Annotated in this window: 43 protein-coding genes, 1 CRISPR repeat array and 1 riboswitch (1 of these 45 only partly in view); of the genes, 34 read left to right on the forward strand and 9 right to left on the reverse strand. The window is 46.0% G+C overall.

The features are described 5' to 3' along the window. Positions 1-35: 35 nt before the first annotated feature. The 5 genes from LKE33_08475 to LKE33_08495 all read left to right on the forward strand — a co-directional run bounded on the left by LKE33_08475 (position 36) and on the right by LKE33_08495 (position 5,577). Positions 36-581 carry an AAA family ATPase gene (locus LKE33_08475; protein ID MCH3950946.1) on the forward strand — a complete coding sequence of 182 codons (546 nt, stop codon included), beginning with the start codon at positions 36-38 and terminating at the stop codon, positions 579-581. A gap of 407 nt (positions 582-988) precedes the next feature. Continuing rightward, entirely contained in the window at positions 989-1,432 is a 444-nt protein-coding gene (locus LKE33_08480) for a MarR family winged helix-turn-helix transcriptional regulator (GenBank protein MCH3950947.1), read from the forward strand. A gap of 75 nt (positions 1,433-1,507) precedes the next feature. Further along, positions 1,508-3,268: an ABC transporter ATP-binding protein/permease gene (locus LKE33_08485; protein MCH3950948.1), complete on the forward strand. Its 1,761-nt coding sequence runs from the start codon at positions 1,508-1,510 to the stop codon at positions 3,266-3,268. Further along, a complete protein-coding gene (locus LKE33_08490; protein ID MCH3950949.1) occupies positions 3,261-5,015 on the forward strand; it encodes an ABC transporter ATP-binding protein/permease in 1,755 nt (584 codons plus the stop codon). Before LKE33_08485 ends, LKE33_08490 begins: the two co-directional genes overlap by 8 nt. A gap of 37 nt (positions 5,016-5,052) precedes the next feature. Beyond that, complete coding sequence (locus LKE33_08495; protein MCH3950950.1) at positions 5,053-5,577, forward strand: acyltransferase; 525 nt, start codon at positions 5,053-5,055, stop codon at positions 5,575-5,577. A gap of 784 nt (positions 5,578-6,361) precedes the next feature. Here the strand turns inward: LKE33_08495 and LKE33_08500 are convergent. Continuing rightward, positions 6,362-7,711: an MATE family efflux transporter gene (locus tag LKE33_08500; protein MCH3950951.1), complete on the reverse strand. Its 1,350-nt coding sequence runs from the start codon at positions 7,709-7,711 to the stop codon at positions 6,362-6,364. A 429-nt stretch (positions 7,712-8,140) separates the two neighbouring features. On the opposite strand from LKE33_08500, the gene cas9 reads away from it, so the two are divergent. Genes cas9 through cas2 form a run of 3 tightly spaced genes read left to right on the forward strand, consistent with a single transcriptional unit; the run spans position 8,141 to position 12,701 of the window. Further along, positions 8,141-11,464: a type II CRISPR RNA-guided endonuclease Cas9 gene (gene cas9 / locus LKE33_08505; GenBank protein MCH3950952.1), complete on the forward strand. Its 3,324-nt coding sequence runs from the start codon at positions 8,141-8,143 to the stop codon at positions 11,462-11,464. A 21-nt stretch (positions 11,465-11,485) separates the two neighbouring features. Then, on the forward strand, positions 11,486-12,388 hold the full coding sequence (cas1, locus tag LKE33_08510; GenBank protein ID MCH3950953.1) for a type II CRISPR-associated endonuclease Cas1: 903 nt from the start codon (positions 11,486-11,488) through the stop codon (positions 12,386-12,388). Positions 12,389-12,392: 4 nt separating this feature from the next. Beyond that, positions 12,393-12,701, forward strand: coding sequence for a CRISPR-associated endonuclease Cas2 (gene cas2 / locus LKE33_08515; GenBank protein ID MCH3950954.1), 309 nt, complete (start codon positions 12,393-12,395; stop codon positions 12,699-12,701). A 99-nt stretch (positions 12,702-12,800) separates the two neighbouring features. After that, positions 12,801-14,616: a CRISPR direct-repeat array (repeat unit 36 nt; unit sequence ATTGTACCAAACAAGAATTTAGAAGGGAACTACAAC). Between the two features lie 246 nt (positions 14,617-14,862). On the opposite strand, the gene LKE33_08520 is transcribed toward cas2, so the two are convergent. Further along, the gene (locus tag LKE33_08520) at positions 14,863-15,075 is read right to left on the reverse strand and encodes a hypothetical protein (protein ID MCH3950955.1); all 213 of its coding nucleotides are present in this window, start codon (positions 15,073-15,075) and stop codon (positions 14,863-14,865) included. A gap of 149 nt (positions 15,076-15,224) precedes the next feature. Further along, entirely contained in the window at positions 15,225-15,557 is a 333-nt protein-coding gene (locus LKE33_08525; GenBank protein MCH3950956.1) for an antibiotic biosynthesis monooxygenase, read from the reverse strand. A 149-nt stretch (positions 15,558-15,706) separates the two neighbouring features. Between LKE33_08525 and LKE33_08530 the strand changes: the two genes are divergently transcribed. The 12 genes from LKE33_08530 to LKE33_08585 all read left to right on the forward strand — a co-directional run bounded on the left by LKE33_08530 (position 15,707) and on the right by LKE33_08585 (position 29,366). Further along, positions 15,707-16,468 (forward strand): HD domain-containing protein, encoded by a 762-nt coding sequence (locus tag LKE33_08530; GenBank protein MCH3950957.1) that lies wholly within the window; start codon positions 15,707-15,709, stop codon positions 16,466-16,468. 153 nt (positions 16,469-16,621) lie between these two features. Beyond that, complete coding sequence (locus LKE33_08535; GenBank protein ID MCH3950958.1) at positions 16,622-17,101, forward strand: LURP-one-related family protein; 480 nt, start codon at positions 16,622-16,624, stop codon at positions 17,099-17,101. Between the two features lie 172 nt (positions 17,102-17,273). Then, positions 17,274-18,371, forward strand: coding sequence for a threonine synthase (locus LKE33_08540; protein ID MCH3950959.1), 1,098 nt, complete (start codon positions 17,274-17,276; stop codon positions 18,369-18,371). Between the two features lie 54 nt (positions 18,372-18,425). Then, positions 18,426-19,082 (forward strand): DUF3298 and DUF4163 domain-containing protein, encoded by a 657-nt coding sequence (locus tag LKE33_08545; GenBank protein MCH3950960.1) that lies wholly within the window; start codon positions 18,426-18,428, stop codon positions 19,080-19,082. Between the two features lie 195 nt (positions 19,083-19,277). Beyond that, a complete protein-coding gene (locus LKE33_08550; GenBank protein MCH3950961.1) occupies positions 19,278-19,988 on the forward strand; it encodes a radical SAM protein in 711 nt (236 codons plus the stop codon). Positions 19,989-20,093: 105 nt separating this feature from the next. After that, complete coding sequence (locus LKE33_08555; protein MCH3950962.1) at positions 20,094-21,650, forward strand: ATP-binding cassette domain-containing protein; 1,557 nt, start codon at positions 20,094-20,096, stop codon at positions 21,648-21,650. An 89-nt stretch (positions 21,651-21,739) separates the two neighbouring features. Continuing rightward, a complete protein-coding gene (locus LKE33_08560; protein ID MCH3950963.1) occupies positions 21,740-22,975 on the forward strand; it encodes an iron hydrogenase in 1,236 nt (411 codons plus the stop codon). Between the two features lie 361 nt (positions 22,976-23,336). Further along, positions 23,337-23,966 (forward strand): hypothetical protein, encoded by a 630-nt coding sequence (locus tag LKE33_08565; protein MCH3950964.1) that lies wholly within the window; start codon positions 23,337-23,339, stop codon positions 23,964-23,966. Positions 23,967-24,114: 148 nt separating this feature from the next. Continuing rightward, on the forward strand, positions 24,115-26,616 hold the full coding sequence (locus tag LKE33_08570; protein ID MCH3950965.1) for an excinuclease ABC subunit UvrA: 2,502 nt from the start codon (positions 24,115-24,117) through the stop codon (positions 26,614-26,616). 1,050 nt (positions 26,617-27,666) lie between these two features. Then, positions 27,667-28,470 (forward strand): IS110 family transposase, encoded by an 804-nt coding sequence (locus LKE33_08575; protein ID MCH3950966.1) that lies wholly within the window; start codon positions 27,667-27,669, stop codon positions 28,468-28,470. 93 nt (positions 28,471-28,563) lie between these two features. Next, positions 28,564-28,860 carry a hypothetical protein gene (locus tag LKE33_08580; protein MCH3950967.1) on the forward strand — a complete coding sequence of 99 codons (297 nt, stop codon included), beginning with the start codon at positions 28,564-28,566 and terminating at the stop codon, positions 28,858-28,860. A gap of 32 nt (positions 28,861-28,892) precedes the next feature. Continuing rightward, complete coding sequence (locus tag LKE33_08585) at positions 28,893-29,366, forward strand: hypothetical protein (GenBank protein MCH3950968.1); 474 nt, start codon at positions 28,893-28,895, stop codon at positions 29,364-29,366. Between the two features lie 380 nt (positions 29,367-29,746). Here LKE33_08585 and LKE33_08590 read toward each other — a convergent pair whose 3' ends face one another. Further along, a complete protein-coding gene (locus LKE33_08590; protein ID MCH3950969.1) occupies positions 29,747-30,778 on the reverse strand; it encodes a hypothetical protein in 1,032 nt (343 codons plus the stop codon). A 332-nt stretch (positions 30,779-31,110) separates the two neighbouring features. Between LKE33_08590 and LKE33_08595 the strand changes: the two genes are divergently transcribed. From LKE33_08595 to dpaL, 5 genes are all read left to right on the forward strand, one after another. Then, positions 31,111-31,299, forward strand: a complete 189-nt coding sequence (locus LKE33_08595; protein MCH3950970.1) for a hypothetical protein — start codon at positions 31,111-31,113, stop codon at positions 31,297-31,299. A gap of 87 nt (positions 31,300-31,386) precedes the next feature. Further along, a complete protein-coding gene (locus LKE33_08600; protein ID MCH3950971.1) occupies positions 31,387-31,821 on the forward strand; it encodes a hypothetical protein in 435 nt (144 codons plus the stop codon). A 3-nt stretch (positions 31,822-31,824) separates the two neighbouring features. After that, positions 31,825-32,499: a 5-methyltetrahydropteroyltriglutamate--homocysteine S-methyltransferase gene (locus LKE33_08605; GenBank protein MCH3950972.1), complete on the forward strand. Its 675-nt coding sequence runs from the start codon at positions 31,825-31,827 to the stop codon at positions 32,497-32,499. Positions 32,500-32,620: 121 nt separating this feature from the next. Continuing rightward, positions 32,621-33,295 carry a GntR family transcriptional regulator gene (locus tag LKE33_08610; protein MCH3950973.1) on the forward strand — a complete coding sequence of 225 codons (675 nt, stop codon included), beginning with the start codon at positions 32,621-32,623 and terminating at the stop codon, positions 33,293-33,295. A 297-nt stretch (positions 33,296-33,592) separates the two neighbouring features. Then, positions 33,593-34,741 carry a diaminopropionate ammonia-lyase gene (gene dpaL, locus LKE33_08615; GenBank protein MCH3950974.1) on the forward strand — a complete coding sequence of 383 codons (1,149 nt, stop codon included), beginning with the start codon at positions 33,593-33,595 and terminating at the stop codon, positions 34,739-34,741. A gap of 217 nt (positions 34,742-34,958) precedes the next feature. Here the strand turns inward: dpaL and LKE33_08620 are convergent, their stop codons facing one another. The 3 genes from LKE33_08620 to LKE33_08630 form a co-directional block, all read right to left on the reverse strand. Continuing rightward, positions 34,959-36,158 carry an amidohydrolase gene (locus LKE33_08620; protein ID MCH3950975.1) on the reverse strand — a complete coding sequence of 400 codons (1,200 nt, stop codon included), beginning with the start codon at positions 36,156-36,158 and terminating at the stop codon, positions 34,959-34,961. A 102-nt stretch (positions 36,159-36,260) separates the two neighbouring features. Further along, the gene (locus LKE33_08625; protein ID MCH3950976.1) at positions 36,261-37,670 is read right to left on the reverse strand and encodes an AbgT family transporter; all 1,410 of its coding nucleotides are present in this window, start codon (positions 37,668-37,670) and stop codon (positions 36,261-36,263) included. 30 nt (positions 37,671-37,700) lie between these two features. Continuing rightward, positions 37,701-38,900, reverse strand: a complete 1,200-nt coding sequence (locus LKE33_08630; GenBank protein ID MCH3950977.1) for an amidohydrolase — start codon at positions 38,898-38,900, stop codon at positions 37,701-37,703. A gap of 341 nt (positions 38,901-39,241) precedes the next feature. Here LKE33_08630 and LKE33_08635 point away from each other — a divergent pair, with 341 nt between their 5' ends. The 5 genes from LKE33_08635 to LKE33_08655 all read left to right on the forward strand — a co-directional run bounded on the left by LKE33_08635 (position 39,242) and on the right by LKE33_08655 (position 44,634). Continuing rightward, on the forward strand, positions 39,242-39,793 hold the full coding sequence (locus LKE33_08635) for a flavin reductase family protein (GenBank protein ID MCH3950978.1): 552 nt from the start codon (positions 39,242-39,244) through the stop codon (positions 39,791-39,793). A gap of 21 nt (positions 39,794-39,814) precedes the next feature. Then, entirely contained in the window at positions 39,815-40,330 is a 516-nt protein-coding gene (locus LKE33_08640) for a flavin reductase family protein (GenBank protein ID MCH3950979.1), read from the forward strand. 557 nt (positions 40,331-40,887) lie between these two features. Continuing rightward, the gene (locus LKE33_08645) at positions 40,888-41,856 is read left to right on the forward strand and encodes an ABC transporter ATP-binding protein (GenBank protein MCH3950980.1); all 969 of its coding nucleotides are present in this window, start codon (positions 40,888-40,890) and stop codon (positions 41,854-41,856) included. Between the two features lie 57 nt (positions 41,857-41,913). Then, the gene (locus tag LKE33_08650; protein MCH3950981.1) at positions 41,914-42,930 is read left to right on the forward strand and encodes an ABC transporter substrate-binding protein; all 1,017 of its coding nucleotides are present in this window, start codon (positions 41,914-41,916) and stop codon (positions 42,928-42,930) included. A gap of 66 nt (positions 42,931-42,996) precedes the next feature. After that, complete coding sequence (locus tag LKE33_08655) at positions 42,997-44,634, forward strand: iron ABC transporter permease (protein ID MCH3950982.1); 1,638 nt, start codon at positions 42,997-42,999, stop codon at positions 44,632-44,634. 254 nt (positions 44,635-44,888) lie between these two features. Here the strand turns inward: LKE33_08655 and LKE33_08660 are convergent, their stop codons facing one another. Further along, positions 44,889-48,194, reverse strand: a complete 3,306-nt coding sequence (locus LKE33_08660) for an AAA domain-containing protein (GenBank protein MCH3950983.1) — start codon at positions 48,192-48,194, stop codon at positions 44,889-44,891. Positions 48,195-48,811: 617 nt separating this feature from the next. Here LKE33_08660 and LKE33_08665 point away from each other — a divergent pair. Both LKE33_08665 and LKE33_08670 read left to right on the forward strand, forming a co-directional pair. Then, positions 48,812-50,179, forward strand: coding sequence for a sodium-dependent transporter (locus tag LKE33_08665; GenBank protein MCH3950984.1), 1,368 nt, complete (start codon positions 48,812-48,814; stop codon positions 50,177-50,179). A 251-nt stretch (positions 50,180-50,430) separates the two neighbouring features. Then, positions 50,431-53,709 (forward strand): autotransporter outer membrane beta-barrel domain-containing protein, encoded by a 3,279-nt coding sequence (locus LKE33_08670; protein ID MCH3950985.1) that lies wholly within the window; start codon positions 50,431-50,433, stop codon positions 53,707-53,709. A 262-nt stretch (positions 53,710-53,971) separates the two neighbouring features. Here LKE33_08670 and LKE33_08675 read toward each other — a convergent pair whose 3' ends face one another. Then, entirely contained in the window at positions 53,972-55,144 is a 1,173-nt protein-coding gene (locus LKE33_08675; GenBank protein ID MCH3950986.1) for a M48 family metallopeptidase, read from the reverse strand. Positions 55,145-55,448: 304 nt separating this feature from the next. On the opposite strand from LKE33_08675, the gene LKE33_08680 reads away from it, so the two are divergent. Both LKE33_08680 and LKE33_08685 read left to right on the forward strand, forming a co-directional pair. After that, positions 55,449-56,510, forward strand: a complete 1,062-nt coding sequence (locus tag LKE33_08680; GenBank protein ID MCH3950987.1) for an AbrB family transcriptional regulator — start codon at positions 55,449-55,451, stop codon at positions 56,508-56,510. Between the two features lie 183 nt (positions 56,511-56,693). Beyond that, a riboswitch (SAM riboswitch) is annotated at positions 56,694-56,794 on the forward strand. A 77-nt stretch (positions 56,795-56,871) separates the two neighbouring features. After that, a protein-coding gene (locus tag LKE33_08685; GenBank protein ID MCH3950988.1) for a MetQ/NlpA family ABC transporter substrate-binding protein crosses the window boundary here: on the forward strand, positions 56,872-57,671 show its 5' portion. 25 nt of this gene lie beyond the right edge of the window; the window shows 800 of its 825 coding nt (coding positions 1-800); the start codon lies at positions 56,872-56,874; its stop codon lies off the right edge, out of view.

The following is a 57,671-nucleotide window of genomic DNA, read 5'->3' on the forward strand; positions in this document are numbered from 1 at the left end:
GATTTAAAGATGTATAGAAAATTGGAGGCGTAACAATGAACCACGGCAGAATCATTGTCATCACGGGTTCTCCGGGAACGGGAAAGAGTACGATTGCCTCTCTTATCGCCAAAGAATGTGATTTGGATAAATCCGTGCATATGCTCACAGACGATTTTTATCACTATTTGAACAAGGGAGCTATTGCACCCTATTTGCCGGAATCAAATGAGCAGAACCGGGTTGTCATTGAGGCCTTCCTCGCAGCAGCCAAACGCTTTGCCCGCGGGGGCTATGATGTCATTGTGGACGGAATCCTCGGGCCGTGGTTTATCGCACCGCTGCAGGAACTTGCCCGGGAGCATTATGAGGTGCATTATATCATCTTAAGGGCAAGCAAAGAAGAGACCTTAAAGCGGGCTGTGAGTCGCTCGAAGTTAGATCCGCAGACGAATATTGAAATCGTCGAAACAATGTGGAAGCAGTTTTGCAATTTGGGAAAATATGAAGCGAATGTCGTAGATACGACTTCAAAGTCTATTGAAGAGACTGTTTCCGCAGTGCGAAACAAAATAGCAGATGGTACGGCGATTTTGTCTTAACGAGACATATTGCCAGCCGCATGAAATGAATAAATAGAATGAACCGGAGATCACTTTCAGGAGCGACCTCCGGTTTCTTTATGTATGTGCAGTTATTTTTTTTAATACGACTCAAGCAAAGGATCTTGTCTTTCCAGCCACAGGCGGTCTGAAGTTGTGAGATTCGCCAGCTCTTTTTTCAGGGCATTTCCCAAGTGTCCGGAAGTTTAAATAAAATGTTACTGTACTAACCCCTTATCACTATCCACTGTTTTTCCACTTTACATCTCCGTCAAAATGCGTTACTATCATAGCGAACTATCATAGCATGCTATGATATAAGCAACGAATGATTCTCATGTGCCGGGAAGCCTCGAACGCAGGCAGAGACCCTTTAAAGCCGGGAAAAAGAAAAGGAGAAGAATGTTATGAAGGAAAATCAAGATGAATACATAGACTGCGGGATGTTGGTTAAATTAATTTCCAACCAACTTCAGCATCATTTCAATACGATGCTGAATGAGGTCAACCTTACGGCTTCTCAATTTCGGTACCTGCATTATATGCAGCGGAATAACGGATCTGTTTCTTTTAAAAATGCGCAAAATCACTTTCAGACGGCACAGCCCACTGTTTCCGGAATTATGCGCCGCCTGGCCGATAAACAGCTGATAGCCGTCGAGGATGCAGCTCATGGCCATGCCAAGAATGCCAGACTGACGGAAAAGGGCAAAGAGCTGCTTGCCGCCTCCGAAACGGCGCGTGAAAATGATGAAAAATTGCTTCTTGGTGCTCTGAGTGAAGAGGAACAAAAAGTTTTTCACGATATGCTCGTGCGCATCCTTCATAATTTCTCACTGTCTGATTTTTAAAATCTCGTCATTTATCAAGGGGGATGAGAGCTCAAATCGAATGATAAAAATCTAACGAGTGGGAGATAAATTCTAATGTTAAAGATTTTAAAGTATCTCAAGAAAAAGGAATGGGTGTATGCAGCTTTCTGTGTGTTCTTCATCGTCTTACAGGTATGGCTGGATTTGAAACTGCCTGATTATATGTCCGAGGTCACAAGGCTCGTGGAGACGGAAGGCTCCGCCATGGACGATATTCTCTCAGCTGGTGGGAAAATGCTTGCCTGCGCGGTCGGATCTATGGCGGCAGCCATTGTCACAGTGCTTTTTGCGTCAAAAACAGCGGCAGGCCTCTCGCGTACGCTGCGTGACCTCGTTTACAACAAGACACTGGATTTTCCTATGCAGGAAGTGCATCAATTTTCGGCCGACTCTTTGATTAACCGTACGACGAATGATGTGACGCAGATCCAGACGCTTGTGGCCATGGGGCTGCAGGCCATTATCAAGGCACCTATTACGGCCGTCTGGGCTATCGTTAAAATCTCCAATAAGAACTGGCAGTGGACGTTATCCACAGCGGTTGCCGTAGCAATTCTTGTTATCGTACTCGGTATTACGCTGGTCTACGCCGTGCCGCGTTTCCAAAAAATCCAAACGCTCAACGATAAACTGAACACGGTTACCCGTGAACAGGTGGCCGGCGTGAGAGTCGTCAGAGCCTACAATGCGGAAGCGTATCAGGAAAAGAAGTTTGATAAGCAGAACGAAATCATCACAGAAAATAACACCATAGCAAACCGTGTCATGGCGCTCATGTTTCCAACGATGACACTTTTAAACAGTGGTCTGTCCCTGGCCGTGTACTGGATCGGTGCCTATCTTATCAGCGCGGCGGCGGGGCCTGCGAAACTCGTGATTTTTTCCGATATGGTTGTATTTCTTAATTACGCCATGCAGATTATCATGTCCTTCATGCTCCTTAACATGATTTTCATTCTGCTGCCCCGCGCCGAAGTCAGCGCTAATCGTATTGTGGAAGTACTTGATACGCCCGTGTCGATTACGGATGGGACAGTAGCGTCAGCTCCGGGTGAAAAAGGCACCGTTGAATTTCGCGACGTTTCTTTCCGCTATCCGGAAGCGGGAGGCGATGTGCTTCAGCATCTTTCTTTTAAAGTGAACCGGGGAGAAACGTGTGCCCTCATCGGTGCCACGGGCTCCGGTAAAACGACAGCCATCAATCTCATTCCGCGTTTTTATGATGCCAGCGCAGGTGAAGTGCTTGTTGACGGCGTCGATGTCAAAGCTTACAAAAAGAGCGAACTACGCAGTAAAATCGGCTATTGCTCCCAGAGAGCCAAGCTTTTTTCCGGCACAGTAAGGACCAATATTCTATTTGGTGAAAATGGGAAAGCTCCCGGCACTGAGGAGGACGTGAAAGAAGCTCTTGCTGTCTCGAAGGCGGATGAATTTGTAAGTAAAATGCCAAAAGGAGAGGACGCCTCCATCTCTCAAAACGGCACGAACGTCTCCGGCGGGCAGAAGCAGCGTATTTCTATTGCAAGAGCCGTCGCCAGAAAGCCGGAAATTTTTATTTTTGACGATTCTTTCTCCGCTCTCGACTATAAGACGGACAGGGAAGTCAGAAAGCAGCTGGCACAAAAGACGGCAGACGCAACAAAAATTATCGTGGCCCAGCGTATAGGTACGATACGCGACGCGGACCAGATCCTGGTACTGGAGCACGGCAGCATCGTCGGGAAAGGTACTCACGACGAGCTCATGAAAAACTGCAAGGTTTATCAGGAAATTGCCTTGTCACAACTTTCAAAGGAGGAACTTGCCAATGCGTGAAAAGAAAAGCCAGATTAAACCGCTCATAAAGTTCCTTCGGTATATCCATAGCTTCCGCGCCTGGATTTATGTGTCAGTCTTTCTGTCGCTCGTGGCTGCTATTTTGAACCTCATCGGGCCTAATGCACTCAGCAGAATCACAGACCTTATCACAGCAGGTCTTATCGGAGAGATGAATCTTGTCGCCATCAGGAGAATCTGTCTTCTCATGACGCTGCTTTACGGGCTCGGCTGGGTCGTCAACTACGTAGAAGGGTTCATTATGGCTACCGTATCTCAGGACATTACAAAGTCTATGCGCCGGGATATTTCAAGGAAAATCGACAGACTGCCGCTACGATATTTCGATTCGCACGAGACCGGCAATACGTTGTCCCTCGTCACGAATGACGTCGATACCGTGGGGCAGATGCTAAATCAGTCCCTTTCTACTATCATCCTTAATGTAGCACTTCTTATCGGAGCCGCTGTCATGATGCTCGTGACAAATTGGAAAATGGCCATTCTGGGTATTTTCTCCGCTATCGTGGGATTTGCCCTCGCGTTCTTTCTGATTGCCAAATCACAGAAGTACTTTACGCGGCAGCAGCAGGATCTGGGCAGCCTCAACGGGCACATCGAAGAAACCTACGGCGGACTACTTGTCATCAAAGCTTATAACGATCAGGAGGCGTCACGCCGCGTTTTCCGTGAAAAGAATGAAAAACTTTACACGGCCAACTGGAAGTCTACCTGGCTTTCCGGGATTATGCCGCCCCTTATGATGTTTATCGGCAACGTAGCCTATGTGGTAGTCTGCATTACCGGCGCCGTTCTTGCCCTCGAAGGGGAGATTACCTTCGGCGTCATCGTGGCTTTTATGATGTATATCCGGAATTTTACGCACCCGCTGCAGAATCTGGCTCAGGCCTTCAGCTCCATGCAGTCCATGGTCGCGGCGTGTGACCGTATTTTTACCTTTCTCGGTGAAGAGGAAATGGAGGACGAATCCGGAAAGACTGCGGTGATTAAGAACGTCAAAGGCGATGTCACTTTTGACCACGTGAAATTCGGCTATACCAAAGAGCGTGAGATTATCCACGATTTTTCTTCGCAGATCAAGGCAGGCCAGAAAGTGGCCATCGTCGGACCTACGGGCGCGGGTAAGACGACCATCGTCAACCTGCTTATGCGGTTCTATGATGTCGACGGCGGCAAAATAACAATCGATGGCGTCAACACCATGGATATGAAGCGCGAGACCGTGCATAACATTTTTGGTATGGTGCTGCAGGATACGTGGCTCATTGAGGGTACTGTGCGGGAAAATCTCGTCTACAATCGGGAAAACGTGTCTGATGCGCAGCTGGACAAAGTCTGTGAAGCCGTCGGATTGACCGACCTCATCCGGCAACTGCCCCATGGGTACGACACTGTGCTGAATGAGGACGCCGGCATCTCGGCCGGACAGAAACAGCTCATCACCATCGCCCGGGCCATGCTCGCCGATTCGCCTTTGATGATTCTCGATGAAGCTACGTCTTCCGTCGATACGAGAACCGAGCAAAAGGTACAGAACGCGATGGATCTCCTGACGCAGGGCCGTACGTCCTTCGTCATTGCCCACAGGCTTTCAACCATCAAAAATGCGGACTCTATCCTCGTCATGAAAGACGGCGACATTATCGAATCGGGTACGCATGAGGAGCTCATGGCGAAAAACGGTTTCTATGCCGAGCTCTATAACAGTCAGTTTGCAGCCGCCTGAAAGGCGTTTTGCATAAATTTAAAAGGAGATGATCATCATGACAAACGATATCAAAATTGACAGCAGTTCTTTTGTGGATCACGTCATGGTCAAAATGGGCGGGAAAATCAAAGTCGGAAAAGACTGCGTCATCAATGGTGAACTCGTCGCGCTGGGCGGCAAGATTACCATTGGCAACAATGTCGTTATCAACAAAGACACGAAAATCTTCTGTCATAAATCCGTGACTATCGAAGACCACGTCATGATTTCCTGGGGCTGCAATATCGTGGACAGCAATATGCATTCCCTCCATTCGGAAGAACGGAAGAAAGATACTCTTACAGCGGCAGAGGCTGTTCGTAACCATACAGTCGGGCAGAACGTGGACCTTACCCACGTCGCCATGAAGCCAATCGTCATCAAAGAGGGCGCCTGGATTGGCTTTAACGTCACCATTTTGAAGGGCGTTACCATCGGCAAAGGCGCCATCGTCGGCGCCGGCAGCTTCGTCGTCAAAGACGTCCCGGATTATGCTGTCATAGGCGGCAACCCACCGGCAATTATTGAATATACGGACTGAAAATAAAAAGGGCTGTAAAAAAATAAAAAGCGCTTTTGGCTTATTGGCCTAAGGCATATAGCCCAGTAAAGTGGATAGTGGCTAGTGGAGAGTGGTTAGCACTGTAGTGCTGGCAGCTACTTTGGCGGATTCTTGAGATAGAATGCAGCAAGCAGCTAGTAGAAAATAAAGGTGCTTTTGGCTTATGGTATTTAGCCTCGCCTGCAGCAGTGTGGTGAAGGCTTTGATTCAAATAAATATTATGTAAAACCTGAAATTTAGCAGATAACCTAAATTTCAGGTTTTATTTTTTATAAGTTCAAAGAAAAATGCCTTGTCATTTTTCGTCCACAGGCGGAATGCGGGCTGCGGGCGGCGGAAAGCGTGAAAAAGGGTTGTGAAATAATGTGCACGCATTATTTTACAGCCCCTTTTTCGCTGGCCGCGGGTCGCTCGTGGAAACAAAATTGCTAAGGCAATTTTGCACTTGATAACGAACACCTGTAGTAAATTCTCACACTTCTTTTATTCCATTCAGGCAATGCGAAGCATTGCTTCTCTGGGATCTTCTTTCAAGCCGCTTCGCGGCTTCGAAAGAAGGGGGGTCCGCTTTTCGGGGGAAGATAGCTTCTTTTTCTTTCAACGCATGTGCGGCCTTACGAAGGCTGGCCAAAAGCTATATGCCTAAAGCCAAAAGCGCTTTTTCGCCAACTGCAGCTATCTGCCATCTGCTAACTGCCTCAAGCTCCACCCGACAACTTGCCTGCACTAGCCTGCTAGCCACTATAGACTAACCGCTGCCCACTTACTTATTTCGCATTCTCCAAAAGTACACCGCTACCATCAATACAGCGCTTGTCGTCCAGGCAGCGGGGCTTGCCATGACGATGGCGGTATAGCCGATGGTATCACAGAAAAATAAGGGTATCAGCACCCGCATGGCGACTTCCAGAAATGAACCAATCATAGGCGTGACACCGTCAGATAGACCTTCTAGGGTACCACGGTAGATAAAAAGAAGGCTTAGTGTCCAAAGTAGCGGGCAGGACCAGTGCAGGTACTGTTCGGCCTTGACGACGGTTTCAATCTCCGTGGCGGGAATAAAGAGCGTAATGATAGGTTTTGAAAAGGTGTAGACCACGATCCCGACGATAATGCTGTAGAGCACCGTCATGAGAACCGATTCACGGGTTCCTTTACGAATCCGGTCATAGCGCACAGCGCCTGCGTTCTGACCGGCAAAGGAGGCCATGACAAGGTTCATGGAAGAGAGCGGCGACTGGAGCATCATCTGCATGCGGTTGCCAATCGTATAGGCGGATACGGCATGGTTGCCGAAGCTGTTCACAAAGTACTGGACGGTCATCATACCGACAGCAATCACAGAAAGCTGCAGGCCCATAGGGATACCGACAGTCAGTTCTTCTCGAATGGTATCAAAGAGATCATGAAAATCTGCTTTTCCGGGAAGCAGGAAGGGGAAACGGCGGAAGATGATCCGGAGGCATAAGAGCCCCGATACGAGCTGCGAAAAGACCGTTGCAATGGCGGCACCGGCCACATCCCAGCCGAAGGCGAGGATAAATACAAAGTCCAGAATAATATTAAGGACTGATGAAATAACCAGCATAAGAAGCGGCGTCCGGCTGTCCCCGATGGCGCGAAGCTGTGCAGCCGTCAGGTTATAGAGCATGGTAGCGGGAAGCCCTCCGTAAATGATCATGATGTACTGCAGAGCATAAGGATACATGGCATCCGTTGTATGGAGAAACTGCAGAATCCAGGGCGCGGCAAAAAGAAGCACTACAGTGATTGTAACCGTAAAAAGAGTGCAGCTGACAATCTGGGCGGCTGCACTCTTACGCACGCCGGCCATATCTCCTGCGCCGTACTTGTTCGCGGTTAGCACCGTGCATCCGCTCGCAAGGCCAATCACAAAGCCGATGGCAAGAAAGATGACGGCACTCGTTGATCCGACCGCACCGAGCTTCACGGAGCCGAGCGTCCTGCCTACAATCATCGTATCCATGACATTGTAGAACTCCTGCAGCAGGTTCCCGATGATGATGGGAACGGCAAACGCAAGAATGACCTTCCAGGTCGTTCCTTCGGTCAGATTAATATTCTTCTTTTTAGTCTTTGTATTTTGATTCATGTTTTCCCCTCAGAGAAGCTATAATTTCCTAATTTATCAGTATAAAGGAAATGGTCATAATTCACTATATTATTTCTTAAGATGTCGGGTGGCAAAAATAAAGATAACGACCAAAAACTTGCTGATTTTCGCTGCGCATTTTATCGGCTTCCTCAAAAAGAGATGATTTAGTATGAAAGTATAAGTTGTAGGGTAAAATATTGGATAGTAATCTAAAATTCCTAGAAAATTCTGGTACATATGCTATACTACAAGTAGATAGACTTTACTTGGCAGGACAAATACGTTATAATAACTATGGTTGTACCAAACCAGAGCTTAGAAGGTTACTATGATAAGGTAGTACACCGCAAAGCACTAGCGCCTTGCCATTGTGGCAAGGCGCTATCTTTATTTATAGACATATTTTGGTGGGAGAGGTGGAAGAAAATGAGTTACGGAATAGGGCTTGATATCGGAATTGCTTCGGTAGGGTATGCCGTGCTAGACCTTGATTATGAGGAGAAGCCTTGGGGAATCATTCGTCTTGGGAGTCGTATTTTTGATCGTGCTGAAGTACCTAAAACAGGTGCATCGTTAGCTCAGCCCAGACGCGAAGCAAGAAGTGCCAGAAGAAGACTGAGACGGCATCGCCACAGGCTCGAACGAATCCGTAATCTTTTTGTGGATAGCCATCTTTTGACACGTGAAGAATTGGACCATCTTTATGATGGTCAACTCACTGATATTTATGAATTGCGCGTTAAGGCACTTGATGAACGTGTATCTAATGCAGAGCTAGCCCGGATTCTTTTGCACCTTGCTACGAGAAGGGGCTTTAAGAGCAACCGCAAAGCAGAATTGGCAGATAAAGAAGCTGGTGCTTTAAAATCGGCTATCAGTGAAAATGAAAAATCAATAGCTGAAAATCACTATCGCTCTGTCGGTGAGATGTTTCTTAGAGACCCTCGGTTCAAAGAGCATAAACGGAATAAAGGCGGCACATATACGACAACAGTAGCTCGTAGCATGGTTGCCGATGAAGCTGCGTTGATTTTGGATACTCAGCAAAAGCTTGGTAACTCAGTTATTACGGAAGATTTCAAGGACGCTTATCTGACTATCATGCTTAGTCAACGAGCTTTTGATGAAGGACCTGGCGGAAAAAGCCCATACGGCGGCAATATGATTGCAAAAATGGTTGGTATCTGTACCTTTGAAGATGGGTCGAACGGAGACCCCCCAGAAAAAAGGGCGGCCAAGGCATGCTACTCTTTTGAATATTTTAATCTTCTGCAAAAAATTAATCATATTCGTCTTATATCGGATAAGGATACAATTCCTCTTACTAATGATCAGCGAACTAAACTTATTGAGCTGGCAAAAAAGGTTGAAAAATTAAATTATGACCGCATTCGTAAAGAATTGAATATTCCCAAAGAATACTCATTTAATATGGTTCGCTACGAGACCGTCAGTAAAAAGAGCACTCCAGATGAAGAACAGCAGGCAGCTGAGAAGAAAGAAAAATTTGAATATCTGCCTTTCTATCATCAAATCCGTAAGGCTCTGGACCATGTCAAGAAAAATAGGATCCAGGATTATACGGTGGATATGCTTGATCAGGTGGGATGGTATCTCACTATCTACAAGGGTGATGATAAGCGAAGAGAAGCACTTTCCAATGCAGGGATTCCTTCTGAGGATATTGAAGAACTTCTGACCATTACTGGAATGAGAAAATTTGGACACCTGTCGATTAAGGCGCTTAAGAAAATTAACCCTTATCTCGAGAAAGGGTTAAACTATAATGATGCTTGCGATGCTGCGGGATATAATTTTACGGGAAATGTGGGAGGAAAAACAAAACTTCTTCCAGCTAATGCTCCCGAATTGGAGGACATTACGAATCCGGTTGCACGGCGTTCTATCTCTCAGACTATCAAAGTTATCAATGCCATTATCCGGGAACAAGGTGAAAGTCCGCTTTATATCAATGTGGAACTTGCCAGGGAGCTTTCTAAAGACTATCAGGAAAGACAGAAAATAGAAAAAGAAAACGAACAAAATCAAAGCCGTAACGATAAAGCAATGGAAAAAATACGTGAAAATTTTGGTATTGCCAAACCTTCCGGACAAGATTTGGTAAAGTACAAATTGTGGGAGGAACAGGATGGTATTAGTCCATACTCACAAAAGCCAATCGAATACGAGCGGCTCTTTGAGACAGGCTATGTGGAAGTAGACCATATTATTCCGTACAGCATTAGTTTTGATGATACGTACAAAAATAAGGTTCTCGTATTTTCTAGTGAAAACCGGGATAAGGGCAATCGAATTCCCATGGCCTATTTAAGGAAAAAGGGCGCGCAGGCTGCAGATGATTTTAAAGTATGGGTTAATGCTAATATCAGAGATTATAGAAAACGCCAAAAGCTTTTGAAAGTGAAGATTACGAATGATGATATTAGTGGTTTTAAAGAACGGAATTTGACCGATACCAAATATATTTCCCGGTTTATGTATAACTACATCGCTGACCATCTGCAATTCGCTCCCTCACAAACCGGCAAAAAGAGACGGGTAACTGCCGTCAATGGCATGGTTACTTCCTATTTGAGAAAACGGTGGGGTATCAATAAGATTCGTGGGAATGGGGATAAGCATCATGCTGTGGATGCTGTTGTCATTGCTGCGGCGACCCCATCTCTTATCCGGGAAATTTCGGGCTATGCCGCTTATCGTGAGACCGGACGCTTTAAACATAAATATGCCTATGAGCAAGGTGAGAGTGGCGGATATCTTGTTCATAAGGGTACCGGAGAAATTAAAGATGAGTTCCCGTATCCCTGGGAGGGCTTCCGGACAGAACTGATTGCCCGTTCTTCCGACAGGCCGACTATGGGCCTTGAAAAACTTCCTTACTACGTCAATAAAGACCTTTCGGAAATTAAGCCTATTTTCGTGTCTCGAATGCCAAGACGAAAAGTAACGGGACCTGCCCATAAGGAGACCATTACGGGAGCACGTCATATTGAAGATGGATTTACGCTTTCCAAGGTAGCATTAACTGACCTTAAGATGGAAGACGGAGAAATCAAAGATTACTATAATCCGTCCAGTGATCGAATTCTGTATGAAGCTCTAAAGGATAGATTAAATCAATACAACGGAGATGCCAAGGCAGCGTTTGCCGAGCCTTTTTATAAGCCGAAAGCTGATGGCTCACGCGGGCCGCTTGTTAAAAAAGTCAAAATCATGAATAAAACGACAATGCCGGTCCTGGTTCAACAAAAGACAGGTGCGGCCGTAAATGACACTATGGTTCGGGTCGACGTATTTTACGTGAAAGGAGAGGGGTATTATCTCGTTCCCATATACGTAGCGGATACGGTTAAACCACAACTACCTAATTTGGCAATCGTCGCAAATAAGCCTATGACAGAATGGAAAGTGATGGACGATAAGAATTTTCAATTTTCACTGTATCCGGGTGACCTGATTCATTTTGAGAGTAAGCAGCCTAAAACGTTTACTCGTGTAAATGACGATAGTAATTTAAATAAAACATATGATGCAACCAATGAATTTGTTTATTATGTGAAGACTGGAATCGCTACTGCTTCTATAACAATCATAACGCATGATCATAGCTATGTATTAAATTCCTTTGGCGTGAAAAAAGTTCCATTAATTGAAAAGTATGAAGTAGATGTCCTCGGTAATTACCACAAAGTAAAGCGTGAAAAAAGACGTCCTATAATTTTTAAATAACATAGAGATGAGTAATTCATTATGGGCTATCGAAATCTTGTTATTGCGTCGAATGCGGATCTTTATAACCGTAATGGTCAACTAGAAATTAGTGGGCTGGGAGTCCATAAAGTTCCATTGGAAGACGTGAAATCCATTGTACTGGAAAATTTATCGTCTCAGGTTACAGTTTCCACATTGCAAAGACTCGTAGAATCCGGTGCTGCGGTATATATTTGTGATGAAAAACATTTGCCTAGTGCAGTTGTATTACCATTTTTCCAACATTCAAGAAATAGCTCCATTATTAAAGACCAGGAGACATTAAGCCTTCCAACTATAAAAAATACATGGAAGCAAATCGTCATGGCTAAAATCGGGAACCAGTCTCAATGTCTGTTACAACTAGGAAAAGAAAAAGAAGGAAACTATTTAGAACAGCTCGCTAAAACCGTTGCGAGCGGAGATCCAAAAAATGTGGAAGCTACAGCAGCCCGGTATTATTTTAAGTACCTTTTTGATGAAAATTTTACACGTGGCAATGAAGAAGATTGCAGAAATCATGCCTTAAATTATGGGTATGCTATTATGCGGGGGATGATGGCTCGTCTCCTGACCGGTTATGGTTTTCTTCTCCTTAAGGGGCTTCACCATGCTAACTTCTATAATGCTTTTAATTTAGCTGACGATTTTATGGAGCCATTGAGGCCTCTTGTTGACCTTTATGTAGCAAAGACATTTAGCAAGGATACTGAACTTACAACTTCACAGAAGGCAGAACTTCTTGGTTTGCTTAATGTGGATGTTTTATCCGGTGGGCAGCACCATAGTGCCAGTTATGGAATGGAACGTATGGTTCAAAGCTTCAGCCGGATCTGTCAGAAGAAAGGAAAGGCATTGGTGATTCCAGAACTTCTTGGACTCCACCAACATCGCTATGAGTAAATTTATGCGCATGATGATACTTTTTGATCTTCCTGTCAAAACAAAAAGAGAGCGCCGTGTTGCGACGCAGTTTCGTAATTATCTTCTTAAAGATGGATTTTATATGATTCAGTATTCCGTCTATGCACGTATCTGCAACGGAATGGATGATCTTGCCAAACACCAGATGCGAGTTGCTCGTCATTGCCCAGAAAATGGATCCATACGAATGATGGTTTTGACGGAAAAGCAATATGAAGCCATGGATGTTCTCGTTGGCAGTTATCATCCGGAAGAGAAAGAAAATCCAGCAGAGACTGTAATGATTTATTAAAAAATGAGCAGAGTAATGAGTTTTAAAATCTTCAATTCCAAAAATCAGAAAATGCAAAAGCCCTTGTGCGTGACTGCACAAGGGCTTTTGTGACTTTCGATTGTACCAAACAAGAATTTAGAAGGGAACTACAACTAAGGGCTTTTCCCCTCATCGTTATTGTAGATTGTACCAAACAAGAATTTAGAAGGGAACTACAACGCGTTTCCTCTTGTATGTTGCGGTGCCAGCATTGTACCAAACAAGAATTTAGAAGGGAACTACAACCAGCATGTTCGTGAACATATTCCAGCCATTATTGTACCAAACAAGAATTTAGAAGGGAACTACAACAGCTCTGCTGATACGGTCAGTTTGTCCGACATTGTACCAAACAAGAATTTAGAAGGGAACTACAACCCTTGGCCTTGATGACAGCAAAGTCGGTGAATTGTACCAAACAAGAATTTAGAAGGGAACTACAACTAACTGCTTCTCATGACTACCATGCCGTACATTGTACCAAACAAGAATTTAGAAGGGAACTACAACCTCGTGAGCTGCTGCTCCGTACCATCCGACATTGTACCAAACAAGAATTTAGAAGGGAACTACAACTGTCAGATGCTGCCCGCTGTCAAGTGTTCGATTGTACCAAACAAGAATTTAGAAGGGAACTACAACTGATAGGGCGGTTGATTTGCTGCACGATATATTGTACCAAACAAGAATTTAGAAGGGAACTACAACACGATACACTGAGCAAACACAGCGTAGGGGATTGTACCAAACAAGAATTTAGAAGGGAACTACAACCCCGAACACCGGCACCGGGATAGTCATTGCATTGTACCAAACAAGAATTTAGAAGGGAACTACAACACGCAGTTTACCGACTTCACGGGCAGAGAAATTGTACCAAACAAGAATTTAGAAGGGAACTACAACTCACCAACTCCAATGACTTCATAAAAATCTATTGTACCAAACAAGAATTTAGAAGGGAACTACAACTCACCAACTCCAATGACTTCATAAAAATCTATTGTACCAAACAAGAATTTAGAAGGGAACTACAACTTGTTAAGTGGAAGTGCTTTCGACCATCCTATTGTACCAAACAAGAATTTAGAAGGGAACTACAACTAACGTATTGGAGGCGCACTGCATAAATCAATTGTACCAAACAAGAATTTAGAAGGGAACTACAACTACATGACCTTTGACCGGCCGAAGTTTGCTATTGTACCAAACAAGAATTTAGAAGGGAACTACAACACGACGGACACGTTATGGTTCGTCTTGAAAATTGTACCAAACAAGAATTTAGAAGGGAACTACAACAGAATCTTCTTTGACTTGTCTAGCGGTTTATTGTACCAAACAAGAATTTAGAAGGGAACTACAACTTTTTTGGCCAGTTCTGCGGTCATTGTGCCATTGTACCAAACAAGAATTTAGAAGGGAACTACAACATGAGCTTTCAACGGCCATTAACGATTACTATTGTACCAAACAAGAATTTAGAAGGGAACTACAACCTTGCCATTATCATCAACTCCTTTTTTAAATTGTACCAAACAAGAATTTAGAAGGGAACTACAACGATTGTGTCCCCTTCCTGCGGGTTCGGAACATTGTACCAAACAAGAATTTAGAAGGGAACTACAACTCATTGTACTCAATCAAAGCATTCATTACAATTGTACCAAACAAGAATTTAGAAGGGAACTACAACGTAATCCTTCCGTACTGCACGACATCTTCTATTGTACCAAACAAGAATTTAGAAGGGAACTACAACGGTGTTGGAGCTGTCATCGCATCGTAAGCAATTGTACCAAACAAGAATTTAGAAGGGAACTACAACACAGAAATCAAGGACGTGCCGGCTTCGATAATTGTACCAAACCAAGAATCAGCAGAAATTATAACTAACAGATAATAAGAAAGTGACCGTATATTTATTGTAGCAAATTGGAGTTGAACAGGGAACTTTAATAGGCATATCATTTTATAAATCCTTGGTGCTAGTTGGGAAAGAATAATGCCCTCCATTCTATAGGGTGAATAAAGGGCATCATATCGATTGATTTGTTATTCAATTTTATTCAGCAAAATATTCAGTGCTTTTTCGTCTTTTTTGCTTCCTAGGTAGGTACATCAACTTTATTCTGCGCCATTACCACTTCTTTTTCCCAAGTTCTTTTAAAAGGTCCTCTTCGTCTTCTTTATCCCAGTCATCGGACATGCCTAACTCAGTGAAGGGCCGTTCACGGGGCTCAAATTTTCCTGTTTCAAAGTTGTACCGTGAATCTTTATAGTTGTCAGCATGAATGATTGCAATAATTTTGCCCTGTCTGCGGCGTACCCAAAATCCATCTCTTGAGAACATCAGCTTTTCCTCCTCTGATTTACCGGTAATGACTTTTTATTACATAGTCATTATAACATACTACAATTTATAGAGGGTACTAAATCAGGGACTCATTAATTAAATACAATGCGTCATTACTCGCAGCGCTGTACTTGGATGTTCCTATCTTATTTGCGGATAAAAGCGGCATCTTTCCGGAATTCTGCGTCGTCGATTCTTTTATATCTTTCTACTTTCATGTGCAGGTCATATTTTTCTCTCAGCGCAGCGAGATCTTTCATCATTTTAGAAGCATGGTGTTTATCAAGGGATTTCTGGTCTTTCCAACTGTCGATGAGAAGCACTGTTTCCGCGTTGTTCATAGGGATAAAATAATCGTATCTGAGGTTACCTTCTTCGGCTCTTATGGCGGCTGCAATGCCGGAGCTTTCCATTTCCTCGGCAAATTTTCTGGCGCTGCCGTTTTTTCCTGTATAGTATAAATTGACGGTGATGCTCATATGCTATCCTTCCCGGTAAAGTTTGTGCTTACTTTTATTATCATTTTACCATAGGCCGCCGAGTGATGCTTATTTGCAACCCGGGATAAAGAGGGTATACTTAAATAGAAGAATCATTTTGAATTTTGACGAAACACGGAGTTTGATATATGAAAATCGACAGACAACAGATTTTAAAGAAGTTTAAGAACTATGTGGACGAATTTGCCGGTGTGGACCGGGGCGTCCAGTTGAAATATGCGCACTCTTTGCGGGTAGCCCATTTGAGTGAACAGATTGCAGCAAGTCTCAATCTTAGTAAAGAGGATATAGACCTTGCCTGGCTGATCGGGATTTTGCATGATATCGGCCGTTTCGAGCAGCTGCGGCGCTATCATACTTTCATTGACTATCAATCCATGGATCATGCCAAGTACGGCGTGCACTACTTGTTTGACGAAGGTCACATCCGGGATTTTATTGCATCCGGTGATGAAGATGATGTCATCAAGGCGGCTGTCGGTGAGCACAATGTGTATAAGATCCGCGACGGTCTGACGCCCCGTCAGGACCAGTTTACCCGCCTCATCCGGGATGCCGACAAGGTCGATATTTTCCGCGTCTACGTGATGTACATGGAAAAGCATATCAACATCTGGCATATTGACTTTTCTGACATGAACAAGCAGTCCATTTCGGATAGAGTTATGGCGCAGGCCCGGGCGCGCACGCTGGTGCGGACACAGGACAAACTGACCTTTATTGATTTTTTCGTTGGCGTGTTATGCCTGTATTTTGACCTGAACTTTGCCAAAAGCCGGGAACTTACGTGGAAAGAAGGAAATTATGAAAAACTTCTGCACTACCATTCGAAAAATCCCGACACGGAAGAGAAACTTGAAGAAATCCGGCAGATGGTGCGGTCCAGGTAAGGTAGTAGTAACCGGAAATGCAGCGGGTAACAGTCAGCGCATTATTTAACCGAACAGGGACTTTTTTCTCTCTAAGTTCACAATTCTCCTCTTAATCCTTGCAACTATTTTGCTATAATGAAGAAAATAATGTACTCTGGAGGAGGAAGCAAAATGAAATTACTGTTCAGGCAAAGGATTTTTTCCTGGTTTGATAGTTACGATATTTATGACGAAGATGGAAATACCGTTTTTGTAGTCAAGGGGCAACTGGCCTGGGGCCATTGTCTCAAAATTTATGACACCACCGGGCGGGAAATCGGAATGGTCAGGGAAAAAATCGTTACGCTCCTGCCTAAGTTTGACATTTACGTGGACGGCAGACGCATTGGCCGGGTCAAGAAGAACCTGACGCTGTTTTCTCCTTCCTTTACCCTCGATTTCAATGGCTGGAAGGCCAAGGGCAACATTGTCGAATGGGATTATAAAATCAAGGACAAGGATGGAAACCTCATTGCCAAGGTCAGCAAGGAACTGCTGAGTCTTACGGATACGTATGTGCTGGACATCCCGAATCCGGCCGATGCACTCTACGTGCTGATGTTTGCTCTTGCCATGGACGCCGAAAAATGCAGCCGTGACAAAGACGACTAAATAAATTCGCTGGTCGCTGGCCGCGGGTCGCCGGTCGCACTGTAGGAAGTCAAGATGCCAGAGGCACTTGGCGAAAGTAAAAAAACAACGCCTGCATCCCGCCATCCGCTGCCCGTACGATTGTACTAGCCACCAGCCACTAACCACTATTTTATACTAAGGAGGTACTACCATGAAATTCATCTGTACCAAATGCGGTCATGAAGAAGATACTTCGACGCGTCAGCCCCGCTGCGCCTGCGGTGGTCTCTGGCGCCTCGAATTTACGCCGCCGCCTTTTACCCTGGATGGGATTGATAAAGATACGTGGAGCATGTTCCGCTATCGCAAGTTCATGGCTCTTGACGGGGATGCGTGGAAAGAGATTACCTTGGGGGAGGGCATGACGCCTGTCATTCCTTTTAATCATGACGTCTGGCTCAAGATGGATTATTTCATGCCGACGCTTTCCTTCAAAGACCGCGGAGCAGCTGTTCTTGTGGCGCATGCCAAGGCTATCGGTGTCGACAAAGTTGTGCAGGACAGCAGCGGCAACGCGGGAAACAGTGTGGCAGCGTACTGCGCCCGGGCAGGTATTGCCTGCGATATCTATGTGCCCGAGGGCACATCCGATAAGAAAATCACGATGATCAAGGCGCACGGAGCGACAGTCCATGTGATTCCGGGGAGCCGCGATTACTGTGCGGAAGTCTGCCGGGAAACGGCACGCCGCGAAGGCGTCTACTATGCAAACCACGTCTATAATCCGTTCTTCTATGAAGGGACGAAGACATATATTTACGAGACCTTTGAACAGATGCACCGCATCCCGGAACATATCTTTATCCCCGTGGGTAACGGCACGCTGTTCCTGGGCATCGTAAAAGGGTTGGAACATCTGCTGCAGAGCGGCGTCATTTCCCATATGCCGCAGCTCTACATGGTGCAGAGTGAACACTGCCAGCCGCTGCTTGATGCACTGAACCGCGGTGATAACCATATCACGCCCGGCAGTGTCGAACCGACGCTGGCAGAAGGTATTGCCATCGGAAAGCCTATGCGTCATGAAGAGATTCTCTCCTATGCGGCCAAGTACCATGTAAAGGGTGTAGCCATTCCGGAAGAAGCCATCCTTCCGGCAAGAGCGTACCTTGCAAAGCAGGGGATTTACTGCGAACATACGACGGCTGCGGTATTTGCCGGCTATGAGGCCTACTGCCGGAAATATGGGCAGCTTCACGATGTCCTTATCTCCATGTGCGGAGCCGGCTTGAAGTCGGATCACGGCTGAGAGAAAAGCATTTGTCATTCGTTCTTTTATGTTTGAAAGAAAGGAGGCATCATTATGGTTAAAAAGTTTTGGAAAGTATTTTTGCTGGCTGCCCTTATGGCACTGCCGCTGCGCGTAAGTGAGGCGAGCGTCGAGGAGCACAAAACATCGGCACAGAATTGCAAGATGAGTTATCCTATTGTGTACGTCGATAATAATCAGGCAGCTCAGGACAAAATCAATTCGGATCTATACCAGTACATTGCCGGTTTCCAGAATGACTATAAGGCCGGGAAGTTCTTCAAGGGGGACTTTTCCTATAATGTGCGGTACGAGGACGATAAGGTCGTTTCCCTGACACTTGCTGATTTTCGGTATAAAGAGGGCGCGGCCCACGGCTACACCTACACGAGAGGACTCAGTTATGATAAGGCCACGGGCGAGCGGCTGCCGCTTTATTATTACGCAAAAATCAGACCGGAAGATAAAGCACTCATCCTACGTCAGCCGATTTTTGATGGAAGCGGTAAGCACGTTCGTCGGGATAAGACTTTTGCCAGTTCCCGCAGCGGGTTTAATGAGACCAAGATCACAGATAACTACTATATGGCCGGCAACGGTGAACTTGTCCTGATTTACCCGCCCTATGAGCTGGGTCCTTATTATCTTGGCACATTGTACGTGCATCTGTCGCAGGATATCGTTGATTATCTGAACCGCAAGAACCAGTGACATCTTTTTGCAATGATCAGAAGTAACTTTTCTGCCTGGGAAGTCTGCCGGAAATCATTGACAGCCGAAAAATGTTTTTGTACAATGAGCAGGAATTACAAATAATTTTGTACCGCCGGGTACGTCACCTCAATCCTGTAGGCCTTTTGTAGGAGGGGAGACGTACCTGTTTTTATTTCTGCAGGAGGAAACAGAATGAATCAATTTATTTACAAGGCGCCTTATGAGGAAAACGGAAAGACCGTACTGGAAGTGAATATTCTGCCGTCGACGTACTGTACTTTTAACTGCATCTATTGTCCCATTGACCGCAGGGAAGAGCGCCATCAGACCGATGAAATTCAAAACTTCGGTGATGTGTCGGAAGCTTTGAAAGATCTCTTAAGAAGAATGGATGAATCCGGTGCCGATGAAGTGTTTCTTAATGCCCATGGCGAAAGTCTTCTTCATGATGGACTTGGGCGCATTATTGACGCTGTTCACGAAAAAGGGGCTTCCGTCAGGTTGCTTTCCAATGGATACTTGTTGGATGATCCGCGCTATCGGGATCTTGCGGACCGTTGTGAATCGGTAATCGGGGAACTCAAGAACGCAACGGAAGAGGGATTTCAGAAAACGCAGCGCCCACTTCCGGGGTATACCCTGGATTCCTATATCAGTCATCTCAAGAATTTCCGCCGGCAATACCGCGGACATTTCATCTTTGAAGTGAGTATCATTAAAGGCTATACGGATTCGGAAAAAGCTCTTTCTTTCCTGGAATCAGTAGTCTGTGACCTTCATCCCGATGAACTATCCGTCGTTCCTATCGATGCTCCTTTCCGAAAAGTCCTGGGTGTGGAGGAGGACAAGCTCCGCCGCTTTGAGGCTCGTCTCAGAAAAGCCTGCGGCATGCCGGAAATCTAAGCCTGAGGAATGCAGGACTCTCCTTTTGCTGCTTTTCAAGGCATATAATTTTTGCTACAATGGGCAAGACTATATGACCAGAAATACAGCGAAGGAGTTTGACATATGAGTATACTTGATGTATCCCATCTCTCCCATAGTTACGGCGGTCGGGAGATTTTTGACGATGTTTCCTTCCGCCTTGAGAAAGGGGAACATGTGGCCCTTGTCGGCGCCAATGGAGAAGGAAAATCGACGTTTATGTCCATTATTACAGGAAAACTTCTTCCCGATGATGGAAAGATTACGTGGGCGCGGAGAACAAAAGTCGGCTATCTCGATCAGCATGCTTCCCTCAAGGCGGGGATGACAATCCGGGAGACTTTAAGAACGGCTTTTCAGGATCTGATGGATGAGGAAAAGCAGATGCTGGCTGACTACGACCGCATGGAGTCGGCGTCGCCGGAAGAAATGGAACGTCTCATGGCAGAGACCGCGGAAATTCAGGAACGACTTGAAAGTGCCGATTACTATAACCTTGATACGAAAATCGAGGAAGTGGCAGGAGGGCTTGGCCTCCGTGATGTCGGCCTTGATCATAAGGTCGACGAATTATCCGGCGGCCAGCGTACGAAGGTCCTCCTGACGAAGCTTCTTTTGCAGCAGCCGGATATCCTGCTCCTTGATGAACCGACAAACTACCTTGATACGGAGCATATTGAATGGCTGGAGCAGTATCTTACAGCCTATGAAAATGCCTTTATTGTGATTTCCCATGATGTCCCTTTCCTCAATGCGGTAACTAATGTCATCTGGCATGTGGACCAGTTGGGACTGACGCGCTATACAGGGAATTACGAAAAGTTTGAAGCCATGGTGGCTATGAAGCGGCGGCAGGAAGAAGCGGCCTATGAACGGCAGCAGGCGGAAATCAAGAAGGAACAGGATTTCATTGCCCGCAATAAGGCCCGTGTCGCAACGCGGGGTATGGCGAACAGCCGCATGAAGAAACTGGCTAAGATGGAAATCCTTACCAAACGCGCCGAAAAGCCCAAACCTCATTTTGTCTTTAAAGAAGACCGGGCTCCTTCGCGCTTTGTTCTCAAGGGCACCAATCTGGTTCTGGGATATCAGGAGCCGCTCACGAAACAGGTGGATCTTACGTTGGAGCGTGGCCAGAAGATTGCTATCAGGGGTACGAATGGGCTGGGGAAAACAACGCTCCTTAAAACCCTTCTCGGCATGATCCCTCCCATTGCGGGAAACGTGGAACGCGGCGAGTTCGTATCGGTGGGATATTTTGAGCAGGAAAGTGCCAGGGGCAACCAGAATACGGCCCTGGAGGAAATCTGGCAGGAATATCCCGGCATGAGCAATTCCGAGGTTCGGGCAGCGCTCGCAGCCTGCGGCCTCACGAATGAACATATCACAACGAAAATGACAGCCCTCTCAGGCGGTGAAGCGGCCAAAGTCCGTCTTTGCAAGCTGATGCAGCGTCCTGCCAATCTTCTTGTACTTGACGAACCGACAAATCATCTGGACGTGGAAGCCAAGGAGGAACTGAAACGGGCCCTTAAAGCCTACAAGGGAACCCTCCTCATTGTGAGCCATGAACCTGATTTCTATGAGGATTGGGTCGACGCTGTCTGGAATGTCGAGGGATGGTCGACAAAAATCGTCTGAATTTGTTATAATATAGCAACCTGGTAGGTATTATTTAAAATGAATGGTAATGGCGAAATCGCTGCTATTCCAGGAGGAGGAGGGCTGCTATGCTTACATTGGACGAACTCTATAAAAAAATGCTGACCCGTGCCGTCGAAGGCAAGGATGTTACGGATGTGAAGGACGCCGATCCCAAGCTGATCGAGTGTCTGGCTCATCCGGAAAAAACGAGCCTGGTATGGCCCATAAAGGAATGTGAATGCTCGGAAGAAGAGCAGCGTAAATGTGAGCAGCATTGCCAATGGGATGCCCTGCATCATGAAGGGAATACCGTTGTCATCGATAATGCCAAGTGTGTCGGCTGCGAAGGCTGCGTGAATTTCTGCAAGCTCGATGCCCTTAAGACTAAGAAGGACATCATTCCGGTTGTAGAAGAGCTGAAAAAGGGGGAAGTTCCCATTTATGCGTTAGTGGCGCCCGCTTTTTCCGGCCAGTTTGGTCCCAAAGTGACGATGGGACGGATGCGGACGGCACTCAAACGTTTAGGTTTTACCGGCATGCTCGAGGTAGCTGTCTTTGCAGATATCCTGACGTTTAAGGAAGCCCTGGAGTTTATTAAGAACGTCAATTCCGAAAATGACTTTCAGCTGACAAGCTGCTGCTGCCCTATGTGGATTGCCATGATCCGCAGACAGTACCATCAGCTTCTGCCTAATGTACCCGGGGCCGTTTCGCCTATGATTGCCGGCGGGCGTACGGTGAAGGCGCTTCATCCGGAAGCAAAGACAGTCTTTATTGGCCCTTGCATGGCAAAGAAAGCGGAGATGAAGGAGCCTGATATCAAGGGAGCCATTGATTATGTCCTTACGTATGAGGAAATGCGCGACCTGTTTTCGGTGATGAATCTCGACCTGACAACCCTGGAGGAAGACAACGTACCGCATGCTTCCCGTGCCGGAATCCGCTATGCTTTTGCCGGCGGGGTGGCTGACGCCGTGGCAACGACGGTACACCATATCGCTCCTGAACGCAAAATTGATATCAAGATTCGCCGCGCCGACAGTGTGCCAGACTGCAGGGCCATGATAGATTCCATCCTGAAAGGAAACCGCGAAGGCAACTTCTTTGAGGGTATGGGATGCCGCGGCGGCTGCGTCGGAGGTCCGAAAGTCCTGACTCCCCGTGAAGAGGGCAAAAAGAACGTAATGGCCTACAGTGAGGAAGCAGCTTATAAGACGCCGGCCGACAATCCGTACGTCATAGAACTCCTGAAGCAGCTTGGCTTTAATACGGTGGAAGAGTTCCTGACAAAGAGCGACTTGTACGATCGGAAATTTGATTAATGTATAAACGGGGCTGTGAAATAATGGAATGCATTATTTCACAGCCCCGTTACGCTGGTCGCCGGTCGCCCAAAAATGCTTTAATTTCCGACTAAATGCCGAAAGTGTCTTTTTGCCAACGGCAGCTATCTGCTAACTGCAATCTGCTATCTGCCTTGTGCTTTACCCAACAACATGCCCGTACTACAGTACTAACCACTGTTATCTAACCACCAACCACTTCGGGCTAAATGTCAAAAGCCATATGCAAAATGCGCTTTTTTCTTTTCGGCACTAATGTGTTTAATTTGCCTTTCTTGCCCGAAAAGTTGGGTTTCGTTAAAATAAATGCAGAAACAAATTGGAACGGACGGTGAAGGCGATGATTCAATACGGCGAAAAGGAAATGGCTTATCTTTCGCAAAAAGACGAAGTCATGAAAGAGCTCATCCGGCACTATGGCAAACTCGAAGCCGGCCATGTATCGGACGTGTATCAGTCACTCGTTTTTCACATTATCGGCCAAATGCTGTCTAACAAGGTGGCCGATGTCATGACGGCGCGTTTTGTGAAGCTTGTTGGAAAGGTAACGCCGTCGCGCGTCCTCGCAAAGAGCGCAGAAGAAATCCGAAGCATCGGTATCTCCAGCAGAAAGGCAGAATACATCCTTCAGCTTTCCCAGGATGTGCAGGACGACAAGTACGATTTTTCCACGCTCAAAGATAAAACGGACGATGAAGTTATTGCGTACCTTCTGCAAATCCGTGGTGTAGGACGCTGGACCGCAGAGATGATTACGGAATTTACGCTGGGAAGAATCAACGTATTCAGCTATGACGACGTGGCGCTGCAAAACGGAATGAAGAAAGCCTATGACTTCAAAACCCTTAGCAAAAAGCGTTTTGAACGATACCGTAAGAAGTTTTCACCGTATTGCTCGGTGGCATCTTTATATTTTTATGCCGTGAACGACGATCCGGAATGGGAAAGAAACAGTCAGCCGGGGAAATGAAATCACTGGCAGGAACTTATGAAAAATCAGGAAAGTGCTGATAAAGTGGTACCTTCCTGATTTTTCGCATCTAAAGTCTGCTGCAAAGCATGATACAATAGAGATAATTTGATTATTTGCTGACTGAAGTTTTAGCGAGGCGACGATTATGAAAAAAGTAAAGGCTGAAATTCCGGAGCCAACTCACATCGAAGTGCGAGGCGCCCGGGTCCATAATTTAAAAAATATTGATGTCAATATTCCGCTGCACAAGATTACAGCCATTGCCGGTGTATCCGGTTCGGGCAAGTCTTCTCTTGCTCTCGGAGTGCTCTATGCGGAAGGTTCCAGACGCTATCTGGAAGCGCTCTCAACGTACACGCGGCGCCGTATGACGCAGGCTGAAAAGGCGCAGGTGGATGATATTCGCTACGTACCGGCTGCGCTGGCACTGCATCAGCGTCCAGGTGTGCCGGGCATTCGCAGTACATTTGGCACGTCGACAGAACTCCTCAATAGTCTCCGCCTCATGTATTCACGCCTGGCCAGCCATCGCTGCCCTAACGGGCACTACGTGGAGCCGTCTCTTAATGTGGCGGCCATGAAGGAAATCGTCTGCCCGGTTTGCGGAGCTCATTTTTACGGGCCCGGGGCCGAAGATCTTGCTTTTAACAGCGGCGGCGCGTGCAAAACCTGCAGCGGCACGGGCCTTGTGCGGACTGTCGACGAGTCGACACTCGTGCCGGATGAAAATCTGTCCATAGATGAAGGGGCTGTGCTGCCGTGGCAGACACTGATGTGGTCGCTCATGAAAGATATTGCCCGTGATCTGGGCGTGCGGACTGACGTGCCCTTTAAAGACCTGACGCCGAAAGAACGGGATATTGTCTTTAACGGTCCTCCTATCAAGCATCATATGGTTTACCAGAATAAAACAGATGGATCGGCCGGTGAAATGGATTTTACCTATTTCAATGCGAAATATACTGTGGAAAATGCCCTGTCTCATGTGAAGGATGAAAAGGGCATGAAGCGCGTCGAAAAATTCCTCAAAGTCGACGTCTGTCCGGACTGCCACGGAACGCGGCTTTCGGAAGCCGCACGGGCTCCCAAGCTGCGCGGGATTTCCCTCGATAAGGCTTGTGAAATGACGCTGACGGAACTGGTGGAATGGGTGAAAGGGGTGCCGGCTTCCCTGCCTGAACCGCTGCGCCCCATGGCACAGAGTATCTGCGATTCTTTTCAAGGTGTGGCCAAACGGCTGCTCGACCTGGGGCTCGGATACCTCACGCTTGACCGCGCTGCTTCGACTTTATCGACGGGTGAGCGGCAGCGGATGCAGCTCGCCCGTGCCGTGCGAAACCGGACGACGGGTGTGCTCTATGTCCTCGATGAACCGTCAATCGGACTTCATCCGGCCAATATTGAGGGTCTTGCCGGAGTAATGGACGACCTCGTGGCTGATGGAAATACGGTTGTGCTTGTTGATCACGATACGCGCATCCTGAATCATGCCGACTGGATGATCGAAATGGGGCCTGAGGCCGGTGCTGATGGAGGACAAGTGATTGCGGAAGGCACACTGGAAGCCATCGGAAAGAATCCAAAATCCGTGATCGGGCCGTTTCTCTCCAACAAGACAGTCCAAGTCAGGGAACTCGCTCCGGAAGCTCATCTTTTTGATGACGGACGCATCCGCCTTAAAACGGGTCCAATCCATACAGTAAAACCGCTTGATGTTTCTTTCCCGAAAGGGCGTCTTTCTGTCGTGACGGGTGTCTCCGGTTCGGGGAAGACGACGATGGTGCTGGAAAGTCTGCTGCCGGGTCTTACGGCGCAGATCCAGAACGCAGCCCTTCCTACTCACGTAAAGATGGTAGAGACGGGCGGTATCACGCAGGTAAAACTCATTGATGCCACGCCAATCGGAATCAACGTTCGCTCTACTGTGGCGACCTATGCCGATGTTCATGATCAGCTCCGTAAAGTCTTCGCCAAAACGGAGGAGGCGAAGGCAGCAGGACTCAAAGCCGGCGCTTTTTCTTATAACACGGGCTCCCTGCGCTGTCCGACCTGTGACGGCACGGGCACTATCAGCCTGGACGTGCAGTTTCTCCCGGACGTGGAGCTGACCTGTCCTGACTGCCGAGGCACAAGGTATAACGATGACGCCGGTAAGATTCACTGGACCAATAAAGAAAGCAAGTCGTACAGCCTGCCGCAGCTCATGGCCATAAGTGTGGACGAAGCTCTCACTGCCTGCAGAGGATTGTCCCTTGTAGAAAAAAGACTGCAGATTGTCCATGACCTGGGCCTCGGGTACTTGACGCTCGGCGAAGAAACGCCGGGCCTGTCGGGCGGTGAAGCACAGCGCCTTAAACTTGCCAGCGAAATCGGCAGACCTCAGGCCGACTCTTTGTTTATCTTCGATGAACCGACCATCGGTCTCCATCCCCTGGATGTGCAGACTCTGCTTCACGTATTCCAGACACTCATTGAGCAGGGCGCGACTGTCATTGTCATTGAACACGATCTCGACGTCATTCATAACGCGGACTATATCGTCGATATGGGACCCGGCGGCGGAAATGAAGGTGGTACTGTCGTGGCGAGTGGGAGCGTGGAGGATGTTAGGAAGTGTAAGGAGAGTATTACGGGAAAGTACATATAAAAGGCACCTCAGATAATCTGGTGCTCGGCTGGCCTCGCACGCATCTTATCTGAGAGCTCTTTTTAAGGAAACTTTTTCTGTCCAGCGCAGAAATATGGGTGCATCTGCGGTGTCAAGTGAGCGCGTGACCCATCGAGGTACTATTTGTGTACATCTTCTGGGCCCCGCGCTCGCTTTCCTTGCATCTGCGCCCATCTTCTGTGCCGTCCATAAAAAGAAAATAAAAAACAGGTATGAAATAGGGTTATATGTAACAAACCGAATATCTTATATTGAATCCGTGCGGCTGTCTTGCAGCAGAGTCCATCAGAAACAAAATAATAAAGCGTATCTGATATTGGGGTATACGTTTCTTAATGGGGCGTATATCTTGTTTTTTCCTTTTCGCCGACGGAGTCTGCTACAACGTCACAGCGGTTTTGCGTGCGGAGGGCCATAGCTTTATAGCTTTCTTTTTGCCGATCCTTCTGACACTGCAATGCGGCGTCGAAAGGATGCAAGGGGAGCCACCTGCGGTAGATGGATAGAATTTTTTGGTATAATGGCGTATCTTTTAGCTGAAGGAGTGGCTAAAAGCCAAATGCCAAAGACCAAAAGCGCCTTTTTATTTTCTACTTGTAACTATCTGTCTGAAAGCAAATAAAAAACTATCCCGTTTTTTCGAAAAAGTGGTACACTATAGGTGAGCTGTGTATTGCTTATATTTTGTCGCTCGACGACTTCTTTTTTCCCTTTGGGGCTCGCGAACACAGCTCATTTTTATTGAGATTCAACTGATACAGCAGTGAATGAGGCAATTTTGTTCTGAATTTATAAAAGAATTGTGTTGGATTCACTCAAAAGTTCTTATATTTTCGTCATCTTTTAAAGATTAAACAAAAATCTATCCCAATTTCTCTGAAAAAGTGCTACACTATATATGAGCTGTGGACTGGTTATTTTTTTACCGCTTGACGGTTTTTCTCGGTTTTATCCGAGCTCCGGCCACAGCTCATTTTTATTGCCTTCATCTGTCACTATTAAGTTATTTTCCTTTGAGGAGGTCCTTTTATGCTCTACGTAGGAATTGATACGGCGAAGAAATACAGGTGCTGCGTATTTGAGTCAGAGAAAAAGGCCCCCAGCGAGATGTTTGTGTTCACTTATGACCGGGATGGTTACGACCTGCTGTTAAAACGTATTTCTTTTTATCATCTGCCGCCGGAAAAGATAAAAATAGGTATGGAAGATATTGACCCTTATAGTACAAATCTTGCCAGCTGCCTGGCAGATGATGGCTTTACACCCTACATCTTTTCTTCTGAGATGGTAGCTCAATACAGAAAAACTCATACCTGCCAAAACGCGTTTCCAAATCGCGACGATTATTTGATTGTTTGTATGCTCAGGTCCGATCTTGATGTTGAGCCATATACCAAGGAAAAAATAAAAGAAAAAATTCGAATCAGAAACCAGAATGAAGCAAAGAGTTTTTATGCAAGTACGGTTCGGGAAAGAAATGAAAAAAGACAAAATATTGCTCGTCTTGTCAAACTTCTCTTTCCTGAGCTGCCCCAATACATAGATTTGGATTCCCCTGCGGCTCACGCTTTGCTTAAGAAGTTTCCCAGTTGCCGGAAAATTGCCGGTGCCAGCTTACGACAGATGCAAAAGGCTGTTGATACGGCGTCTGAGGGGTCTGAAGGGAGTATCAGTGCGGAGCTGCTCGAGCAGATTCATGAAGCAGCAAAAAATTCCAAATATATCGGTAATGCTGCTGATGAACTGAAACTGAGATTTTTAATCGAGGACGTAGATATGCTGAATTCAGAAATTCCTAAGATGAAAGAAGAACTGAAGAAAGAGTTAGACTAACCATTATCTGTTATCTACATTAAAAAATTCATCAAGGTTCATACTTACACTTTTCACGTACAACCACTCATTATTTTTGCGGGAGGTCTTTTTATGCTTTACGTGGGCATTGACGCGGGCAAGACATATAAGTGCTGTATTTTAGAATCTGAGAAAAAAGAACCCAGTGAGGTATTCGCGTTCAACTATGGTATGGATGGTTTTGATTTGTTTCTAAATCAGATTTCTTCTTACAATCAACCGCCGGAAAATATCAAAGTGGGAATTTCGGAGACATCTCTCTACAGTCTGAGTATCGCCAGATGCGTGGCAAATCGCGGCATTGCACCTTATATCTTTCTTTCTACTACAATGGAGCGATATAAAAAAGCCATACCTGTCAAAATATGATGCCCAATCGCAATGATTTCCTGGCGGCTTGTATGCTTCAGTCTGATCTGAAAGTTAAGCCGGTGACAATTGCAGAGTTAGACAATCCCTCTCGTCTTAACTTAAGGCTTTTTACGGAAGATGATTACCTGATGTATGTTGAAATCAGAAATAGATTTCAGAAAACCTTTAATAAATGCGTTGATCAGCTTTTTCCTGAGCTGCCGCAGTACTTAAATCTGGATTCCGATGCTGCCCGTGCACTATTAAAAGAGTTCCCTGGCAGCCAAAAAATAGCAAGCGCCAGCTTACAACAATTGAGGATGACCCTTGACAAGGTGCTCAAGAACAGTGTCAATATCGACCTGGCCAAACAGATTCATGAGGCTGCTAAAAAATCTAAGGCTCCAGGTATTGAAAATGGTGAATTCTCAATAAAGATGCTGATTGATCAAATAGAGTCGGATGACCATCAGATTAAAGAGCTGAAAAACGTGCTGAAAGAGAAGTACCATTATTCATTCTAGCAGTGTAAGAAATCAGTTTTGAAAACCTAAAATAAAAAAGGGCTGTGAAAAAATAAAAAAGCGCTTTTAGCTTTTGGCCTATGGCATTTAGCCTCGTCTGCAGCAGTGTGCTAAAGCTTTTGATTCAAGTAAAATATGATATAAAATCTGAAATTTAGCAGATAACCTAAATTTCAGGTTTTATTTTTATAAGTTCAAAGAAAAATGCCTTAGTCATTTTTCTTCCATGGGCGACCCGCCGCCAGCGAACAGCGACCTGCGTAAAAAGGGCTGTGAAAAAATGAACTCATTTTTTCACAGCCCTTTTTTGTCTATAGAGAAAATTCTGCCTTATGCTGCGCGTGTAAGCCCAGCCAAACACCAGCATAAGGCAAGTGCTTTTATTTATCCAGGTTTAACTGTTCTAACGCCCACTGCGCCATTTCCCGCACTTCCTGCTTTTCATCTTGGCAGGCCCTGCGGAGGGAAGGCAAATATTCCGGGTGATAGTCGTTTACCATGGCATTGATGACGTTCACCTTGTACCGCCACGTCTTTTTCTTCGGAATATACCAGAATTTGGGTTGAATCACATTATCAATATAATCATAATCGGCATCGAGAATCTCAGTCAGGGAAAGATGGCGGCTCAGTTCTTCGAGCCCCGGGAACTCTTCATCCTCGTGCCAGCTGTTGTGGTTAAAGGGGCAGACATCCTGACAGGCGTCACAACCAAATATCCACTGACCAATCTCCCGGCGCCGCGGTTCGTGGGCCATATCCCAGCCGTCCCAGGTCGTCAGGCAGGAAACACAGGCGTTGCGGTTCATCATATAAGGTTCTGCAAGAGCTTTCGTGGGGCAGGCGCGCTGGCACAGCGTACAGCGGTCGGGGCAGGGACGAAGCGTGCATTTTTCGATGTATTCCAGTGGCTGATCGATAAGAAAGGCCTCCAGGTATTGCCAGGAACCTCTTTCCGTATAAAAGAAATTATTCTTGCGGAGCAGGCCGATACCCGCCTCCCGGGCAGCCCAGCGCAGGCTCGTAAGACCAAATTTCCGCTCAGTCTTTACTTTTATCCCTGCTTCCAGAAGGTATTTTTCAAAGTCAACACTTGTCTGATAGCCGGCGGAATGGACATCACGGCGCCCATCGGTCAGATAGTATTTTGCAATATGTCCCTGAAGCCCTTCAGGAATTTTGTATTTTCCATACCAATAGGAACAAATGATGACGGATTTAGCCCAGGGAAACTGCTCCTGAGGATGAGCGTAGCCACGCAGATCTTCGTAGTGAGAGCGGGTCTCCGGAAAGCGATTCATGCGTTTATCAAGACGCTCTTCGTAACCGGCCATTTTTTCAACAGGAATAATGCCGCATTTGTCGAAGCCACAACGTTTTGCGGCCTCAATAATTTCTTCAGCGGTGAGCATAAAACCATCTCCTGATTTTCTTCATATCTTTGTATGTACTATAAATGAGAAATATAATCTTGTAAATGAAAATCCCCTGCAGTTTCTATGCTTTTCGCAGTGCCAAAAAGCAAATCGATAGAAATAATTTGTTCGTACAAAATTGAATGCGTTGTTTAAACAACATATTTATTCCTCTTACACTTTTATAATAACACTGTAGGAACAGAATCTGCCATGACGAAAAAATCGACTGGGATAAATTCTTTGTCCGTTGATTCTTACCAGGATTATTCAGAAGTTTTACTTTATTAAGCACGTTTATCAACAAGCGTAAAAATGGAGGAACGGTAATGAAGCTTTATTTTGGTGAAGAGTGCCCTTGCTTAAATACGGAATGTGATTTATACAGGAATTGTGTGAAATGCGCCGCCAGACATCATGCTTCCGAAAAATATCCTTTGACTGCCTGTGAGATTTGTCAAAAGGAAGGCCTGGAGAAAGTAAATCCTGTTGCCTATTTTAAAGGCTTGAAAAAGTAAAAGACTGCACTTGAAGGTGGTGGAAGAGGTAAGAATGTCAATCTGAGTATTTTTTTATTCATACATTCAAAGGAGATGCAGACAACGATGAGACCGTACAGATACGATATCGTAGGCAGCTTTTTAAGACCAGCGGAATTAAAGGAAGCAAGAAAAAAGTTCAATGAAGGAGCAATTTCCCGGGAAGAACTGACTCTTGTCGAGAACAAATGCATAAAAGAACTGGTGGAAAAAGAGAAAAGTATCGGACTAAAAGCTGTAACGGACGGTGAACTGAGAAGGCGCTATTGGCATCTGGATTTTCTGGCTGATTTGGTGGGAGTCAGGGAAATTCGGGCAGACAAATGGTCTGTTGATTTTAAGGGACTGCAGCCGAAAGCGGCCATGCTTGAAATTACGGGACGCATTGATTTTGATGAAAACTGTGAGTTCCTGAATCACTTTGATCATTTGAAAAAGGTCGCCGGAGATGCCGATTGTAAAATGACAATCCCTTCTCCGAGCATGCTGCATCTTATTTGATGTGTGCGGGGAAATCAAACTTATCATCCGATTTCATTTTATAAAGATGCTGAACAAAATTTATTCAGTGATATTGCCAAAGCGTATCAAAAAGCGGTACTTGCTTTTTATAACCATGGCTGCCGTTACTTGCAGTTTGATGATACTTCATGGGGAGAATTTTGTGACTTAGATAAGAGAAAAGCTTACGCAGAGCAGGGTCTGGATCTTGATCAAATCGCCCGGAATTATGTAAAGATGATTAATGAAGTCCTGACAGTGAAACCGAATGACATGACGATCACTATGCATATTTGCCGCGGCAACTTCCGTTCCACGTGGTTTTCGTCGGGCGGTTATGAACCGGTTGCCAAGACGCTCTTTGGCGGCTGCAGGGTGGATGGATTTTTCCTGGAGTATGATACGGACCGTGCCGGCGATTTTAAGCCACTGCGGTATATCCAGAACCAAAAAGTGGTGCTGGGACTGATTACATCCAAACATCCCGAATTGGAGGATAAAGAAGAAGTCAAAGCACGCATTCGTGAAGCAGCAAAATTTGTTCCTCTTGAACAGCTTTGCCTGAGCCCTCAGTGTGGTTTTTCTTCTACGGAGGAAGGCAATATTTTAACGGAAGAAGATCAGTGGAAAAAGCTGACTCTCATTAAGGAAATCGCTGAAGAAGTTTGGGGCGCGTGAAAAAGAGATTGTTGTTATCTGCCGGATACCTTTGATTTTCTTTACTGCCTGAGGCTGTTCAACAATATATTGTTTTCTTTTTGGTTCTACGTTACAATATACCCTGTAAGGGGGTGCTGAGATGCCAATTCCAGTAAAAAAAGAGGCTGCTCCGCCAAAAACCGCAAAAGAGCGTGTATATAATGAAATGAGGGAATGGATTATTTCCGGTACCTTGGAACCGGGAGAACGCATTTCTGATCAGGAAATTGCCAAATATTTTTCCGTTAGCAGGACGCCGGTTCGCGAAGCGATTCAGCTGCTGGCTGACCAGAAATTAGTGACTGTCCTGATGGGACGTGAGACGCGTGTTGCTGATATCAACCTGGATGAAGCAGATCACCTGTACAAACTGATGGCCGTATTGAATCAGCTGGCTCTCGAATTTAGTTTTGACAAGATGACTTCGCAAGTGCTGCAGAAACTCAGACAGAATAATAAATTACTGAAAAAGGCAGTCGATGCCAGGGACATAAAGAAAAGTCTGATGCTTGACCGTGAGTTTCACCATACTTTTTTGGAACTTTCCGGCAGTTATTTCCTGAATGAATTTTGCAGTGTGCTCGATAGCCATATCGTACGGATTGAACATGCCTACTATCAGCAGCTTTTTCATGGGATTAATTCTGTTACCGGTCATGAAGTGATACTGGATGCACTGGAACAGAAGAATCTTGATAAAGCCAAAGAAGCTATGGCCGCCAATTGGCTGGATACCTTACCCGTGCTGGATGAACTGAAGCAAAAGAACAATTAAAGTAGATTGGACGGCAGGATTTCATACGAAATGGAATCCTGCCATTTTTACATGCCTGAATATTGACAAAATATTCTTTTTATGATATTAAGATATTAACCAATATATTGCATTACAATAATCGTAAAAGTGTCAATCCAATAAATTGTGAATTACTTTTGGTCATTGTGCACTATGTTGCTGTTTTGTTAATTTGGCTTTGGTTATCATAGCCTCAGGTACGGAAAGGACAGAAAAACTATGCAGGAATGTATTAAAATCGTTCACTTTGACAGAAAAAAGAGTGGATTATCCCCCGTGGACCGTTTTGGCCCGGCTCATGCAAATGAAGTCTCCGCTTATCATAGAAGTTTCCCGGAATATACACAAACTCCTCTCGTCAGCTTGAATGATCTTGCTGAGGACCTGGGAGTAGAAAATATCTGGGTAAAAGACGAAAGTTATCGTTTTGGCCTTAATGCCTTTAAGGTACTTGGCGGCAGTTACTGCCTTGGCAGTTATCTGGCTAAAAAGCTTCATACTTCGTTGTCGGATCTGCCCTATGAAAAACTAATCAGTGAAGAAGTAAAGAAAGCCATCGGCCAGTTGACTTTTGTTACAGCAACAGATGGCAATCATGGCCGCGGTATTGCCTGGACGGCCAATCGTCTTGGTCAGAGAGCTGTAGTCTATATGCCTCACGGCAGTTCTGAAGAACGGCTGCATAATATCCAGGCATTGGGAGCCGAAGCATCTATTACAGATTTGAACTATGATGATACGGTTCGCATGGCTGCACAAAAGGCAAAGGAAAATGGTTGGATCCTGGTTCAGGATACGGCCTGGGAAGGGTACGAAGAAATTCCCGGCTGGATTATGGAAGGCTACACCACAATGGGCCATGAAATTGAGCAGCAGCTGGGTGATAAACGCCCGACACATATTTTCCTGCAGGCTGGTGTAGGAGCCATGAGCGGCGCCATGACAGGTTTCTTTGCAGGGCTGTACGGCGATGAAAATCGTCCGGTTATCACCATTGTTGAACCTAATAAAGCGGATTGTATCTACCGTACTGCTTATGCCAACGATGGTGCTCTTCATGCCGTCACCGGGCAGATGTCGACCATTATGGCCGGTCTTGCCTGCGGGGAACCCTGTACAATCGGATGGAATGTTCTTCGAGATCATGCTGATAATTTCGTTTCCATGCCGGATTGGGTTGCTGCGGAAGGAATGCGAATCCTCGGCAATCCCATGGGTGGGGACGCAAAAGTCGTTTCCGGTGAAAGCGGTGCTGCCGGATTCGGCCTTGCCATGGAGGCTCTCCGCAATTCGAGCCTGGGATGGCTCAGAGATGAGCTTCATCTGGATGCCCATTCGCGTATCCTGTGCATCTCTACGGAAGGCGACACGGACCGTGAAAATTACCGCCGCATTGTCTGGGATGGTGCTTATCCGAGTCTTTAAGAAAATTGTTTGCCATTGTTATCATTGAAAAATCGGTCATGTTCTGTACAAAACGAACATGACCGATTTTTTCTGTCTTATCTGGTATGCCGTAAAAGTTGCTGAAATATCTCAGCCAACCGCGGCTGTAAGATAAAGCTGTAAGATAAAATGGCAGGCAGTTTGTACAAAATACGGTGCGCAGTTCCTCGTGTGAGCGGTAGTGGCTTAAGGTCAGTTATTCGGTAAGATAATCGGTGACAAGCTGGCACCAGAATCGCACACCGTAAGGAATGATTCGATCGTTGAAATTATAAGCCGCATTATGTAGACCGATTGCTTTTGCTGCATCTGATTCTTCACAAGTCTCTATGAAGGCAACGGCCCCCGGTACTTTTTGCAGAAAGGCCCCAAAGTCTTCAGATCCCATGGAAGGAGCGTCAACAAATCCTGCGTTGTCTTTTCCTAATGCTTTTCTGGCAGATGATAACATACGAGTGACGCACTGTTCATCATTGATTGTCGGTGCAAAGCAGCGGTTATATTCTGCTGTGCCTGTCGCACCGTTCAGAGTGCAAATGTGATCAACGATAGCACGCATTTTATTTTCAATGATGTCTTGGACCGCAGGAGAGTAACTGCGGCAGTCGCCTGTAATGACAGCATGAGTACCGATGGCGTTGTGAGACCCATCTGTATGGAATTCCGTGCAGGAAACTACGGCACAGTCCTGCGGGTTGACATAGCGGGAAACAATGGTCTGCAGTGCCAGGACTATTTCGGCACCGATTACCAGCGGGTCAATGGCTAAATGCGGTTTGGAAGCATGTCCGCCCTTGCCCGTGATGGTAATTTTGAAGTCATCTTCACTGGCTTGGATGCCGCCAATCCTGGTGCGCAGGACTCCGAATGGTTTTGTAGGCTGATTGTGGATGTCATAAATTTCATCGACCGGGAACTTATCGAGTACGCCATCCGCAATCATGGCCTTGGCACCTTCACCGCTTTCTTCACCGGGCTGAAAGAAGAAACGGACCGTGCCGTTGAAATTACGGTCATGAGCCAGTTTAATAGCAGCTCCGAGCAGCATTGTCATATGGCCATCGTGGCCGCAGGCATGGGCACAGCCTGCATTTTCAGAGGTGTAGGGGACACCACTCGTTTCCTGCATCTGCAGGGCATCCATTTCGGAACGCAGGCCGATGGTCTTTTTGGAAGTTCCATTGGAAAGCGTGGCAACAATACCCGTGCCGCCAATATGCTCCGTTACTTCAAGCCCCAGCTTTTTCAAAATATCAGCAACGAACGCAGCTGTGTGAACTTCCTTCATGGAAGGCTCCGGATGGCGGTGCAGTTCATGGCGCAGTTCTTCAAGAAAAGTCTTGAACGCAGCCTCATTTTCAGGTAAGACGGACAGTTTTTCCCTGGTGATTTCCATGTTGTTGGCTCCTTTCTTATGAAAGTAATTTTGATTTATGAAAAAGGCCGAAGCACGATAACTATATGCTTCAGCCTTTACTACAGAATTTTTACATATCAATCAGAATGGCCCTAATCCTATCCATTGGGCAGCAATCAACATGATGAAGCCTGCCACGTACCAAATTGCGAAGAGAGGAAGATAGAACTTCAGCCAGATAGGATAGGCTACGCCTACATAACCTGTGCAGACGTTCATGCTGCCGCCGTTGGGGTATAGGATGTTGGAAAAACCATCACCGAACTGATAAGCCAATACCATAACCTGACGGTGAATACCCAGCACGTCAGCCAGGGGTACCAGCATCGGGAAAAGGACCACGGCCTTGCCGGAACCGGACCCGTTAAAGAAGTTCAGAATGGTAACTGCAAGGAAGATACCGATGACGGACAGGTCGCGCGGCACCAGTTGGAGACCGTTGGACAGGGCGTTTACGATGGCGTCCGTAATGTTACCGTCTGCCATGACGACAGAAACAGCGGTACCGGCAGCAATCATGATGACGCCGTAGACCATTTCTTTGCACCCGTTGATGAAATCGTCAAAAATTTCATTGACATGCAGCCCGCCAATCAGGCCTCCGCCAAAGCCCATCAGGAAGAAGAGACCGCACATTTCCGGAAGATCCCATCCCAGGTTGATAAGGCCGTTAAAAGTGATGGCAAGCACAACGATGCAGTACAACGTTTCCAGTGCAAAGCGTTTGGTAAAAATTAATTTGTCAGCAGAAGGAACTTCGATGTTTTCCCGTTTTTTCTGGTCCGCTTCATAAGTCGGGGAGATTTGCGGATTTTTCAGAACCTTACGGGCGTAGCGCATGACATAGATGACAGCAATGGCATACATGATCATCATGCAGATAAAACGATAACCGCTTCCGGAATAAATGGGCAGATCACTCATTTTCTGTCCGATAACTACCGTGTAAGGGTTAGCAATGCCGCAGGAGAAACCGGCAATACCGCCGCACATGATTGAGGCTGCCGCCACGAGGGAGTCAAATCCCAAGCGTAACATTAACGGGTAGGTGATTGTCAGGTAAACAATATACAGTTCCGGCATACCGATTAGCGTATCGATGCAGCAGACACCAAGCATCATCACAGGAATGATGGCAGTTTTGTTGTTCTGGCATTTACGGGCAAGATATTCAATGCCCAGCGTGATTAGTCCGGTCTTTCGCAGAACGGCAATGGAACCGCCGGCAAAGAACGTCATGGCAATGATATCACCTGCTTTGATGAAAGCGCGCGGGAAAGCTGTCAGGAACTGCAGCAGCGTGACTGGTGTACTTTTTACCAGGTGAAAGCTGCCGGGGACAACGGCCATTTTACCGAGGGAATTGGTAACGCGGTCGTAGACACCGACGGGAATAAAGTGGGTTGCGATACTGGCAATGGCCACAATGATTAAAATGATAAATATTGGATGGGGCACTGTACTTATTTTTTTCTTTTTGTCGTCACCCATAATAGTTTTCCTCCTCACCGAAAACAAGTCTTACTCAGCCAGATAATTTTTAACTAGCTGACACCAGACATCGACACCCTTTGCAATGGCATGATCATTGAAATCAAAAGCGGCATTGTGCAGACCGACAGCTTGGGAGCTATCCTTCAATTCACAGGTTCCAAGGTCTGCATAAGCACCTGGTTTTTCCAGGAGAAAAGCACCAAAATCTTCAGAACCCATGGACGGTACTTCGTCGTCCACGCCGTTTTCCTTGCCGAGAACGTCGCGGGCTGCCTTGACAAATTGTGTTGTACAGTTTGAATCATTAATAGTCGGTGCAAAGCAGCGGTCGTATTCTACTGTGCCTGTCGCACCGTTCAGAGTGCAAATGTGATCAACGATGGCACGCATTTTATTTTCAATGATGTCCTGGACCGCAGGAGAGTAGCTGCGGCAATCACCTGTAATGACAGCATGAGTACCGATGGCATTATGGGATCCATCCGTATGGAATTCAGTGCAGGAAACTACGGCACAGTCCTGCGGACTGACATAGCGGGAAACGATGGTCTGCAGTGCCAGAACAACTTCAGCGCCGATTACCAGCGGATCAATCGCCAAATGCGGTTTGGAAGCATGCCCACCTTTACCTGTGATGGAAATTTTGAAGTCATCTTCACTCGCCTGAAATCCGCCCGTATTCGTCCGAATCGTTCCAAAAGCTTTGGTCGGGGAATTGTGAATGGTAAACATTTCATCGACTGGTAATTTGTCGAGCACACCGTCAGCAATCATGGCCTTGGCACCTTCACCGCTTTCTTCACCGGGCTGAAAGAAGAAACGGACTGTGCCGTTGAAATTACGGTCATGAGCCAGTTTAATAGCAGCTCCGAGCAGCATTGTCATATGACCGTCGTGACCGCAGGCATGGGCACAGCCTGCATTTTCGGATGCATAAGGGACGCCGTTGGTTTCCTGCATCTGCAGGGCATCCAATTCAGCTCGAAGACCAATGGCCTTTTTGGAAGTACCATTTGAAAGGGTGGCAACAACACCCGTGCCGCCAATATGTTCCGTTACTTCAAGCCCCAGCTTTTTTAATATATCGGCAACAAACGCAGCCGTGTGAACTTCTTTCATGGAAGGTTCCGGATGGCGGTGCAATTCATGGCGCAGGTCAGTAAGAAACTTTGTGAAAGCCTGCGTATCTTCGGGTAACTTCGAAAGCTTTTCAGTCGTGATTTCCATAGCGATACACTCCTCAGTAAAAATGCAATATTCTATAAACAATAACCAATATATCGCTCGATAGCCATATTATCTTACTCTTCAATTAATTTGTCAATATAAATTATCTGATTGTTTCTAATTATTCGATGAAAAAATGATATAAATAAAGCTGTCTTTGTTTCATATTTAAATGCAGATTTTGCATTGACTAAATCTTTTTTGCTTTCGGTAATCTATTATTATCTTTTGGTTTTCTAATCTTTATTTTCTTACTATTTACCACATATTTTCTTAATCTTAGCCACTGAATTTTTTGAATTTTTGTCGTATCTTTTTCATAGGTGAAAGTGGGTGAGAAGATGCAGCAGGGGAATCTCAGACGGGCATTTACGTATTTTGAATCGGGACCGGTGCTTCTTGTGACGACTCATGATGCCGGAACGGATGACATTATGACGATATCATGGCATATGGTCATGGATTTTTCACCGCATATTGCCATTACGACGGGCCCGTGGAACGAATCGTATCAGCGCATTCTCGATACGAAAGAATGCACCCTTTGCGTACCTGGCGTGGACCTCTTGGATGCGGCCATCCGCATTGGTACCACAAACGGCAGTAAAGTGGATAAATTCACAGACTGCCATTTTTCTAAACTGCCCGGCAAATCTGTCAGGGCTCCGCTTATCGGAGAATGTCTGGCTGCCCTGGAATGCCGGTTGGAACAAGTTGTCGATGATTACGGTATCTTGATTTTTAAAGGACTGCGCCTTTGGGAAAATCCGGACCGGACGGAGCGAAGAACGTTTCACGCCAATGGTGATGGCACTTTCTTTGCCGATGGTGAGCTCTTTAATCGTCGTGAAGCCATGCGTCAATGGGTACCTGAAGGCTGTGAACGGCTGTAAACACGGAGGAGGAATTTGAAAATGAAAACGAGAGAAATTGAACTTTCCAAGATTACTTCTATTCTGGATCCGATTGTGGGAATGAGAGATCATTGGTATCTTGTAACGGCGGAATCTGGCGGCAAGGCTAACACGCTGACAGCAGGGTGGGGCGCCTTCGGCAACGTATGGGAAAAGAAAGTTGCTATCGTATTCATCCGTCCGCAGCGTTACACCAAGAAATTTATGGACGCCAGCGGCCGTTTTACCTTGACATTCTTTGAGGGTCACCAGGATGAACTGCTGTATCTGGGCAGCCACTCCGGCAAGGATGTACCTGACAAAATCGAAAAAGCAGGCCTCCATCTCACTCATGTGGATGGCCAGCCCACATATGAAGAAGGTAAGTATGTGCTTTTCTGCAAGACCCTTTATACGCAGCCCCAGAAGCCGGAGAACTTCATTGATGCCAAGTTAGCAGAGGAGACCTTCCCGGATAAGGACTATTCCGTCATGTACGTCGCGGAGATTGAAAAAGCTATGGCACTGAAAAAGTAAGTCCTTTAACCAACTTCCGTTAAATAAAATACTACCTCTCATGGTCACTACACCAAGGAACTTGTTTCTGAATAGGAAACAGGTTCCTTGGTGTTTATTTTGTAAAAAATGCCTCCCGCATTCCGCCTGTTGAAACAAAAATAAAAGCACCGGCCCTTTGCCCTCGTTTTTTTGATAAAAAAATAAGGGGGACCGCTTGCGGTGGGTATTCAGTATGACAACAAGAATTGATTCGATAAAGCGCTTGTAATGATGCCCCTCTCTGCCGAAGGCCAATTAGCTGCTTGTTCTTATCTATAATCAAGAATCCGCCAAGGTAGATGCCAGCACTACAGTACTAACCACTATCGTCTATCCACTAACCACTTTTTAGCAGGCTGAGCTGAATGCCAAATGCTAAATGCCAAAAGCGCCTTTTTATTCACACAAAGTTACTGCTAGTACTTACAGTATTAATCCCTGATCTCTATCATCTATTTACTTTTTCTTTGCAAATTTTACATGTCCTTTACTTCCATCATCTATACTTATTCCTATAAGTAAGGAGGCGGTTTGTGATGAGAATCCGCATTAAGGATCTCAGCAAGGTTTACTCTCCGGCTTTTGGTATTCGTAATTTGAATCTGGAGATTGAAGACGGGAGCTTTACGACACTCCTCGGCCCGTCAGGGTGCGGCAAGACGACGCTGCTTCGCATGATAGCCGGTCTTGAAACGCCGGATTCGGGAGACATATATTTTGATGACCGCTGCGTCTTTTCGAGTGAAAAAGGAATATTTGTTCCTCCTGAAGAGCGGCATCTTGGCTTTGTATTTCAGGATTTTGCCCTTTGGCCGCACATGACGGTCTTTGAAAACGTGGCATTTCCGCTGCGTGCCCGTAAGGAAACGGAGGGGCTGGACGCCGAAGTAAAAAAGGCCCTTGCCATTGTTCACCTGGAAGGCTTCGAAAAGCGCCTTCCCAAAGAGCTTTCAGGCGGTCAGCAGCAGCGCGTGGCCCTTGCCCGTGCCATAATCGGTCATCCGGACTGCGTGCTCTTTGATGAGCCGCTTTCGGCACTGGATGCCCTCTTGCGCGAAAGTATGCGCGTGGAAATGAAGAAAATTACGCAGTCACTGGGAATCTCGTCCGTCTTTGTTACGCATGACCAGCGGGAAGCGATGAGTATGAGTGATAAGATTGTCGTCATTAACCAGGGACACATCGAACAGATGGGGACGCCGGAAGAGATTTACCAGCACCCGCAGACCGCTTTTGTCGCTAAGTTTATCGGCAAGTCCAATTGGATCAACGACCATGCCATGGTACGTCCGGAACATATTAAACTGGCGCCTTTTGAAGGGGCTGAAAAGTTCGCGACGCACGTTGTTTCCTCCCAGTTCATGGGAAATGGCTATGAACTCGTCGTTGAGGGAAATGGTTTTCAATGGGTTGTAACGAGTCCTGAAAAGTACAGCCCTGACGATGATCTTACTCTTTTTGTAGCTCCGAACCAGATTTACCAGTTTGCTGAAGGAATTCATTAATAGGCTTTGCCCCTCGCAGAGGGATATCTATTTTATACTTTAAAGGAGAGAATGCACATGTGGTTAAAGAAAGGTTTAGCAGTAGGAATGACAGCGCTTCTGTGTCTCGGTCTTGCCGGCTGCGGCAGTAAGAATGAACCGGCGAAAAAGAATGCGGACAAGAAGCTGTCCGGTAAGGTTGTCGTGTATATGCCGAGTCCTTCCGGCCTCAACAAGAAGTATGTCCAGGCTTTTGAAAAGAAAACCGGCGTGAAGGTGGAACTTTTTGAAGGCACGACGGGCAAGATTCTGGCACGACTGGAAGCGGAAAAGGATAATCCGGCAGCTGATGTTGTCGTTCTTGCTTCCTGGTCCGACGGCCTGTCCCTCAAGAATAAGGGTGTACTGCAAAGCTATAAACCGAAAAACGTGGATAAGATGTATGACGGCTGGGTCGATAAGGACAGCATGCTCTTTGGTACCAGTGCTTCTGCCGTCGGGGTCATTTACAATACGAAACTGATTCCGAAACTGGATGCTGATTGGGATGAACTCGCTGACCCGAAGTATAAGGACCAGATTGCTATTCCGGATCCGCAAAAGTCCGGAGCCTGCAAGGATTTCCTGGCTGGTTATATGAATGCTAAAGGTCCGGATGGCTGGAAGACCTGGGAAAATCTCAGAAAGAACGGCCTCATGATTCCGGGCGCTAATAAGGCAGCTCTCGAAGCCGTAACGACAGGCGAAAAAGGTATCCTTATTGCCGGCGTGGATTATAACGGTTTCAGCAGCATCAAGAAGGGTGAACCGCTCGCCATGTATTATCCGAAGTCCGGTACCATCATCAACCCGAGACCTGCCATGATTTTAAAGAGCAGCAAGAACCTTGATAATGCCAGGGCTTTTGTCGATTTTCTGCTGAGTGACGAAGGCCAGAAACTGGTTGGTGACGCTTACCTGCTGCCGGGCCGCAAGGATATCAAGACCGATAAGCGTCCAAACGTATCGGATATTCCTCAGCTCAAACATAACTGGGATGAAATGATGAAGAACGCTGCCGATTATGCGGCAAAACTGGTGGCACTCTGCAAATAAAATCCGGAACTACCGGTCAGATTGGAGGCACGAGCTGATCTTTTACAGGTCAGCTCGTGATTGCTTATGAATAAACACAAAAAGATCCAGCTTCTTGTGATTGCAGCTTTGCAGCTTTTCTTTATCATCTTCCCAGTACTTACCGTATTCTGGGAAGGGGTGAATGTGGACGGGCAGTTTGCACCGGGTAAGGCTCTGGCCGTCATCTTAAAAAGCAGCAACCTGGAAACAATCTCAAACTCACTCCTTCTGGGCGTTCTCGTCGTCATCGTATCAACGCTTCTTGCGACGCCGCTGGCCTTTCTCCTGGCTCGGAGCCGCTTTGCCCGCTACAAATGGCTCGACATTATCTTTCTTGTGCCTTTTATGACACCGCCTTACATTGCGTCGATGGGATGGATTCTTTTTGTCCAGAAACGCGGTCTTTTTCAGCAGTTGTTCCCATTTACGGGCCATCTGTCCGAGGCTTTTTTATCTCTTGCCGGACTGACACTCGTCATGAGTTTCCATTCTTTTCCTTTCATGACAACAATCTTGAAAAATGCCATCCTGAACCTCGGGGACAATCTTGACGAAAGCGGGCGCATCTGCGGCGGGAGCTTCTGGTACCGCATGCGGCGCATTACGCTGCCTCTTCTGACGGGCAACTACGCCATTGCCATGCTGCTTGTCTTTGTGAAGACACTATCCGAATATGGTACGCCGGCTACACTCGGCAGGCGTATCGGCTTTACTGTCTTCACAACGGATATCCACCGCTATGCCTCAACCGCACCGATTGATTTCGGTACGGCAGCGAGCCTTTCTTCCGTCCTTGTCATGATCTGCATGATCATGTGGCTGATTCAGTCGTATGTGACAGAGCATCATCATTATGAAATCGTCGGCGGCAAAGGTGTGCGGGAAGGGGTAAAATCAGGGCATGTTGTTACGCTTTTTGGCGGCCTTTATATTGCGCTTCTCCTCATAGTGACGATTGGCATTCCTTATTTTTCCGTGATTTCGACATCGCTCATTAAACTGCGCGGCTATGGTCTGGCGGCGGGAAACTTTACGCTGGATCATTATGTGGAACTCTTTACGGAAAGTGATGCCGGTGTCAAGGCGCTCGCTACCAGTACGCTTATGGCTTTTGGGTCGGCAACCCTCGTTAGTGTGGCCGGCACATTAATCGTCGTTGCGATTCACAACGTGCCGAAGTGGCACCCCTTTATCGAAGGTATGGCCCTTTTCCCGCAGATGATTCCGAATATCGTGCTTGTCATCGGCATGATGATTTTCTGGAATAAGCTCTATGATGTCGTACCTCTGTACAATACGTTATATTTCATGCTGCTCGTGTATTCTGTCATGTTCCTTCCGTATTCCGTACAGTATGTCTCGTCATCTCTGCTACAGGTCAGCGACAGCCTGCTTCTGGCCGGGCGCGTGTGCGGCGGCAGCAAAGCCTACGTCTTTCGCCGAATTACGCTGCCCCTTGTCATGAAAGGCATCCTGGCCGGGTGGATGATGACCTTTATCATCGTATTCCGCGAACTTGTGGCTTCGAGCCTTATCTCACCGCCTAATACGCTCACTGTATCGACCTTCATCATGAGCGAATTTGAGCAGGGGAGCGTCTCCGTCGGCATGGCTATGGCCGTGTTGTGCGTCTTGTTTACGCTGGCAGCGCTGCTCATTATGAGAAGGATAGAGAAGGCGTAAAGGCAGATAGAAGAAGGCAAAAATGCGCATGTAGCATATGACTTTTGGCATTTAGCCGAGCCTACGGAAGAGTGGTTAGCGGCTAGAGGGCAGGGGTTAGTACGCTAATGCTTACATTTTTATTGGCAGACTCCTCAGATAGAATGCAGGCATCATTTACTCCTTAATTCCTGCAGTCAGTTCGACGGGAGCGTAATATACGAAAAATCGGCTGTGAAACAATAATTTTTTGTTGCTTCACAGCCAATTTTTACTTATTTTTCACACCAATTTTTGATTTCGTCTATGCAAGACTGCAAATCGTCGCGAATTTGGTATACCCAAAAACGTTTGACGTCCCAGCCGAGTTCAAATAATCTTTGATTTCTTAGTTGATCTCGATAGCAAAGTTCTCCATTCCAATCTCTGTGATACCGTTCTCCGTCAACTTCAATATCAAGTTTCCTCTTTCCCTGCACAATAGCTAAATCAAGCTTGTATTTTTCCACTGGGTATTGGGGCATTGTTTTAATACCCTGATCATAGAGTGCTGTATAGAACTGACGTTCCCAGTCGGAGACTTGTTCAGGATTAGCTACCTTCGGATAATCATGGGATGATGGATACTCTCCTAATTCTACTTGAACTTCTTTAGATTTTTTTGTTGCCAGTTGATTAACGTAACTTACGAAATCCTTGATATATTTTACTTCACAGTTGGAACAGTAGTCGGCATTTCCAACGACAATGAGCACAGCACGGGCTCGGGTGACGGCGACGTTGAAAAGATTTCCTGTGCTTTTAAGAAACTCAAGGGCTCCGGGACTTACTCCATTTGAGATAACTGGCGAGAAAAACATTACGTCTCGTTCATCACCCTGGAATTTATGAACCGTATCAGCCAGAAAGTCATTCTTTACCAGTTCTTTCTTTAATTCAGGAATTGCTTCTATGGCCTTATTTACCTTTTCAGCTTGTGCACGAAATGGTGTGACAACACCAATTGTTCCGCTGTACTGGTTGTCAAGCACCAGGTGTTTGAGTTCATCAACAATCCCTCTGACTTCAGCTTCATTATAAGCACTGCCGGAAGGAGGACGCACAGTCTTTCCCTTGACATCAATCCAGCGAATACCCGGTTTTAGGTTTTTGGGGAACTTCAATTTATCGTAATTTGTGGCTACACGGAGCGTACCATCATAAAATTCCTGGTTGGAGAACTCAATGATGTCTCCATAGCTGCGATGGTGGTCGCGTAATTTAATAATTTGGTTTGGATTGACTAAACTGCTTGCCAGATTATACAAAGATGAGACGGAATAGGACCAGCTTAGTTGTTTTTCTAAATCATATTTTTGCAGGAGACTAATATCTTGTTTTTTAGAAATGGTGCTGATATGGCTCAGCTGTTTCGGGTCTCCGATGATTACAGCCCTTTTGGCTCTGTAGAGCATAGGGAGTGCAGAGGCTATGTCACACTGGCTTGCTTCGTCAATAATAACCAGATCAAAAATTCCCGGTTCAAAAGGAATCCGCCCTTTTGCCGATAAAGAAGTGACCGCCCAACAGGGAAGAAATTGTGTCATTTCTTGCTGTAATTTTTTGAACTGCTTACGGATGCTTGGATATTCCGAAATATCCACATTGCCAATTAGACGTATAGAAGCTACGTAATCACTCATTTCGCTTCGGCACTGGGAGTCCATATTGAGGGGTCTAGCTACCAACCATTTATTCCATAATTTTCCCGCTATTTCAGCTAGATCGGATTTTATCGTCAGTATTTCTCGGTCTATATTTTCAAGCTGTGGCTCTGCGAGCAGTTCCTGCAGTGCACTCCGATATTCTCCAATGATTTTTACTGATTCGAGAAATTGAGGAACTATTTTGCAGATTTTTGCATGAGCATCTTCGGTAAGAGAGGCACTGTCCAGAGCTGGCGGCGTGTAACCATATTTTTGCAGGCAAGTGTTTATAGAAGATAGGCTTTTTTCGAGAATACTGGTTTTCTCTTTTCCAATCAGAAACCAAAAAATTCTTCCGGGGATTGAATGTCTTGTTTCATACCAATCCCGATAGGCCGCTTGATATTTATTAAATGCCTTCTCACAATTTTGGGCATCTTCCGCAGAAATCTTATTAAAATACTTCTCATAATCTTTACGAAGGCTGCAGGCTTTTTGTTCCAGATGGTCAGTACGATTTCGCAAATCTATGATCGAAGCAGTCTTCTTTTTGGCATTTTTATAAGCTTCTACCTTTTCTTCATACTGCGAGAGATAAAATTTATATTCTTCCTGGTCATTTTGATCAGCTTGGTACGACAGTAAAGATGAAATCAGTTCAGCTAAATGGTAGGCGTACTGCGTGCCGCCAATCCGAAGCATAATTGGCTGACGGCCAATTGAGTTGACCCGTGTTTCTACGACATCTACGGCTTTATTATTTTTACTGGTAAAAAGAGTGCTTTCTTTTTTCCAGGCCGCATTAATCAGCAAATTGGTAACTACTTGTGATTTTCCAGTGCCTGGCGGTCCCGTGACGATAGTTAATTTATCATGGAAGGCGTGGCGAATTGCCTGTTCCTGTTCGGAATTAGTGGGCAATACTTCAAGTAAGGGAACGTCTTCTTCAGGTAGGGATGATTCGGAAGCTTCATGATGTATCCATTGATATAAAGCGGTATCCCGATATTCATCTTCGCTGATCTTCGAAAGCTTTGACAACTCAGATTCGAGACCTTCCGTGTATGGAGATTTTTCTGAGACGATAAAAATGGCTCTATTATAAAATCCTTCCTCAGTCAATGAACTGAGGGAAGGATCTGTAGTAATTTTGTCGGGGTTTAAGTCATCTTTCCATTCCCAGGTACGTAGAGTTTGTAAACGGGCAGCTAATTCGTCCAGATCAATATCGGCATCAGGAGCATTCAAACCCAATTCGCTTTCTAATTCAACAAGATCATAGACCTGTTGATTGATATCTTTTACTGAATAGTGCTTAATGACCTCCATATTGATGTAGGGAAGGGACGCGATTTCTGCGCTTCCTCCTCGTAAATCCACTGAAAACAAGAAAACAGGCGCAACTTTATAATAATCCTGATTTGTTCTGCGGGAATGAAATTTTTCCAGAAGAACGGGATAGCCGATATGAGCCGTCAGATTTCTACTGCGGGTTACTTTAGAAATGAGCTTTTTGGTTTCGGGGTTTATAGTATTTAGTGAAATGCTGTTAAGCTCTGTATAATCAAGACTATATTTAGAAGTTTGATAAGCTGAAACACCATTGGATTCTTCCAGACTTAAACAATTGAGATAATATTCACAAATGTGTTCCAATAGTTTATCAGTCGAAAAGTCCGGATAGTCAGAGGCGTTGCTGTCTTGGGACTCTTTTTGCTCTTTTAAAAACCAACAATAGCTGGAATCCTGGTAACATAATTGGTTAAGACTGCTGTATAATTCACGATTTACCGCTTTTCGGTCGAATTTGAGAAGAGAGGCGATTTTACTAGCTCGAATCCCAGGATGCGCTCTTATGGTTTTTAAAATACTCTTTTGGAATTGGGTTAAGACCATAACTTTATAGGTTATCCTTTCTTCAGAAAATTTCTGACTAGTTTTATAAAATGTGAAAATTAGAAATGCTAGTCACAGTAATCATAAATAATAGGTACAATTTTGTCAAAGAATTTACGAAAATCAGAATAATTCAAGACTAAAAAAATAATGAGTAGATGAAATACGGATAAGATGGGTCAAGTCTCAGCAAATTCCTTTACAAATAAAAACTGCTATGACTGCTATAAAATTATGTAATGGTAATTTTCTTTCTCTTAATTGCTGCCATTTTATTCCTACTATTTATCCTGCAAATAGAATGGTCTCATTCCTCTGCCTTTAAACTTTGTAATATTTCCGGCTACTTTATGATTTCCGGCGAAAGGCTAGTATCATGCTGCTGCAGGCAGGGCTAAATGCTATATGCCTAAAGCAAAAGACGATTTCACGAACTTATAGCTAATTGCAGCTATCTGCTAAATGCTATCGGCTGTCTGCTGGGATTTTGCTCTGCAGCCTGCCCGTACGGTTGTATCAGCCACTTTCGTTCCTGCTTTTTTTGCTTTATTCCATATAATAGGCTATACTCTTCATGTATGTCTATGCAGTAAGATTTGTAGGAAGGAAGTCAGGTAATGAAGCAAAGAGAAACGTTAGGATCGCGGTTAGGTTTTATCCTGCTTTCGGCAGGATGTGCCATTGGAGTAGGGAATGTCTGGAGGTTTCCGTATATTACGGGGCAGTACGGCGGCGGTATTTTCGTCCTGATCTATGTACTGTTCCTGATGATTCTGGGAATCCCCATTATGACGATGGAGTATGCGATGGGACGCGCCACGAAGCGGAGTATTCTCCCGGCGTACCGGATGCTTGAGCCAAAGGGAAGCAAATGGCACATCATGGGCTATCTTTCCATGGCTGGTAACTATGTGCTCCTTATGTATTATTCCGTGATTTCCGGTTGGATTTTTTATTACGCGCTGCAAATGGCCAAAGGCACTTTTTCAGGTCTCGGGACAAAAGAAGTGGGCGCCATCTTCAGCGGTATGATGTCTTCTCCGGAGATTCTCATTACGAGTATGCTTGTTGTCGTCATTTCTACGGCAGTCATCTGCAGCATGGGCCTTAAGAAAGGCGTGGAAAGCGTCACCAAGGTGATGATGATAGCGCTTCTCGTGCTGATGGTGGTCCTTGGTATCCGCAGCCTGATGCTCCCCGGAGCGGCAGAAGGTATTTCCTTCTACTTGATGCCAAACATTGCCAACATGCAGAAGGCAGGGCTCTGGAACTGTATGTACGCAGCGCTTAACCAGAGTTTCTTTACGCTCAGTATCGGTATGGGCGGTATGGAAATCTTCGGCAGCTATATTGATAAAAATAAGCGCCTTATGGGTGAAGCCGTCACGGTCACGGCGCTCGATACCTTCGTGGCAATTACCGCCGGCCTGATCATTTTTCCGGCCTGCTTTGCTTATGGTATTGCACCGGATGCCGGTCCGAAACTGATTTTCCTCACGCTGCCGCGAGTATTCAGCTCAATGGCAGGCGGGCGCATCTGGGGAACGATGTTCTTTATTTTCCTTTCTTTTGCCGCTCTTTCTACGATGATCGGTGTGTTTGAAAACTTGCAGGCTTTTGCCATTGACCTTAAGGGTGCTGCCCGCAAAAAAGCAGGTATCATTAACGGAATCGTTATTGCAATCTGTTCTGTGCCTTGTGCTCTGGGCTTCAACCTGTGGTCCTGGTTCCAGCCGCTGCGTCCCGGCAATACGGTAATGGATATGGAGGACTTCTTTGTCAGCAATATTTGTCTTCAAGTGGGTTCTCTCATCATTACCATCTTCTGCTGCTGGAAATATGGCTGGGGATTCGACCATTTCATTGCCGAAGCCAATGAAGGTGACGGCATTGCCGTACCGAGGAAGTTCCAGTGGTATTTTAAGTATGTGCTGCCTGTTATTGTAGGCTTTTTGGTGGTGTATGGGATTGTGACATATTTTTAAGTTAGCGCAAAAACCGTGCTGAATTGATGCAGTGATTCAGACCTCTTCACTTTTTGAGAAATCAGAAGTAGTGAAGAGGTCTATTTTGTATACAATAATTTTATGTAATAATAAATATCGAAAAATACTATATTCTTTAAAATAATTATGATATAATTAACTCGCATATAATTTTTATTTATTGCCAGAAAATTTGCTTATTTGACTGGAAGTTTAGAATTGTACTACTGTGAAGTGACGAGGAGAGACTTATGATGAGGGAAGGATTGAGAAGGAAAGTATTGTTGGCGCTAAGTATGACTGTAGGGGTCATGGGAACGGCGATGCCGGTGGATGCAGAATATTTGCAGATTCCTGAGAGTGGTACATTAACCCAGGCGGGAGATATTTCTTATGTCGGCTCTGGGTTTAGTGGTTTTGCTATATCTTTTAAAAATAATGACCAGCCCTATACATATACCATTAAAAGTACTGGAGGCAGTGTAACTGCCGATGGGTCTGTCGGCGGTATTTTCGTAAATAACAACCAAACATTAACGGTGGAAGCAGCTAAAAATATAACTGTTTCAGAACTTGTTGATTCTTCAGGTATGATAGTTCTTGGCGGAAATGTCAATTTAGAAGCTGGAGAAGGTATCACTATAAACGGGAATTTCTCTGGGGTGCGTGTTAGCGGGCTAGATTCTGATCCCACAACTGCTCCGGATGTAACTACACCGGGGGCTTCCGTTACTATGAAAACGGACGGGGATAATGTCATTTCGATTGGTGCTACGGGTATGCAAGGCGACGCTGTAGGAACGTATTCAGGCGTTAATCTGGCGATGACTGCCGGAGGAAGCAATCGAATTACAGCAGTGCCATCCTATATCCCAGAGTCATCAGATCTCAACTATTCCTTGGCTACATATGATCCTATTAACGGCATATCTCTCGGAGGCAGTCAAAGCAGTATTATGCCCTCTTTTGGAACTGTTGCACTGACGGCAGGGCAAGACAATGTGGTAAAAGGCAGCAGTAATGGCCTGATTGCTTCCGGGTATGCCAGTCTTGAATTCGATGAGGGTGATACCCTGCCGACGGTAGATTTTCTGCATAGTGACATCACTATGGATGCAGGCGGTGACAACCAGCTTATCGGTGACTATGATACCGGGCTTGACATTTATGCCGGTACCACCGCCACATTGACTGCCGGCGGTACCAATATAATCCAGGGACCTCAGTTTGGCGCCCACGTGGATTATTTTGCTGATCTTACTGTCAATGGCGATAGTGATATCTCGTCAGAGCAAATAGCACTCTGGACCGCTGGCAAGGCAGATACGATCCTGGATGGTCAGGACGGAACGATATCCATTACGGCGGCTTCTTCCGATACGAACAGCGATAGTACTGCAACATCGACTCCCATTGCCGTTGCGGCTATGACAGGTGGTTATACGACACTGCAAAACGGGACTTTAAAAATCAACGGTGCGACGGCTTTGGCGGCAGCGCATACGTATTATCAAGGGTGTTCTATAGACGAATTTCCTGAGTTTACTCCATATAGCAATGGAATTACTGTCGCATCTGTAAGTGTCGTGCAGCCGTCTCTTTATGCTGTTGATGTGTCGTCTGCTTATACTAAGGACAAAGAAAATCGTGCGTCCGTCATTACGGCCCTGTATGGCAAAGACAGTGAAATTAATGGCGATATCTACGCCTACGACCACGGTACGATTACGATTGCTCCGGAAGATGATGGGAAAATCGATATCAATGGGGATGTCTTTGCTTCCGGCGATGATTATCTTGCAGGCGGTGACACGCTGACGTATGCATACAACCTGAACAATCCGGAAGATGACAATATCACCACTGAAAGTAAGGTTGATATAACTCTCGATAATGCATCGATACTTGTTGGAATGGCTGATACGGGAACCCTGATGAGAAGGGAACTCTTGTTGGCAGGAAATCCGGATTCTGATTCTATGACTGATGAAGACTGGGAAAATAGTTTACCTGAGGCAGGTATCCTTAACCTCACCCTTAATAACGGCAGTGAATGGACCATGACTGATTCGTCATCCGTCACGACGTTATCCGGTTCGGGAGGATATGTCACCTATGAAAATGGCGGCAATTCTCTGGAAATCGAAAACTTGTCCGGTAATTTGACTTTTAGTATGGACCTTGATGCTGAAGACGGCAGTCAGAGTGATATGCTGTATGTCGTGAACGGCGGCGGGACGCAGACACTGAATGTAAAAAATCTTCAGTCGCTCGATAGCCAGATGGAAGTAGGAGATGTGGTCCGTTTTGCTACTATTAAGAATTCCCAGAATGAATTTGTGGATGGCAGCACGGTGGCGGTCGTTACTTCCGGAATCTATAACAATAGTTATAATATACTTTATCGTGATTATGAATCCGATCCGCTCAATACGGAAGCATACAATAATGACCGGAACGGCGGCGCTGCTTACACAGAGGACAGCAGCAAACCGGGCACGGAAATCGTGGAATCTCTCTACGGTGGTGAAGGCGCCAAGAACGTATACCTCATCAAGAACCAGACTGTAAACGATGGGGCTAAGACGCCCTCAAGGGTCAGAGATCTTGTCTGGCGTTATATGAGTGATCTTGATACGTTTACCAAGCGCAGCGGACAAAGTCAGTACTTTACGGATGAAGGAGACCGCGGCGGCTGGATCCGCCTTGGATATCACAATCTGGGCGTGGATGGCGTAGGCGAACTGGAAGGCAATACCTATGAATTAGGCTGGACCACGATTGCCCGTCAGAATGACGAACGGAAACATCGTTTCAGTGCTTCTGTGGCCTATGGGAAGCCGGATGGCTATTTTGAAGACTGGGGCGGCGACCTGACAGTACGCGACTTCTCCGTGAACCTGTACGATACTCATGAGTACTATCCTTCGGCTGAAAGTCTCGTCAATAAACCGGAATGGAAAAAGGAATCCCATGCTTACTGGGACAATTATCTGAAGTATCATCATGTAAAAACGGAATACAGTGCCATCGATCGTATGACAGGTACGATGTATGACGGCGACTATGACCAGGATATCTGGAGTCTTTCGACGGAATATGGTCATAAACTGATGATGAACAAGGATTGGTTCTGGGTGCCTCAGGCTCAGCTGCAGCTATCCTATATTGGTGGCTATGACTATAAGGATTCTCAGGGACTGAGCGTATCCGGCGACCATGACTGGAGCCTGATTGGTAGACTCGGATTTGATATCGTGAAGAAGATGGATCCGAAACTGGATAGTAAATTGTATTTCAAAGCCGGATTGCTCCATGAGTTTATGGACGGTAACGATGTAACCGTATCTGCACAAGGTGACCGTTATTTTAATGAAGGCGACCAGAGCGGAACCTGGGGTGTTTTCGGACTTGGTTATTCTGCAAAAATCGGTGAACAACAGTATTTCTATGCCGACTTTGAACGTTATGTAGGCAATGATTTCGAACGCACGTATAATATCCGTGCCGGTGTAAACTGGAAGTTCTAATTAAAAAGGTGGCTGAAGAAATGGAGGTTTCATTTCTTCAGCCACCTTTTTCGCTGTTCGTATTCCGCAGTCCGCCACCTGCTTGAGGAGGCAAAATTGCCGAGACAATTTTGCTCTTTTTTATAAAAGCGGTGTGTAAATTCTATAGCAAAAAAATCGGGTCCCATGAAGGACCCGATTTTTAGTTATTTTTCACTGCAAACCGCTTGCGGTTTGTCACCTACAGTGCGACAGGCGACCTGCGACACGCGACCGGCGAATCTCATTTCTTCGGCTTAGCGTCTGCTTCAAGTTCTACTTCTCTATCAGGGACGGTGAAAGACTTGCTGCTCTTTAAGGAGTTGAGTCTCTGAGCCAGTGTATTCGCATCGGGGTCACCGTTGACGCTCGTCATAATAGCCTGGTTCCCGAGGTAAACCGTAGAACCGTCAGAAGTTGCAGGCTGCTGGTTCTGGTGATTCCGATAAGCTCTTACGAGGTTGCCCATTACGAAATAGGAGCGTTCTTTAGCCGACATATCGCCGCTTGCTGCCGGCGTAACAAACTCTTTACCGCCGATTTTAATCACGCCGTCGTCATCCTTGACATCACCGCCGGTCAGGTCGGACAAGCGTTTGGCGTAGTTATCGCGGCGCTGTTTATTGGTCGGGTGGTCGGAAGGAGAGAAGACTTCGCGGATGGCGCTGCTGTTTGAGCTCTTGGTACGATCCATGACGCGCTGCCACATAGCGGCCGACGCACCAGGGTTATAATCAGAGTGGAGCAGATAGGTGAGAGACAGGTTGTCCGCTTCCCATTCATCGGATTTTGTAATCTGGACACTATCGATTTGGTTAACGAGGATGTTCAGCAGATAATCCGTCAAACTGCTGCCTGCTGCGCCGCTGATGACACCCGCTGCAACGGCAAGACGCATCTTCTTGCGGGCTGCCGAGACGACGTGATCTTTCTGGCCGTGCCCCATTTCGTGGAGTAGTACAACCGCAATTTCATCGGGATTGGTCGTCATGGAATACATACCCGTATTGACACTCATGACATGTCCCATACTGCAGAAAGCGTTAAAACTTGTATCGTTGTTGATGAAATAAAGATACGGTTTCTGATAGATGGTATTATCTACAGATCCGATAGCACCGGTAAGGTTATCCATCATTGTCGAAAGCTGTCCGTTGAGGTTTCCGTCATAATTGACACCGAGTTTTTCCTTGTAGGTTTTCAGGAGTTCCTGGCGGCCTTCTTCGGTATTATTGTAGTGGTCCAGCGCCTTATCGACCTGAGCGTAGGCGGCCGCTCCCTGCACACCGGCAAGAATGGCACCTATAAAATCGGCATGGGCCTCCGGGACCGGCATAGTCGTAAAGGAAATCCCAATACCAAGTATTCCTGCCATAACGGTAGAAACTAATTTCTTCCTTGCAAGATTCATCTTCATTCCAAATACCTCCTTGATTAACTTGGCACAAAGAATGTAAGCTGTTTCTTCTTATTTTACTACAATCCGGAAAAGAAGGAAAAGAATTATTCGCTTTCCGCAGTCAGTACTACGCCAGGGCATCTAACTTCATGAATACATTGCTACTGTCATTTATTTTTATCGCCTCTTTATTGCCTATCAGCCGGTTGACATCAGCTCTTAGCTATCTGCTAACTGCTATCTGCTGCTTTTCCAACTCTTTCATTCTCCCACCGTTTCATATATAATGATTCCATAACTCATTTCAGAGGGGAGAAGTGACATGCAAAAACGTTTGCTCGTGTTCATTACTGCGGCGCTCATCGGCTATGTGCTGCGGCAACTGGGAATCCCCATCCCGTACATGCTGGGCGGGATTATTTCAGCGTTCTCCTTCAAGACTTTTCGCGATAATTCCCTTTCCTGGCCGGTTAAACTGCGCAATGCTATGCTGGGCGTGGCCGGGTACGGCATCGGCAGCAATTGTACGTTCGAAACGTTTGTCAAACTGAGTCAGGAAACGATTGGTATTTTCGGCGCGTGTCTGAGTACTCTTTTTGTTTCCGTCCTGGTAGCCATTTATATGCACCGTCATACTTTTGCCAATCTCTTAAGCAGCATTATGGGCTGCATGCCCGGCGGTATGACGCAGATGACGCTCCTCATGGAAGAGTACCGGGATGCTGACGAAAATGTCGTTGTTGTGTCACAGTGTCTGCGGCTTTTCGTCGTTGAGGTGAGTGTGCCTTTCCTTGCCATTAACCTGTTTGGCGGGACAATTACGAAAGCCGCTTCCATGGGGCTTGCCGCGACGGCAGTTTCTGATTTTATGAAGGTCTTTCATACGGGCTGGCTCGTGATGATTCCCCTGGCTGTTGCCGGTCAGTTCATTGCCAAAAAGATTCATATGCCGACAGGAAATCTGCTGGGTCCGATTCTTCTTACGGCCATCTTTGCTACATTTTTCGGTCATACGCCTCCTGTGCCGCCGCCTGTCATGGCGTTTGCACAGCTGAATATCGGGCTTTACATCGGCATGATGCTGGGCCGTGAGAAACTGCTTCGGACGCGTGTTCTCATTCCGAACGTGCTGATTGGTTCGGTGCTTATGGTCGCAACGAGTGCAGCCGTGGCTGTCATCATTTCAAGACTTTATCATTTTTCCTCCATTACAGCGTTTCTGGCAGTGGCACCCGGAGGCATTACGGAGATGTGCCTTGCCGGACTGGAGATGAATCAGAATGTTGCAATCATCCTGACGTATCAGTTGATCCGTGTGCTGATGCTCAATTTTGCCGTCCCATTTGCGATTCGTCATTATTTCGGGAAAGAAGCTACGGGCTAGGGAGTAGTCAATCTTTCTGTGCTTAAGGTCGTCAACTTGTGGGCAGACAGATGACATTTAGTTGTCATCTTGTTCATTTATTTACAGTTTTTCTAAATTTCTTTCTTCTTAAAAAATATTTTGATTATCTTCTTGACATTTTTGGAAAACAGTCGTACTATCTGAAACATCAACTACATATTTCCTTCATCAAGAGCAGTCGAGGGATTGGCCCGATGACACTGCGGCAACCCCCTTAAAAGGGATAGGTGCCAAGTCCAACGGTATTAACCGACAGATGAACGTATTTAGCGTTTGAAGCCGTCATCTGTTGACGGCTTTTTTCTTTGTGAGGGAAGAAAAGAAAGGAATTGATTTTGTCATGAGAAACAAACTGAGAATCTTCGTCACGGGTGCTTTGATCGCTGCTTCCTGCCTTTCCATTCTGGGATGCGGTTCTTCCTCTGCAGATAAGAGTGCAGGAGCCAAGAAGGAAATCAAGGTCGGCGTAACCGCCGGTCCTCACGCAGAAGTCATGGAAGAAGTGGCCAAGGAAGCCGCTAAGCAGGGCATCACGATTAAAGTCGTTGAATTTAACGATTTTGTTCAGCCCGATAAGGCTCTTTCCGATAAGGACCTCGACATGAACTCTTACCAGCATCAGCCTTATCTTGACAACATTGTCAAAAAACAGGGTCTCAAGCTGAAATCCATCGGCAAGACCATTTTGATGCCGATGGCTGTATATTCCCACAAATATAAATCCCTGAAGGACGTCGAAGACGGTGCCAAGGTTACGATTCCTAACGATCCGACCAACGGGGCCCGCGGTCTTCTCCTGATTCAGCAAGCCGGGCTGATTAAATTGAAGAATGGCGATTCCATCGAAGCTACGCCGGCCGATATCGTAGAAAATCCGAAACATCTGCAGTTCATCGAACTGGATGCCGCTCAGATTGCCCGCAGCCTGGATGATTCCGATGTGGCCTGTGTCAACACCAACTATGCCATTCCTGCCGGCCTGAACCCGGTGAAGGATTCTCTCCTGGTAGAATCCAAGGAATCTCCGTACGCCTGCGTCCTGGCCGTCCGTGAAGGCGATGAAAACAACGAAGATTATAAAAAAGTGCTTGCTGTTTACCAATCCGACCCGATCAAGAAATTTGTCCAGGATCATTTCAA

It is taken from the genome of Acidaminococcus sp., assembly GCA_022482815.1.
GTDB lineage: Bacteria > Bacillota > Negativicutes > Acidaminococcales > Acidaminococcaceae > Acidaminococcus.

Bases quoted from the DNA above. Each gene is read 5' to 3' on its own strand.
- LKE33_08525 (MCH3950956.1), bottom strand. From the start codon at position 15,557: ATGAGCATCACCGTCAATTTATACTATACAGGAAAAAACGGCAGCGCC.
- LKE33_08630 (MCH3950977.1), bottom strand. From the start codon at position 38,900: ATGGAAATCACGACTGAAAAGCTTTCGAAGTTACCCGAAGATACGCAG.
- LKE33_08580 (MCH3950967.1), top strand. From the start codon at position 28,564: ATGCTTTACGTGGGCATTGACGCGGGCAAGACATATAAGTGCTGTATT.
- cas9 (MCH3950952.1), top strand. From the start codon at position 8,141: ATGAGTTACGGAATAGGGCTTGATATCGGAATTGCTTCGGTAGGGTAT.
- LKE33_08675 (MCH3950986.1), bottom strand. From the start codon at position 55,144: ATGAAGATGAATCTTGCAAGGAAGAAATTAGTTTCTACCGTTATGGCA.
- LKE33_08610 (MCH3950973.1), top strand. From the start codon at position 32,621: ATGCCAATTCCAGTAAAAAAAGAGGCTGCTCCGCCAAAAACCGCAAAA.
- LKE33_08500 (MCH3950951.1), bottom strand. From the start codon at position 7,711: ATGAATCAAAATACAAAGACTAAAAAGAAGAATATTAATCTGACCGAA.
- cas2 (MCH3950954.1), top strand. From the start codon at position 12,393: ATGCGCATGATGATACTTTTTGATCTTCCTGTCAAAACAAAAAGAGAG.
- LKE33_08540 (MCH3950959.1), top strand. From the start codon at position 17,274: ATGAAATTCATCTGTACCAAATGCGGTCATGAAGAAGATACTTCGACG.
- cas1 (MCH3950953.1), top strand. From the start codon at position 11,486: ATGGGCTATCGAAATCTTGTTATTGCGTCGAATGCGGATCTTTATAAC.
- LKE33_08585 (MCH3950968.1), top strand. From the start codon at position 28,893: ATGCTTCAGTCTGATCTGAAAGTTAAGCCGGTGACAATTGCAGAGTTA.
- LKE33_08475 (MCH3950946.1), top strand. From the start codon at position 36: ATGAACCACGGCAGAATCATTGTCATCACGGGTTCTCCGGGAACGGGA.
- LKE33_08545 (MCH3950960.1), top strand. From the start codon at position 18,426: ATGGTTAAAAAGTTTTGGAAAGTATTTTTGCTGGCTGCCCTTATGGCA.
- LKE33_08640 (MCH3950979.1), top strand. From the start codon at position 39,815: ATGAAAACGAGAGAAATTGAACTTTCCAAGATTACTTCTATTCTGGAT.
- LKE33_08485 (MCH3950948.1), top strand. From the start codon at position 1,508: ATGTTAAAGATTTTAAAGTATCTCAAGAAAAAGGAATGGGTGTATGCA.
- LKE33_08530 (MCH3950957.1), top strand. From the start codon at position 15,707: ATGAAAATCGACAGACAACAGATTTTAAAGAAGTTTAAGAACTATGTG.
- LKE33_08600 (MCH3950971.1), top strand. From the start codon at position 31,387: ATGAGACCGTACAGATACGATATCGTAGGCAGCTTTTTAAGACCAGCG.
- LKE33_08590 (MCH3950969.1), bottom strand. From the start codon at position 30,778: ATGCTCACCGCTGAAGAAATTATTGAGGCCGCAAAACGTTGTGGCTTC.
- LKE33_08620 (MCH3950975.1), bottom strand. From the start codon at position 36,158: ATGGAAATCACCAGGGAAAAACTGTCCGTCTTACCTGAAAATGAGGCT.
- LKE33_08680 (MCH3950987.1), top strand. From the start codon at position 55,449: ATGCAAAAACGTTTGCTCGTGTTCATTACTGCGGCGCTCATCGGCTAT.
- LKE33_08535 (MCH3950958.1), top strand. From the start codon at position 16,622: ATGAAATTACTGTTCAGGCAAAGGATTTTTTCCTGGTTTGATAGTTAC.
- LKE33_08670 (MCH3950985.1), top strand. From the start codon at position 50,431: ATGATGAGGGAAGGATTGAGAAGGAAAGTATTGTTGGCGCTAAGTATG.
- LKE33_08665 (MCH3950984.1), top strand. From the start codon at position 48,812: ATGAAGCAAAGAGAAACGTTAGGATCGCGGTTAGGTTTTATCCTGCTT.
- LKE33_08575 (MCH3950966.1), top strand. From the start codon at position 27,667: ATGCTCTACGTAGGAATTGATACGGCGAAGAAATACAGGTGCTGCGTA.
- LKE33_08570 (MCH3950965.1), top strand. From the start codon at position 24,115: ATGAAAAAAGTAAAGGCTGAAATTCCGGAGCCAACTCACATCGAAGTG.
- LKE33_08650 (MCH3950981.1), top strand. From the start codon at position 41,914: ATGTGGTTAAAGAAAGGTTTAGCAGTAGGAATGACAGCGCTTCTGTGT.
- LKE33_08555 (MCH3950962.1), top strand. From the start codon at position 20,094: ATGAGTATACTTGATGTATCCCATCTCTCCCATAGTTACGGCGGTCGG.
- LKE33_08495 (MCH3950950.1), top strand. From the start codon at position 5,053: ATGACAAACGATATCAAAATTGACAGCAGTTCTTTTGTGGATCACGTC.
- LKE33_08565 (MCH3950964.1), top strand. From the start codon at position 23,337: ATGATTCAATACGGCGAAAAGGAAATGGCTTATCTTTCGCAAAAAGAC.
- LKE33_08520 (MCH3950955.1), bottom strand. From the start codon at position 15,075: ATGTTCTCAAGAGATGGATTTTGGGTACGCCGCAGACAGGGCAAAATT.
- LKE33_08480 (MCH3950947.1), top strand. From the start codon at position 989: ATGAAGGAAAATCAAGATGAATACATAGACTGCGGGATGTTGGTTAAA.
- LKE33_08490 (MCH3950949.1), top strand. From the start codon at position 3,261: ATGCGTGAAAAGAAAAGCCAGATTAAACCGCTCATAAAGTTCCTTCGG.
- LKE33_08550 (MCH3950961.1), top strand. From the start codon at position 19,278: ATGAATCAATTTATTTACAAGGCGCCTTATGAGGAAAACGGAAAGACC.
- LKE33_08645 (MCH3950980.1), top strand. From the start codon at position 40,888: ATGAGAATCCGCATTAAGGATCTCAGCAAGGTTTACTCTCCGGCTTTT.
- LKE33_08655 (MCH3950982.1), top strand. From the start codon at position 42,997: ATGAATAAACACAAAAAGATCCAGCTTCTTGTGATTGCAGCTTTGCAG.
- LKE33_08560 (MCH3950963.1), top strand. From the start codon at position 21,740: ATGCTTACATTGGACGAACTCTATAAAAAAATGCTGACCCGTGCCGTC.
- LKE33_08625 (MCH3950976.1), bottom strand. From the start codon at position 37,670: ATGGGTGACGACAAAAAGAAAAAAATAAGTACAGTGCCCCATCCAATA.
- LKE33_08595 (MCH3950970.1), top strand. From the start codon at position 31,111: ATGAAGCTTTATTTTGGTGAAGAGTGCCCTTGCTTAAATACGGAATGT.
- LKE33_08635 (MCH3950978.1), top strand. From the start codon at position 39,242: ATGCAGCAGGGGAATCTCAGACGGGCATTTACGTATTTTGAATCGGGA.
- LKE33_08660 (MCH3950983.1), bottom strand. From the start codon at position 48,194: ATGGTCTTAACCCAATTCCAAAAGAGTATTTTAAAAACCATAAGAGCG.